The 41,471-nt window shown below is 54.7% G+C and carries 37 protein-coding genes, 3 rRNA genes and 1 riboswitch (1 of these 41 only partly in view); of the genes, 22 read left to right on the forward strand and 18 right to left on the reverse strand.

The genetic code is table 11. From position 1 onward, the window contains the following. The 4 genes in view from SK3146_RS22375 to glmS are tightly spaced (at most 48 nt apart) and all read right to left on the reverse strand, a layout consistent with a single transcriptional unit that may run on beyond the window. On the reverse strand, nt 1-545 hold the beginning of the coding sequence (locus tag SK3146_RS22375; protein WP_249860857.1) for a glycosyltransferase family 2 protein. The gene continues 958 nt to the left of window position 1, outside the view; 545 of the gene's 1,503 nt are visible here — the first part of the coding sequence; it begins with the start codon at nt 543-545; the stop codon falls past the left edge of the window. 14 nt (nt 546-559) lie between these two features. Continuing rightward, nucleotides 560-1,537 carry a HEAT repeat domain-containing protein gene (locus tag SK3146_RS22380; RefSeq protein ID WP_249860858.1) on the reverse strand — a complete coding sequence of 326 codons (978 nt, stop codon included), beginning with the start codon at nt 1,535-1,537 and terminating at the stop codon, nt 560-562. After that, complete coding sequence (locus SK3146_RS22385) at nt 1,498-1,749, reverse strand: hypothetical protein (protein WP_249860859.1); 252 nt, start codon at nt 1,747-1,749, stop codon at nt 1,498-1,500. The genes SK3146_RS22380 and SK3146_RS22385 overlap by 40 nt, the downstream gene beginning before the upstream one ends. Nucleotides 1,750-1,797: 48 nt before the next feature. Then, nucleotides 1,798-3,624: a glutamine--fructose-6-phosphate transaminase (isomerizing) gene (gene glmS / locus SK3146_RS22390; RefSeq protein WP_249860860.1), complete on the reverse strand. Its 1,827-nt coding sequence runs from the start codon at nt 3,622-3,624 to the stop codon at nt 1,798-1,800. Between the two features lie 469 nt (nt 3,625-4,093). On the opposite strand from glmS, the gene SK3146_RS22395 reads away from it, so the two are divergent. Genes SK3146_RS22395 through SK3146_RS22415 form a run of 5 tightly spaced genes read left to right on the forward strand, consistent with a single transcriptional unit; the run spans nt 4,094 to nt 9,823 of the window. Further along, entirely contained in the window at nt 4,094-5,008 is a 915-nt protein-coding gene (locus SK3146_RS22395; RefSeq protein ID WP_249860861.1) for a decaprenyl-phosphate phosphoribosyltransferase, read from the forward strand. Nucleotides 5,009-5,064: 56 nt separating this feature from the next. Beyond that, complete coding sequence (locus SK3146_RS22400; RefSeq protein ID WP_249860862.1) at nt 5,065-5,415, forward strand: EamA family transporter; 351 nt, start codon at nt 5,065-5,067, stop codon at nt 5,413-5,415. Between the two features lie 26 nt (nt 5,416-5,441). Next, complete coding sequence (locus SK3146_RS22405) at nt 5,442-5,873, forward strand: divergent PAP2 family protein (protein ID WP_249860863.1); 432 nt, start codon at nt 5,442-5,444, stop codon at nt 5,871-5,873. Nucleotides 5,874-5,907: 34 nt separating this feature from the next. Beyond that, a complete protein-coding gene (locus SK3146_RS22410) occupies nt 5,908-7,563 on the forward strand; it encodes a hypothetical protein (RefSeq protein WP_249860864.1) in 1,656 nt (551 codons plus the stop codon). A 37-nt stretch (nt 7,564-7,600) separates the two neighbouring features. Continuing rightward, nucleotides 7,601-9,823: a hypothetical protein gene (locus SK3146_RS22415; protein WP_249860865.1), complete on the forward strand. Its 2,223-nt coding sequence runs from the start codon at nt 7,601-7,603 to the stop codon at nt 9,821-9,823. A gap of 55 nt (nt 9,824-9,878) precedes the next feature. Here the strand turns inward: SK3146_RS22415 and SK3146_RS22420 are convergent, their stop codons facing one another. The 3 genes from SK3146_RS22420 to SK3146_RS22430 all read right to left on the reverse strand — a co-directional run bounded on the left by SK3146_RS22420 (nt 9,879) and on the right by SK3146_RS22430 (nt 13,589). Next, nucleotides 9,879-10,850 carry a hypothetical protein gene (locus SK3146_RS22420; protein WP_249860866.1) on the reverse strand — a complete coding sequence of 324 codons (972 nt, stop codon included), beginning with the start codon at nt 10,848-10,850 and terminating at the stop codon, nt 9,879-9,881. A 371-nt stretch (nt 10,851-11,221) separates the two neighbouring features. After that, complete coding sequence (locus SK3146_RS22425) at nt 11,222-11,722, reverse strand: hypothetical protein (RefSeq protein ID WP_249860867.1); 501 nt, start codon at nt 11,720-11,722, stop codon at nt 11,222-11,224. Nucleotides 11,723-11,789: 67 nt separating this feature from the next. Next, a complete protein-coding gene (locus SK3146_RS22430) occupies nt 11,790-13,589 on the reverse strand; it encodes an ABC transporter substrate-binding protein (protein WP_249860868.1) in 1,800 nt (599 codons plus the stop codon). A 166-nt stretch (nt 13,590-13,755) separates the two neighbouring features. Between SK3146_RS22430 and SK3146_RS22435 the strand changes: the two genes are divergently transcribed. Beyond that, nucleotides 13,756-14,169 carry a hypothetical protein gene (locus SK3146_RS22435; protein WP_249860869.1) on the forward strand — a complete coding sequence of 138 codons (414 nt, stop codon included), beginning with the start codon at nt 13,756-13,758 and terminating at the stop codon, nt 14,167-14,169. A 48-nt stretch (nt 14,170-14,217) separates the two neighbouring features. After that, on the forward strand, nt 14,218-15,759 hold the full coding sequence (locus tag SK3146_RS22440; protein ID WP_249860870.1) for a DUF4153 domain-containing protein: 1,542 nt from the start codon (nt 14,218-14,220) through the stop codon (nt 15,757-15,759). A gap of 93 nt (nt 15,760-15,852) precedes the next feature. On the opposite strand, the gene SK3146_RS22445 is transcribed toward SK3146_RS22440, so the two are convergent. The 3 genes from SK3146_RS22445 to SK3146_RS35025 form a co-directional block, all read right to left on the reverse strand. Continuing rightward, complete coding sequence (locus SK3146_RS22445) at nt 15,853-16,596, reverse strand: HAD family hydrolase (protein WP_249860871.1); 744 nt, start codon at nt 16,594-16,596, stop codon at nt 15,853-15,855. A 28-nt stretch (nt 16,597-16,624) separates the two neighbouring features. Then, nucleotides 16,625-17,017, reverse strand: a complete 393-nt coding sequence (locus SK3146_RS22450) for a bactofilin family protein (RefSeq protein WP_249860872.1) — start codon at nt 17,015-17,017, stop codon at nt 16,625-16,627. 97 nt (nt 17,018-17,114) lie between these two features. Then, the gene (locus SK3146_RS35025; protein WP_283942777.1) at nt 17,115-18,107 is read right to left on the reverse strand and encodes a M23 family metallopeptidase; all 993 of its coding nucleotides are present in this window, start codon (nt 18,105-18,107) and stop codon (nt 17,115-17,117) included. A gap of 84 nt (nt 18,108-18,191) precedes the next feature. On the opposite strand from SK3146_RS35025, the gene SK3146_RS22460 reads away from it, so the two are divergent. Beyond that, nucleotides 18,192-18,578: a hypothetical protein gene (locus SK3146_RS22460; protein ID WP_249860873.1), complete on the forward strand. Its 387-nt coding sequence runs from the start codon at nt 18,192-18,194 to the stop codon at nt 18,576-18,578. Nucleotides 18,579-18,618: 40 nt separating this feature from the next. On the opposite strand, the gene SK3146_RS22465 is transcribed toward SK3146_RS22460, so the two are convergent. From SK3146_RS22465 to SK3146_RS22480, 4 genes are read right to left on the reverse strand one after another with little or no spacing between them, the layout of a single operon-like run. Next, nucleotides 18,619-20,058, reverse strand: coding sequence for a GerAB/ArcD/ProY family transporter (locus tag SK3146_RS22465; RefSeq protein WP_249860874.1), 1,440 nt, complete (start codon nt 20,056-20,058; stop codon nt 18,619-18,621). A gap of 32 nt (nt 20,059-20,090) precedes the next feature. Further along, nucleotides 20,091-20,324: a hypothetical protein gene (locus tag SK3146_RS22470; RefSeq protein ID WP_249860875.1), complete on the reverse strand. Its 234-nt coding sequence runs from the start codon at nt 20,322-20,324 to the stop codon at nt 20,091-20,093. Beyond that, nucleotides 20,321-21,502 (reverse strand): Ger(x)C family spore germination protein, encoded by a 1,182-nt coding sequence (locus SK3146_RS22475; protein ID WP_249860876.1) that lies wholly within the window; start codon nt 21,500-21,502, stop codon nt 20,321-20,323. Before SK3146_RS22475 ends, SK3146_RS22470 begins: the two co-directional genes overlap by 4 nt. Next, nucleotides 21,499-23,127, reverse strand: a complete 1,629-nt coding sequence (locus SK3146_RS22480; protein WP_249860877.1) for a spore germination protein — start codon at nt 23,125-23,127, stop codon at nt 21,499-21,501. The genes SK3146_RS22475 and SK3146_RS22480 overlap by 4 nt, the downstream gene beginning before the upstream one ends. A 183-nt stretch (nt 23,128-23,310) precedes the next feature. Between SK3146_RS22480 and cls the strand changes: the two genes are divergently transcribed. Continuing rightward, on the forward strand, nt 23,311-24,744 hold the full coding sequence (gene cls / locus SK3146_RS22485) for a cardiolipin synthase (protein ID WP_249860878.1): 1,434 nt from the start codon (nt 23,311-23,313) through the stop codon (nt 24,742-24,744). A gap of 22 nt (nt 24,745-24,766) precedes the next feature. Here cls and ligD read toward each other — a convergent pair whose 3' ends face one another. After that, the gene (gene ligD / locus SK3146_RS22490) at nt 24,767-25,672 is read right to left on the reverse strand and encodes a non-homologous end-joining DNA ligase (RefSeq protein WP_249860879.1); all 906 of its coding nucleotides are present in this window, start codon (nt 25,670-25,672) and stop codon (nt 24,767-24,769) included. Between the two features lie 226 nt (nt 25,673-25,898). Here ligD and SK3146_RS22495 point away from each other — a divergent pair, with 226 nt between their 5' ends. Together SK3146_RS22495 and SK3146_RS22500 are read left to right on the forward strand one after the other, a co-directional pair. Then, nucleotides 25,899-26,444, forward strand: coding sequence for a chromate transporter (locus tag SK3146_RS22495; RefSeq protein WP_249860880.1), 546 nt, complete (start codon nt 25,899-25,901; stop codon nt 26,442-26,444). Nucleotides 26,445-26,528: 84 nt separating this feature from the next. Further along, complete coding sequence (locus SK3146_RS22500; protein ID WP_249860881.1) at nt 26,529-27,464, forward strand: ATP-dependent DNA ligase; 936 nt, start codon at nt 26,529-26,531, stop codon at nt 27,462-27,464. A gap of 360 nt (nt 27,465-27,824) precedes the next feature. On the opposite strand, the gene SK3146_RS22505 is transcribed toward SK3146_RS22500, so the two are convergent. Continuing rightward, nucleotides 27,825-28,673, reverse strand: a complete 849-nt coding sequence (locus SK3146_RS22505; RefSeq protein WP_249860882.1) for a non-homologous end joining protein Ku — start codon at nt 28,671-28,673, stop codon at nt 27,825-27,827. Nucleotides 28,674-28,829: 156 nt separating this feature from the next. On the opposite strand from SK3146_RS22505, the gene SK3146_RS22510 reads away from it, so the two are divergent. The 11 genes from SK3146_RS22510 to rrf all read left to right on the forward strand — a co-directional run bounded on the left by SK3146_RS22510 (nt 28,830) and on the right by rrf (nt 39,158). After that, nucleotides 28,830-29,087 carry a hypothetical protein gene (locus SK3146_RS22510; RefSeq protein WP_249866540.1) on the forward strand — a complete coding sequence of 86 codons (258 nt, stop codon included), beginning with the start codon at nt 28,830-28,832 and terminating at the stop codon, nt 29,085-29,087. A 37-nt stretch (nt 29,088-29,124) separates the two neighbouring features. Next, complete coding sequence (locus tag SK3146_RS22515; RefSeq protein WP_249860883.1) at nt 29,125-29,307, forward strand: H-type small acid-soluble spore protein; 183 nt, start codon at nt 29,125-29,127, stop codon at nt 29,305-29,307. Nucleotides 29,308-29,539: 232 nt separating this feature from the next. Continuing rightward, complete coding sequence (thiL, locus tag SK3146_RS22520) at nt 29,540-30,562, forward strand: thiamine-phosphate kinase (protein WP_249860884.1); 1,023 nt, start codon at nt 29,540-29,542, stop codon at nt 30,560-30,562. A 20-nt stretch (nt 30,563-30,582) separates the two neighbouring features. Beyond that, nucleotides 30,583-31,077 carry a tRNA (adenosine(37)-N6)-threonylcarbamoyltransferase complex ATPase subunit type 1 TsaE gene (gene tsaE / locus SK3146_RS22525; RefSeq protein ID WP_249860885.1) on the forward strand — a complete coding sequence of 165 codons (495 nt, stop codon included), beginning with the start codon at nt 30,583-30,585 and terminating at the stop codon, nt 31,075-31,077. Beyond that, nucleotides 31,074-31,913 (forward strand): tRNA (adenosine(37)-N6)-threonylcarbamoyltransferase complex dimerization subunit type 1 TsaB, encoded by an 840-nt coding sequence (tsaB, locus tag SK3146_RS22530; protein WP_249860886.1) that lies wholly within the window; start codon nt 31,074-31,076, stop codon nt 31,911-31,913. Before tsaE ends, tsaB begins: the two co-directional genes overlap by 4 nt. A gap of 12 nt (nt 31,914-31,925) precedes the next feature. Beyond that, nucleotides 31,926-32,441 (forward strand): ribosomal protein S18-alanine N-acetyltransferase, encoded by a 516-nt coding sequence (gene rimI / locus SK3146_RS22535; protein WP_249860887.1) that lies wholly within the window; start codon nt 31,926-31,928, stop codon nt 32,439-32,441. Between the two features lie 3 nt (nt 32,442-32,444). Then, entirely contained in the window at nt 32,445-33,509 is a 1,065-nt protein-coding gene (gene tsaD, locus SK3146_RS22540) for a tRNA (adenosine(37)-N6)-threonylcarbamoyltransferase complex transferase subunit TsaD (protein ID WP_249860888.1), read from the forward strand. A gap of 113 nt (nt 33,510-33,622) precedes the next feature. After that, nucleotides 33,623-33,802: a hypothetical protein gene (locus tag SK3146_RS22545; protein WP_249860889.1), complete on the forward strand. Its 180-nt coding sequence runs from the start codon at nt 33,623-33,625 to the stop codon at nt 33,800-33,802. A gap of 212 nt (nt 33,803-34,014) precedes the next feature. Further along, nucleotides 34,015-35,557: ribosomal RNA gene (locus SK3146_RS22550) — 16S ribosomal RNA — on the forward strand. Nucleotides 35,558-35,835: 278 nt separating this feature from the next. After that, a 23S ribosomal RNA gene (locus SK3146_RS22555) occupies nt 35,836-38,885 on the forward strand. 156 nt (nt 38,886-39,041) lie between these two features. Further along, nucleotides 39,042-39,158: ribosomal RNA gene (gene rrf / locus SK3146_RS22560) — 5S ribosomal RNA — on the forward strand. The 16S, 23S and 5S rRNA genes sit together here, the layout of an rRNA operon. Nucleotides 39,159-39,481: 323 nt before the next feature. Here the strand turns inward: rrf and SK3146_RS22565 are convergent. Together SK3146_RS22565 and SK3146_RS22570 are read right to left on the reverse strand one after the other, a co-directional pair. Beyond that, entirely contained in the window at nt 39,482-40,153 is a 672-nt protein-coding gene (locus SK3146_RS22565) for a polysaccharide deacetylase family protein (RefSeq protein WP_375295590.1), read from the reverse strand. A gap of 165 nt (nt 40,154-40,318) precedes the next feature. Beyond that, nucleotides 40,319-41,131, reverse strand: coding sequence for a stalk domain-containing protein (locus SK3146_RS22570; protein WP_249860890.1), 813 nt, complete (start codon nt 41,129-41,131; stop codon nt 40,319-40,321). Then, nucleotides 41,131-41,273: riboswitch (cyclic di-AMP (ydaO/yuaA leader) on the reverse strand. Its footprint overlaps the gene before it by 1 nt. Nucleotides 41,274-41,471 lie beyond the last annotated feature (198 nt).

Here is a 41,471-nt window from a genome sequence, read left to right on the forward strand (position 1 = left end):
ACCATGCGGATCAGCGCATCCTTCTCCAGCATGGAGTCGGCGTCGATCGTAGCGACCAGAGGATAGCGGGATACGTTGATTCCGGCGTTCAGCGCGTCGGCCTTGCCTCCGTTCTCCTTGTCGATCACGATCAGCTTCGGGTATTGCGGATTATAATACACATCCTTTACGGGCTGAGATGGGACCAAATGGCGGGATGGGGCCGCAGGGCCCCGCTGCAGAGCAAATTCGTCGATCAGCGCCTGCAGCGTCCCGTCATTGGAGCCGTCGTTGACGACGATGACCTCGTATACCGGAAATTCCAGCGCCATCAGCGAACGGACGCTTTCGATGATGGTTAATTCTTCATTATAAGAGGGAACCAAGATCGATACCGGCGGAACGAATTCCGAGCCGGACAGTCCCCGGAATCTCGAATACATCGTGCTTTTGATCTGGGACAGCATGCTTTGCGAAGATATCGCCAAAATCATGAAGTAAACCAGGCTGGACCCGACGATCAGGCACGAGGCAATTAACCCGTAGTTCAGCAAAAACTCTCTCATCGTGTTTCCCCTTTCTACGAGCTGATACGAGGGGCGTAGGCGGGATGGCTCGCGTACCGATCATTAAACGTTTTTTGGTACTGGAAAGTCAGCTCATTATAGTAAAGCTGCTGCTTCATATCCTGGGCGGCAGCCAGAGCGGCATGCTCCAGCTCGGCCTTGACGGCCTCCAAAGCGCTTTCGCGGCATGGGCTGTCTTCGGCGGCGCAGGCCGTCTCGCATAGCGCATGGAAGCCGGCCATCCCGAGCCGGACCAGGCTGTGCGCGCTGTGACGGCGCACCCACCAGCTGTCGTCCGACAAGGCATGCTGCAAGTCGTCCAGGCAAATCAACAGCCGCTGCTCTCCCGCCGCTTTGGCCGCCGCCGCGCGAATTTCCCAATCCGGATGACGGAGGAAAGCGCGAATGCGCTGCGCAGGGAAGGCGGGCGATTGCAGCAGCAGCTTGACCGCCTTGATCCGCACCTCTTTGTCAGCGGCTGAGGAGAGCTTGTCCAGCACAGCGAGCGGCCCTTGCGACTTGCAGCCGGATAAGCCGACCAACGCCGTGACGACCAGCGCATCTTCTCGGGATGTGAGCAGCTCCGAGTACATCGGCGCCGGGTCCATCGAGGAAGAGGCGACAATATCGGCGATGAGCCTGTGGCTGTGCGGATGGGTTTTCACGATTTGCTCTGCGATGCGCCGCAGCTGCTGCGGCTCGGTCGCGCATTTGGCGGCGGCCCGACCGACGACGAAGGCGGTCGATTCGCGGCCTTCGCCTTCGAGCATCGCGATCAGCTCCTCCGCGCAGTCGCCCGCTCTCATAATGCCGAGATGATAGGCGGCATCGATGCGCTCCGAGTGGCGGGAGCTGCCGAGCCGCTCGCGCTCCAGACGGACAAGGCCCATCTGCGAGCATAAGTCGGACAGCTTGTCGCGGGGCGCGCCGTCCAAAGTCTCGATCCACTCGATCAGCTTCCTCTGAATCGCCTTGAGTTCGGCTGCCTCCAACTGGCCGGGGGAGGGAGCAGCGGCTCCTTTCCGTCGATGTGCATGCTGAGATAGCTGAAATAGCTGAGATGTTTATCCAAATAAAACGCCGTTTTCTCCTGCTGCAGCCGATGCTTGGCGCGCAGCCCGAACAGAGCGGCGAAGCCTCCCGCAATGAGGACGCCAAGCGCAGCCGCGACGGAGAAAGCCGGTTGTAACGGCTCGGTCCACATACGGTTTGTCCTCCTGTGCTGCAAGCTGCAGTTTGCTGCAGCTGCCCGTTATTCGACAGTTACGCTTTTGGCTAAATTTCTCGGCTTGTCCACGTCGTTGCCTTTGGCCAGGGCGGTATAATAGGCCAGCAGCTGAAGAGGGACGACCGATAACGCAGGCGTCAGCAGGGCGTGCGTCCGGGGAACATACAGGACGTCGTCCGCCGTTCCCGCGATCGGCATATTGCCGGATAAGGCGACCGCGATGACATGGCCTCCGCGGGCTTTCACTTCCTTGACGTTGCTGATCGTTTTCTCCAGCAGATGCTCTTGGGTAGCCAAGGCGATAACAGGCGTCCCGTCCTCGATCAAAGCGAGGGAGCCGTGCTTTAACTCCCCGGCGGCATAGGCTTCCGAATGAATATAGGAAATTTCCTTCAGCTTCAGCGACGCTTCCAGCGCAACCATCTGATCCAGGCCGCGGCCGATAAAGAACAGATCGCTAACGCCGGACAGCTCCTGAGCGATTCTTTGCACCTGCCGGGTGTCCTCCAGCATGCTCTCCACCTGCTCCGGCAGCTTTTTCAATCCTTGAATCAGCTCCGCTCGGGCGAGCGCATCCGTCGTGTTCAAGGTTTGCGACAAATGCAGCGCCAATAGGTAAATGGCGATCAGCTGGGACGTATACGCCTTGGTGGAGGCGACCGCAATCTCCGGGCCGGCCCAAGTGAACAGAACGTGATCGGCTTCGCGGGCGACCGAGCTGCCGACGACATTGGTAATGGCCAGCACCTGCGCGCCGTTCAGCTTGGCTTCGCGCATCGCGGCCAACGTATCGGCGGTTTCGCCCGACTGGCTGACGGCGATGACGAGCGTATTCTCCTTAATGACGGGCTGGCGGTACCGGTACTCGGAAGCGACGTCGACCTCGACCGGAATACGGGTCAGCCGTTCGATAACCGCCTTGCCGACCAGAGCGGCGTGATACGCGGTGCCGCAGGCGACCATGTGGATGCTGCCGATGCTCTTGATCCGCTCGGGAGTCAGCTGAATTTCCGACAGCGTCGTCTCGCTTCCTTCGCCGATTCGGCTTAGCATCGTATCTCTGTAGGCGCGGGGCTGTTCATGAATTTCCTTGAGCATGAAGTGCTCGTAGCCGCCTTTTTCGGCCATTATAATATCCCAATCGATATGGAGCAGCTGCTTGGCGATGAAGTTGCCCTCCAGGGTCATCAGCTCCACGCTGTCGCGGGAGATGACCGCCATCTCTCCGTCGCTTAAGATGTAGACGTCCCGGGTATATTCCAAAATCGCGGGAATGTCGGAGCCGATGAAATTCTCTCCCTCGCCGACGCCGATAATTAAAGGGCTCGCCCAGCGGACGGCAATCAGCTTGTCGGGCTCATGCTCGGACAACACGACAATCGCGTAGGCGCCCCGGATACGGCCGACGGCCTGTTGAACGGCTTTCACCAGATCGTTCTCATAATACTGAGCGATCAGATGGCTGATCACTTCGGTATCGGTTTCGGAGCGGAAGCGGTGACCGAGCTGCTCCAGCTCTTCCTTCAATTGCTGATGATTTTCGATAATGCCGTTATGCACCACCGATATTTTCATCGTCGTATCGGCATGGGGATGCGAATTCTCGTCCGACGGTTTCCCGTGAGTCGCCCAGCGGGTGTGGCCGATGCCGGCGAAGCCCTGCAGAGGCTGATGCTCAAGACGCGCTTCCAGCTCGCGGATGCGTCCTTTCGTTTTGCGTATATGGAGGCCTTGCGTAGTATGTACTGCCACCCCGGCGGAATCATAGCCCCGGTACTCCAATTTCTTTAATCCTTCCAATAAAATCGGCTGCGAATCCCGGCTGCCGATATACCCGACAATACCGCACATCGGTGTACTCCTCCTCTTTCCGTCATGGCTTACAAAGGTGGCGAATGAGTCATGTCCTGCGGCCGATAGAAGCTTCCACTCGCTGTTGCAGCACGACTTTCCATTTTGAACCGCTGAAGCGGAGGAAATCCGTCTACAAAGGCGAACGCTCACGCTGTTCCAGCTTTCTATCGACTTTCCGGCCACTTGTTCACCACTCTTTAAGCCCATAAACGGATAATGTTTTTTTGTAGAATACAGAATATTCGTTATAGCGAATAACATTTTGAAGTATACCGCATTTTTCAACAAAATAAAAATGTTTAAAACGGAGTTATTTCGTTTTAACGAACAAAATCCTTGATTATCCTCCAAAATACTCCATGAAACACCCTTTCCTCGTTCTTTATAGAAGAAAAATCATTCGTTATAATGAACCGTGCAATGGAAGGCACCCATCTGCTTATCCCACAACGAAGGAGAGTCGGCTATGGTACCAACCAAAACGGATGTCGAGCTTAAGGAAGGAGCCGGAGGGTCGGCCCCAATCATGTTCTTCATCCTGATGCGTCCGAGACAATGGACCAAAAATTTGCTTGTGTTCGCTGCGCTGATTTTTTCGATCCGATCGGCGACCATGGGCATGCTGCTGTCAGCGGCGGCCGGCTTCGCGCTGTTTTGCCTCGTCTCTAGCTGCGTGTACATTTTGAACGATTATGTCGACCGGGAGAGGGACCGCATGCACCCCGAGAAAAAGCGGCGTCCCCTCGCTTCAGGCGCCATTTCGGCACCTATCGCCTTGGCGTTCGGCATCGTTCTATTGGCGGTATGTCTGCTGCTGGCGTTTCGGCTGCAGCTTGTATTCGGTTTTGTGCTGCTGCTTTATTTTTGCCTCAATGTCATGTATTCGCTGCGGCTTAAGCATGTCGTGATCATCGATCTTCTGATCGTCGCTTCCGGCTTTGTGCTGCGGGCAATCGGCGGCGGCCTGGTCATCGGCGTCCCCCTTACACCGTGGTTTCTGATCTGCACGCTGCTGCTCGCCTTGTTTTTGGCCATAGGCAAACGCAGGCATGAGCTGTATTTGCTGCAGGCGGACAAGGGAGCGCACAGGAAGGTGCTGGAGCATTATTCGCTCGAGCTGCTCAATCAGATGAATGCCATTGTCACGACGGCGACGATTATGAGCTATGCGTTGTTTACTTTTACATCCGGCCACACCCCGCAATTGATGTGGACGCTGATTCTGGTGCTGTACGGCATATTCCGTTACCTTTATCTGATTCATATCGAGGGTAAGGGAGGCCGGCCGGAGAAGCTGCTGCTGGAGGACAAGCATATTTTGATGACGGTGGTGCTGTACGCGTTCTCCGTCGCCTTTATTTTGCTGTATTTGGACAAATGAAATGGAGTATAAACCGAAGCGATAACTAAAATAGGAGGGCGGAGTGAGCGGAGAGTATGAAATACATATGGCTAATAGCTTCAATTCTTCTCGGCGCATTGGGGCAGGTGCTGATGAAGTGGGGAATCGAATCGCTTAAGTCGGCGGGAAACGCCGCTGCGGCCGGGTTCTCGTGGACCGGTATAGGGCCGATTATCGCCGGGTTGGCCAGCTACGGCATCAGTTCGCTGTTCTGGCTGCTGGCGCTGAGACGATTTCCGCTCAGTACGGCTTATCCGATGGTCAGCTTAAGCTATATTCTCGTTATGATCATGGGTTATGTCTTGTTCCAGGAAACGCTCTCGATGCAAAAGTGGTTCGGCGCCGCCTTCATTACGGCCGGCGTTCTGATCATTGCCCGGGCATAGTCCCGGCGCGTCAGAAAGGAGGGAATATGATGTTAAGCGCGCAGTTGTTGTACCCTGCGATTCCGTTCGCTGCGTGGCTCTGCTCCGGTACGATGAAATATGCAATCAACCGGCTCCGGTTCGGCGCCGATGCCAGCCGGCATATCGGCAACGGGGGATTTCCGAGCACGCATACGTCCGTGATGTCGTCCATTACGATGCTGACCGGTTTCGAACACGGCTTCGGCACCCCTTTGTTCGGCCTTGCTTGCGCCTGCACGTATATCGTAATGATCGATGCGACAGGGATTCGCCGGGCGGTCGGCAATCATGCCCGGTGGATCAACTCGCTTACCGAAGAGAAGGGGGAGGAACGCCGATCCGGGCTGCGGGAGAAGCAAGGCCACACCCGCCTGGAGGTGCTCGGCGGTCTGGCCGTCGGCACACTGCTCGCTTGGGCGGCATCCGCCGTGATGTAGCAAGGCACAGATAATTTGCATAGGGGAGAGGCTTATGAGAAACCGACTGGCTGCTTTCAGTATTGTTACCGGTCTAACCTTGCTGATGTTTACTACAGGGGCGATGATCATACCGTCGCTGCTTTTTTTGCTAAATATTCCGCTTCTGCCGCTCCATGTGTGGCTGGCCGCCGCCGCAGCGGTCTGGACAGCCTGGCTCGCGGCTCGAACCGTACAGGTCGAGCGGCCTGCCCGGTTGTTCGCCTGGGCGGTCGGCGCCTCGTGCGTCTTCTTCGCGGCCTGCTTCTTCTTAAGCGGCGTCTTCTACGATCTGTCCTACGACGGGCAGGCGTATCATCAAGAAACGATTCTGCATTTGGCGGACGGCTGGAACCCCGTCTATGACGAGCCGTTGAACGTGCCGACGGGGCATTCCATCTGGATGAATCATTACGCGCGCGCTTCGGAGTTGGCGGCGGCCGTATTGTTCAAGGCAACCGGCTTGATCGAGCACAGCAAGGCGATCAATTTACTGGCGATTGCCGCTTCGTTCCTGCTGAGCTTGGCGGCGCTGCTCACCTTGAAGCCGGGACACGCGGTCAAGGCGGGCGTAGCCGCCTTGCTGCTCGCTATGAACCCGGTCAGCGTCTATCAGGCGTTCAGCTATTATGTGGACGGTCTGCTTTCGTCGATGCTCGTCTGCATGATCGCCCTCGGCTGCCTTATATTCGCCAGGCCCGGCTGGCTGCTGCTTACGGCCTACAAGTCGGCGATGGTCTTCGCCGTCAATATTAAGTTCACGGCGCTTGCTTACGCAGGCGTGATCACGATCGGCCTGCTCGTCGCGCTCTATATGAGCGAGCAGTTCGGACGGCTCAAGCAGCTGTTTAAGATCGCGGCGGCAGGGGGGCTTGCCGCCGTACTGCTCGTTGGCTATAACCCGTATGTGACCAATACGATTACGAAGGGGCATCCGTTCTACCCGCTGGCCGGCCAAGATGCGATCGACGTCGTCAAAAACTTCACTCCGCGCAATTTGGAGAGAATGAACCGGCTGGAGACGATCGCCGCTTCTTATTTCGCCGTGACGACGGGCAACAGCTCGGAGAAGCTGCCGACGCAAACCAAGCTCCCGTTCACGGTGCAGCCGGGCGAACTGACCGCGCTGGGCGACCCGGACGTCGCCGTCTCCGGCTTCGGCCCGTGGTTCAGCGGTATGCTGCTGCTCTCGCTGGTCGTTCTGGCGCTGGCGTTCCGCAAATCGCCGGGTGCGGCAATGGCCGCCATCGGGGTGATGGCCGTGCTCGCCGTTTCGGTGCTCGTTAATCCTGCCGCTTGGTGGGCGCGTTATGTGCCGCAGCTGTGGCTGGTGCCGGTCATTTGCCTCTGGCTCGGCTTCAGTCTTCAGGGCCGCCGTCTGCTGCCTGCGGCCAGCTGGCTGCTTGCCGCCGTCATGCTGGTCAATACGGCAATGGTGACGGGGACCTACGCATACCACCAATGGGATTGGAATCAGAAGCTGCGCGCGCAGCTGGCCGAGGTGAAGGGCGCTTCGGAAGAGAAGCCCGTTCCGGCGGAATTCACCTACAGCTGGTCGAACCGGGAACGATTTGAGGAATGGGGCATCGCTTTTCAGGAACAGCAGGAGCTGTCTTGCGACGACAAGCTGACATTAACCAAATCCGGAACGTCGGTATGCATGCCGAGGTAACGATATAGATAGAGATAGAGGAGGAGACCTTACCCGGATGAAAAAGAATAAAACGATGCCCATCGGGATCGGCCTTGCCGTCCTGATTGTACTTTGCATTGCCGCATGGCAATTCGGCGTCCCGCATAGTCCGCTCGGCGCTCCGGCCTCCGCGCCGAAGACGGCTCAGCCGATTCAGGAGGAGCACGGCGTCAAACGCATCGCTTCAGTGCAGGACGGCCGCTTGGCCGTCTTCGACGGCACGGAATGGAAGCCGCAGTTTTGGACGGGCGTCAACCTGGGGGCCACGACGCCCGGACACGCTCCCGGGGAGCTCAGCCCGAGCAAGGAGCAGTATTTGCGCTGGTTCGCCCAGATGAAAGAGATGAATGTCAACGTGCTGCGCATTTATACGATTTTGCCGCCGTACTTCTACGAGGCGCTGGCCGAATTCAATGCGGGCAGGACAGATCCGCTATACTTGCTCCACGGCATTTGGTCGCCCGAGGAAGCTTTGACGGGGGAGGGAGGCAAGCCTCAGGACGCCTTGGCGGCGGATATTACGGAGCAGTTTCAGGAAGAAATCCGCCATGCGGTGCAGGCGGTTCACGGCCGTCTTAACCTCAAGGCGGTTCCCGGTCATGCCTCCGGCAAATTTACCGCCGATGTGTCCCCGTATTTGCTCGGCTGGATTGTCGGCACCGAATGGGACCCTTATGTGGTGCAAACGGCGGATGACGCCCATCCCGGCATGGAGCCTTTTGCGGGAACGTATTTCCGGGCTTCCGACGGAGCGACGCCGTTCGAAAGCTGGCTTGCGCAAATGCTGGAAACCGCAGCGCAGGAAGAGATGAAATACGGTTGGCAGCATCCCGTCTCGTTCGCCAACTGGGTGACCACCGATCCGCTGCAGCACCCGAACGAGCCGGCAGATAACGAGGATCTGGTATCGGTCGATCCGATGCATGTGATGCCGACGGAGAGCTGGACGGGCGGCTATTTCGCCTCTTATCACGTATATCCTTATTACCCCGATTTTCTGCGTTTCGAGGAGAAGTACCAAACCTACAAGGACAGCCGGGGACAGGTCAATCCGTACGCGGGCTACTTGCACGAGCTGAGAGAGCACCATCAAGGCATTCCGCTCATCGTCGCCGAGTACGGCGTGCCGAGCTCCCGGGGGATGGCCCATTACGGGCCCGAAGGCCGCAACCAAGGGATGCATACGGAGGAGGAACAAGGCAAAATCGACGCGGAGCTGTATAACAGCATCTATGATGAGAACTATGACGGTGCCGTGCTGTTCTCCTGGCAGGACGAATGGTTCAAAATTACGTGGAACACGATGGATCTCGATGCTCCTGCGGACCGTCGTCCGTTCTGGCGCAATATGCTGACGAACGAGGAGCATTTCGGCGTCGTCGCGCTGGAGGCGGGCAAGTCGAAGGACGATACGATCAAGCTCGACGGCAAGACCGATGATTGGGACCGGCGCAAGGATACGGTAAGCCGCGATTATGACGGCTTCAGTCTGACGACGAGCCATGACGAAGCGTATATGTATTTATTATTGAAGAAAAAGGACGGCGTCTGGCAGCCGGGGCAGGAGACGCTCAGCATCGGCTTTGATACGATTGAGGGCGGAAGCGCGACGGCGGATAAAGCCCCCGGCATCGCCTTCAGCAAGGGGCAGGAGTTCGTGCTGCGAATGAAGGGAGAGCAGGATTCGGCCATCTACGTCAACAGCGCTTATGATCAGCATTCGTGGCTGTACGGCTCCGTCCAGAAGATGATGCCGTGGGAGGAGAAGCTGGCGCAGGACGGCAGCGGCTTATTCCTGCCCTGGAAGCTGCCGACGAGCAAGGTGCTGTATTTGCCGCAAAGCAAGAAGCAGATACCGTTCGAGGACGTAGAGGTAGGACTGCTCAGGAAGGGCGTCACCGATCCCGACAGCAGCGAGTTCAACAGTTTGGCGGATTGGTATGCGGCTGGCTCCGTCATGGAAATCCGCATTCCGTGGATGCTGCTCGGCTTTATGGACCCGAGCACTTCCAAGGTGTGGCAGTATCCGTATGCGGCAGGCGCCATCAAACCGACCGAAGCGAAGGGCATTCGGATCGAGCCGCATCTGCAGACGCGGGAAGGGGAGCAGCAGGGAGCGGCCGTACCGCTGAATTACAAGTGGAGCAAATGGGAGGAGCCGCAGTATCACGAGCGGCTGAAGCAGAGCTACGACATCCTGAAGCGGGTCTTCGAGGAGCCTAAGCCGCTGAAGCCGTGAGCGGCCGTCCTAAGCATGGTACCGCCTGCCGCCGGAACTTGCGGGCGGCAGCCGTCTACTCCGTCAGCTTGCTCCAGCCGGAATAATCGTGAACGGCAATGCCCGCGTACGAGGAATGGGCGCTCAGCATGGCGTCGAGGATCAGAAGCTGGCGCTCCATCTCTTTGCGGCCTTTGCCGTGAAACGTAATATAAGGAGCCGCCGCGTCCGGATTCGTTTCGACGCCGACGAATACCTTCTTGCCGAGCAGGTCTCCAAGCAGCAGCTCGGCGGCGGTCATGTCGATGATCGCTTCGGCTTGATCGCGGTAGGACATCAGCGTCATTTCGTCGAGCTGCTTCATCATCGGCTCCAGCAGAGTACCGCGCCCTTCGCCATGACTTTTGCTCTCGCCCCCTTCTTCGCCGTGCGGCAGCTCGGGCAGCTCGATTTCATCGAGCCAGAACGGCAGCGCAGCGCCGATCGTCAAAGGCTCGCTCTGCCGCCTCGCCTCTTCGGCGAACCGCGTGACGGTATCGAGCCATTCGGCGGCAATCCGCTCGCGATCGGTATTCCACTGCGGCAGCAAGTAAGGCTCGACATCGATCTGGACACCTCCGAAGCGGCGGGACGGCTCGGCGAGCCGGTTGTAGTCCGCAACCCAACGCACCAGGCCGGCGACGCGATCGCTTTGCGCGGGCAGCACCCAATCCGGCGCGCCGTCCAAGGCATGCACCTGGATTCCCGATTGAGAAGCGGCTTCTATAAAAAGACCGTAGGTTTCGGCGGCGACGCCGCGGTCGACCTGCAAATAAATGCGGCCGACCGCTTGCTCGCGGGCAAAACCGAGAATCGTATTTCTTCCTTCTTGCGTTGCGATCAGCGCCGTATCCCACAGCCAGGTTGCTTTCAGCTTGCCCGATGCAAGCGGAGCTCCGGCGGAACCGCTCTTCGGCCCCAGGAGACTGAACAGCAAAACGACGACCAGCAGCGGATTGACGACTCTCATCCGGCCGCCGGCGCGGTGTATGCGGTTATTCGATGGCATAGCGTAAGCACCCGCCTTTCCTTCAAGCTGCTATGTTTATTATAGCTTCGGGACGGGCTGAACGCGAACCGCAGCTGCTTCGGACCGCCAAATTCCGCTTATCCAAGAGAAGACGCCTCCAAATCCGCCAGATCAGCGGGATGGAAGCGTCTTTTTTGTTGTTTAGGAAATGATGCGCATCAATTTCCTGTGGATATCCGTGGGCTCCCCCGAAAGGAATGTCTACCCATTACCCATAGAACGATCCCAGAGGAATGGTTAGACGCCGATCCAGCTTAGGCTGGATGCGGACGGAATAAGCTTCAGAGCATCACGTCACTTTTAGGGGATTTGTTCGTTTTTCGATATGAAATCGCATCCCGCCTCGCGGCTCATTTCCTGCGCTTGCACCTGCACGGCCACACTTTCTTGGAGCGGAGCGGTACGGAGCGGAAGGTGCGCACGGGTGCCCGGAACCGTATCGATCGAGCGATTCGGGGCGCATCTTCGTTGACCATTCGTTTTAGCAGTTTGATGGGTATCGCATACTTCTTGAAGTCGTATTCCTGCGTCTTCGGATCGATGAACGCATCCGGCAGCTCCTCCGGGGTATAGTAGGCGAATACCTTCCCGCAATGCTCGGCTATGAAAACGAGCGGGGAGTCCTCGTAGCCCTGCTCGACCCACTGCTTATACGTGAGGGGCAGGACGACGACGGTCATGACATCCTCGTACAGCTTGCCTTTATATTTGAATCTGAAATGCACGCCGTATTCCGAATTCAGCTCTCCTTTATCCCTTCGGACGACGATATAGCTGCTCCACCATCGGGGGATCGACAGCGTAAAGCCGTAGCGGCTGTCCCGGTACAGGATGCGGCTTTGCTTCTTCACTTGGGCTCAGTCTCCTTTCTCGCGAGTGCGTTTCTCCTCCTTTCACTGTATTCACGGCTGCGCGCAATTATGGCTTATACCAAATGTTTTTGAACTGCACCCAATCCAGCGAGTCGAGCGAGATGCCTTTGACGGAGGAGCGATACATCGTTTTGAGCCGTTTGAAGTAGAGCCATTGCAGCACATGGTCGTCGCGCAGCCGCCGTTCGATGCTTTGCAGCAGTCCTGCCCGCCCTTCGCGATGAGGCTCGCGCAGCGCAGCGGACAGAAATAGCTCCACGGCCGCTTTGCAGGCCGGTTCCAAATGATGCTGCATGCTTTTGTACAGGTCGATCAGCCTCAGCTCCGCGTCGTTGTCCAGCATGATCGAGAAGAGCAGCATGTCGGCCTGCAGCCGCCGCTCTCCCTTGAACTCCTCGACGGGCAGCAGCGACAGCTCGACGGCGAGACCGGCTTCGCGCAGCAGCGCCTGGACGAGCAGCGCGTCCCGCTCATAATGCGTAATCGTGCACAGCACGATGCGCTCGCCTTCGTAGCCGGCCTGCTTGATGCGCCGCTTAAGCAGCGCGGGATCGACGGAGAGCGGCGGCTCGATCGCCGCCGGGCGGATGAAGCTCTCCGCCGCATAGAGCGCGTCGCCGTTCAGCCGCTCCAGCATGCGGCGCTGGTCAAGCGCCTCATAGACCGCTTCGCGGATGACGGGGTCCTTCAGCGGACCCTGTTTCAGCAGATTGAACGTGACGAAACGGCAGGTTGTCCCCTGCTGCTGAATTTGCTGCCAGGCGCTCTCGGCTTCGTCCGGCACCCGATAATTATGAATAATCTGGAAGCTCTCCAGCGCCCGGTTTTGCTCCTGCTGCTGCATATCCGGAACATGCCACAGCTCCACCCGGTCGAGATGAGCCCGTCCTTGGAAATAGGCGGGAAAGGCATCCAGCACGCACATCGCATCGTCGAGATAAGTCAGCTTGAACGGCCCGGTTCCCAGCGGGGCCTTGGAGAACGCTTCTTTGCCGGCCGCTTCGGTTTCATGCCGATCGTAAGCGTCGCTCGGGATAATGGCGGAGCGGTTCGTGCTCATGAATTGAAGGAACAGCTCGTTCGGCTCGGTCAAATGAACGGTTAACGTCAGCGGATCGACGATATCGATGCGTTCGATCTGCCGGTACACCCAGCGGTACAGGGAGCGCGCCTCCGAATGTTTCAGCCGCTCCAGCGTAAAGCGGATATCTTCGGCGGACAGCTCCTTCCCGTGGTGGAACAGAACGCCTTTGCGCAAATAGAAGGTCCAGGCCGTCCGTTTGGCGCTCGGCTCCCATGCGTGGGCCAGATGCGGTTCGATCGTCTGCGTCAAACGGTTGTAGCGGACCAGACTGTCGAACACCTGGTTGACCAAATGGCCTTCGGCGGCAAAATTCGTGAACGCCGGATCGAGCGTCTGTACCGCTTGCGTCAGCGGGAAGCGGAGCGTATCGAACCGCTTGCTGCCCTGCAGCTCGCTGCTGTAGCCGAAATGGCCGTTCAGCCAGCTGTGAAAATGATCCTTCAGCGAATCGGGAATGGTGGAGACGTTCATTTGCTCCAGCGCTCCGCGCAAATCTTTGCGCTCCACGAGCTCTTTGGCCAGGAGCAGGATCACATCCTCGGACGGAGTTACAAACAGCAGCGTCGAACGGTTGCCCCGGCCGCGCTTCGGCATCCACCGCAGCCAGCCTTCGCCGTCCATCTTCTTGAGAATCATCGCCGCATTGCGATGGCTGCAGTCGAGAATCGCGGCAATATCGTCGAGCAAAATATCTTGCTCCTGCTGTTCGCCGACATGCGGCAGCTTTTCGCGGAGCCGGATATAATGGCTGGCCAGCTTCATCGTGATTCACCTCATCCTCTTTCATAGTCCAAGCATATCCGTTTTTTGGAATGAAAAATAGGAAATTTCCAAATGTAAACTTGCGCTTTTTATTCCTATTTTACCGTCTACAATAAAAAAAGAAAGCAAAAGCTCAAAAGCGTTTGATAAGGAGGATATCGATTATATGAACACTTACATATCGATTGCCGCATACGGACCGCTGCAGACGCCATGGACCGAGCAATTCATCCGGGAATCGGAATGGACGATCGAACGGGAGAGCATTGCCGAAGCGGCGCAGACAGTGCTTTTCTACGCGGGTTTGTATCTCGATCTGGAGACGCAGCTGTACGCGCCGCTTCCCGCCGGGGAGAAAGGGCCTTGGCTTTTGTCCGAGGAAGAGGTCGTAACCCGGGCCGTTCGCACGCTCCCGCAAACCTATCATAGCATGCTGCAGTTATGTTTACTGATTTCGACCTTGCCGGTCGACCTGGAGCTGGAGGCGGAGGAAGTGAAGGCATTGCGGGCTCAGGCCGTGTCGTTCGTCGTCTACGTGCGAAAATTGGCGGAATACCATTTTGCCGAATGGTTTCATTAAATAATGTAGGAAGACGAACCCGATCGAACGGAGGCTGGATATAAACTTATGGCATCGGACAAACCATCATACCGGCGGGAAACGGCGGTTCTCGGGGCCGCTATGCTGCTGGGCGTCATCCATCAGGGCCTGTTCTACGGCAGGGATTGGGGCTTGTCCTATCCACTGTTTACGCTTTGCTTTTATTTATTCTATTATTGGGCGATCCGGGAGCGGGAGCGGTTGCGGTTGAATAGCTCGCTGCTGCTCTTGGCGCCGGTCGTATTGCTTTCGCTTACTTATGCGCTGTTTACCAACTTGCTGTTTATGATTTTGAATGCGCTGGCGATACCCTGCCTTCTCATCGTTCATACGACATGGACGGTGCGCGGGCGTGAGATAAGCAGAATGAATGCGGGTGCGGTCATCCTATCCTTGCTGGAGCAGTTGTTCGTACATAGTCTGCGGTATGCGCCGCTTCCGGGAAAGCTGGCGGGTCGTCTTATCGCCGGCAGGTTGAGGGCTGAACGTTACCGGCAGCTGTGGAAAGTATTGACCGGACTTGTCATCTCGCTGCCGATTTTGCTGCTGGTCGGGGCGCTGCTCGCTTCTGCCGATACGATGTTCGACCGCATGATTTCGGGGCTGCCCAGGCTGCTCAGCGGCATCCCGGTCGGCGAGGCCGTCATACGGGCGGGGTGGGTCGTCGTAGCGGGCGGCGCCATGTTCGTTTACGTATGGGGGCTGCTGTATCCGAAGGAGAAGCCGCCGGCTGAAGAAGGACGGACGATGCTTACGCTCCGTCATGAGGAGGGAGGCTGGGAGCCTGGGGCAGCGGTATCCGGGCCTGCCAAGCCGGTCCGCATGGACCCGACGATTACCGCTACGCTGCTGCTGGTGCTGAATGCAGTGTATATGCTGTTTGCGGTGCTGCAATTTTCATACTTTTTCGGCGGCGGTGCGGCGGCGCTTCCGGAGGGCGTGACCTACGCGGAATATGCCCGGCGCGGGTTTGCCGAGCTGGTTATTGTGACGCTTATCAACTTCGCTCTGCTGATGTTGACTTTGCACGGCGTCGAGCGTACGAGCCGCATGATGAACCGATCTCTGCGGGTGCTTGCGGCCATGCTGATCGGCTGCACCGGGGTGATGCTGTGCTCGGCCTACTTCCGCCTGTCTCTGTACGAGATGGCCTATGGTTATTCGATTACGAGGATTCTCGTGCACGCCTTCATGCTGTTTCTGGTCGGATTGTTCGCGCTGGCGTTATACAAGGTGTGGAACGAGAGGTTCCGCTTGTTTCGCCCGTATGCGATCGTATCGATAGCGGCTTACGTGCTAATCAATTATATTCAGGTGGATGCCGTCGTGGCCTCAAGCAATTTGGAACGTTACGAGAAGACGGGCTCGATCGATGCTGCCTATTTGGGAACGCTCAGCTATGAAGCCGTACCTTATTTAGTCGAATTGGAACGGCGCGATCCGAATATGCGGGAGGCAGCGGAAGCGTTGGATAGGGTCGAGGAACGGTTGACTCGGGAATCGTCCCCCTCATGGACGGAATTCAACTGGTCCAAATGGAAAGCGTCCCGGGCGCTCGGCTCCCGTTGACTGCAGTATCTCGGCGGATACAATCGGCCGGGCGGCCCCGGGTCGGGGAATAGCAAAAATAAGGCTCGCGTTTACGGAACGGGAGCCTTATTTCTATCCGGCTTGAGCCTCCGTATACGTGCGGATCGCTTCCGGAATAAGGGAGAGAGAGGATAACGTGAGAAAAGCGCCTTGCGGTTCAACGTCAACCTTGACATTATTGAAGGCCCACTCCTTTTCGGCAGGCATAAAAATAGCGTGAATCCCCGTCTTGAGGGCGGGAATGACGTCGGTGCGCAGCGAATTGCCGATCATCCAGGTGGACTTGCGGTCAAGCTCGTATTTTTGGATCAACGACTCCAAAAACTCCGCCGTTTTATGACGGGTCACATGGATGCGCTTGTCAAAAAAACGCTCCAGACCGGCTTCGGTTACTTTGCGCATTTGTACCTGCAGCTCGCCGCCCGTATACAGATGCAGTTCATGCCCTTCTTCGGTCAACTGCTGCAGCGTTTCGTACATATGCGGATAAGGCTCGATATCATGACCGTACACGGAGCGTCCGAGCTCCTGCAGCCGCCGCGTTTCATCTTCGTTGTTCGGCCTTCCCGTCAGAAACGTGAAGTATTCGTAAGCATCCAGGAACGACTGCGGGAAATGATCCGGAGCGAAACCGGAACGCTCAACCCGCTGCAGGTCGATCTCCATCTGCTTTTTCTTGATCTCGGCAACGGGAATGTGGTACGAATGGAACCACATTTCCATCAAATCGGCAAACTGGTCGACCACCATATCGAAAAATTTGTTGCAGTAGAGCAAGGTATCGTCCATATCGAAAAGAATCGTTTGTTTGTGCATAGGCGGTCTCCGTATTTTTTTCCAACCATTATACCACGGCACAGGGGAAAATCCTATCTTCCTGGCTGTCCGCCATTTGGCTCGTGCCTTGAAAGACGGCTCCTTTCTCGATAATGAGGGAAGGGGCCTGCACAGTTCCGATCAGCCGCCCCGTAGCCGTAATGCGGACGATACCGTCGGCCTTCACGGTACCTTCCATCCGGCCGGCGATGGTCACATCCTTCGCGGTGATCTCGGAGCGGACGACGCCTTTCTCGCCGATGACGACCTCTCCCGAGGTGCGCAAATCCCCAATCACCTCGCCTTCGATCCGGATATCCGCTTCGGACGAGCAGCTGCCTTCCCATAAAGTCCCTTCGCCGATCAAAGTATCGGTGCCGGCCGTCCGGCGCTGCAATTTCGCCTTATTCAACATTGCCATTGTTAGTGATTCCACCTTTTTGGTATGATTTTCGCGCGAACGCTGCCATTGCTGCAAATTGTTCCTCGCCTGCCTTCTTGTCACCGGGACTCAAGAGCTAGGAGCCGGGCAAGTAAGGCTTGGGATCTATGCTTTTGCCATTATGCAATATTTCGTAATGCAGATGAGGACCGGTGCTGCGGCCGGTAGAGCCGATCTTGCCGATCTCCTGACCGCGTTCGACGCCGTCGCCCTGTTTGACGAGAGCTTCGTTCAGATGCATATACCACGTTCGCAGGCCGTTGCCATGCTCGACCACCACGTTATGGCCGTGAAACTTATCGTAGCCGACTGTCACGGCGGTTCCTTTTGCGGCGGCCAGCACAGGATCATTCAGCTTGCCGGCTATATCGATGCCGCGATGAAAGCTGAGCTTGTCGGTGAACGGATCTTTACGGTAGCCGAACGGCGAAGTTACGGTGCGGGAGCCGGTAGGCCATAATCCGGGTCGTCTTTGGGCCTGTTCCCGCTGTTCCAATATGGTCTGCTTAGATTGCACCCAGCGGTCCTTAAGCTCGCTGATCTCCTGCCGCAGGCTGTCGTAGCTGGCATGAGTTTCGCGGGCCAGCGTTCTTACCTGCTGAGCCGTGACCGGATGGGCAGGACCGCCCATGCCGCCTTGAACAAGCTCCATCGCCGGCCAGTCGGCAGAGACGGCGGCGGCCTCGGATGACGGTCCGTCATTCATGGAAGAAAGCTTTTTCAGTTCGCGCTCCAGCTTTTTCATTTCTTCGACTTTGCTCCGCACCTCCACCGCTTGCCTTGAGAGCTGGAAAATCTCCTTCTGGAGCTGCTCGATGGCTTTGTTTTTGTTGTTCAAATCCTGCTCCAGACGGCTGGTATGCGCTTGCTGCCTGGATTCCGTCATTTGGGTCGTCACCACGGCGCGGACATGGGCGACATAAACGCAAACGGCCGTTCCCAGCAAAATCAGGAAGGACAGAGCGGCTGCGCAGACGGAGGCGCGGGATAGCTTTAGACGCATGACGCTTTCATTCGCCTCGGGAATAATGACGAATGTCAGCTTGTTTTGAAACCATTTGAACCTCATGATAACTCCTTTCGGTATGTTACAAACGTCCCGGGCATACAATGGGTAAAAAAACTCGAAGAATGCCGCGAGGAGGAATTTGCCTTGTCCTTGTTAAAAACGAGCCGGATCAATCTCATGGAGCGCCTAGCCAAGCATTTGAAGCAAGATGTGGCCCTGCAGGCGGAAGGCTTTACCAGCGGGCCGGGAGAGCTGCAAAAAGTCGGCAAGCGTTTCATTCGGGTGAACGGCCATTATTACGTTCCTTCCGTTCTTCAAGAAATCGTGCTGCTCCAACCGAACGGCAAAGCCCAATCGGACCGGAGCGAGCTCGTCAATATTCGCACCGTTTACTGGGGCGTTTTTCCCGCAGCGCTTGTTCGCAACGGGACGGATTTCATCGAAGTTATCGTCGCCAGGGAAGACGAGGAGGAGGAACTGAACATTCTGATTCCGCTCAACAAGGTCATCGGTATCGAGAGCAGGGAATAAGCCGGATCGCCGCGTGCCCTTCCCGGTACCGGTACAAATGCTACTGCTGTCTTGCCTGCACCAGTTCCATGTAAGAGCTGATGACGGCCAAAATCATGCACGCTCCGTAGACGAAACTGCAGCCGACGCCAATCATGGAATGGTACTCGCTTCCCCATAAGCCTGTGCCTACGGCAATCAGGCCGATTAGCAGCAGAAGATTGCTCGTCCGCGACCAGCCGTGATAGGACCGCTGGCTGCCGCGACTTCCGCTGCCTCCGCTGCTATGTTTAGTCTGGTTAGCCGCTCCCGAGCCGCCCGAATCTTCCGCGGCCTTGCCTTTGCTTTGCCCGCCTTCGGGCGGATCGGCGCCTCCGTTTGCCGGGCCTGCTTTTTGCTGTTCCCCTGCGGCCTGCTGAAGCTTAGGGAATCTGCGGGCAAACAACACCAGTAGAATGAGAAGCAGGGGCTGGTAGCAGAGCACGATGACGGTAGAGCTATAGTTGCCGAAGCTGAATACCTCGGTCGTATTTTTAAAAGCCAGCAAGCTCGTCATCAGAACGAAAAGACCGACCGGCGTGTTAATCGTGCTGTAATCGCGCTGCTTTACCAGACTGGCGATACCTGTCAGCAGGGCCATATAGATCAGAATGTCTTTACAGAACAAGATCGGCGCCCAAATGCTGAGAATGAGCAAATCCATCCGGTCCAGAAAGTCGGTGATATGAATCTGCTGCACCAGATTGTAGTTCGGGTAGATCAGGTTGTCCGTAATGACCGGTCCGAACACGAGAACCTCCATCAGCAGAAAAATGCCGAGGAACAGCGAGGACAATATGACGCCGTGCCGGATGGCCGAACGGACCAGACGGAGCTGCCCCAGCGTATGCAGGAAGGCGCCCATGATCAGAACGTCGCCATACCACCCGAGGGTGAGTAAATTCCCGTACCAGACGGAGATCATATCGCCCGCCAGAACCGGCTCCACCAGCGACTTGTCCAACTCGTTGGACAGCATGAGCGGCAGGAAGATGATCGTCAAGGCGAAAAAAGGAAAGAAAATATCGTTCACCCTGGCGATGACCTCGATACTGGTCCGTCCGAAATACATAATCAAGAGAATCAGCATCATCAAGGCGATCTCTTCGGGCGTGTTGGGAAGCAGAATTGTCCCCATGAACTTGGTAAACGACCTTACGTCCCGGATGAGCAGCAGCCACAGATGGAAGATAAGCAGCAGATTGCACAAAGTGCCGAATCCTTTGCCTAGAGTAATTTTGGTAATATCGAACAGATTTTTGCCGGGGAAGCGCTGCGATAGCTTATAGAACATGAAACCTATGGCGATCCCGTATATCGACGGAATAATATAGGTGAACCATGCGTCCATGCGCGCGACCCTGACGAGATCGTGCTGAATGCTGACCAATCCGCCTCCCGTCAATAAGGAAGCGGTCAGCCAGGCGAACTGCCGGTAATTGATAATTTGCTTCGAATCCATTGCTTCACCTGCTTCGCTAAGAAGAGTAGTGGCTAATTGCGGCTAATGAGCGAGAACACCCATGGCGATACTTTATGAATGAAGAAACTGGTAGGCATCGGAATGGGATATCCCAACAAGTAGCATATATAGATGCAGGCCGATGCGGCATAAATAGTGTAATACAAGCCCTTCAGCGGTGTGCTTTGACTCCGCAGCTTACGCAGGTCGAACAGCAGAGAGATGACCATCAGCAAGAAAAAGGACGTTAAGAAAATATTGTTCATTTGAGCCGGTGTCCTTTCGTCACATTTTCATAGATCAAGCCGGTTTCTATCAGCATGCTGCTGACATCGACATCATACTCCGCTTCCTTTAATCCTTCAGGCCATGAAGCCGCAAATTTTTTTTTCCATTCATCGGGATAGCTGCGCCATACGAAAGTGCCGAATTGAACGGAATCGGCGCTGTTTTTCTTGCATTTTTCTATAACCTCGACTATCGCCTTTTTGATATATTCGTTCAGCATTCTTTCGATTTTTTCGACGTTTTTCGGCTGACTCAGATCCATGTTGCGATCATCCTCGAGCAGTACGGCCTTAGCCTGTACGCCAATGCGGAACTTGAGCCGCTGATCGAGAAGCTCCGGCTTTATGCTTGTTTTGATCCGCTGCACTCTTAGGCCTATTCCGGTCGGTCTTCCGGAAAGATCGTCCAGAGTTACGGTCGTTTTGATCGATTCGTTGCGCAGCCACGCAAAGCCTTGGGCTTGCTCGTTTTCCAGCTTATCTACCAGCTTGTCGCCTTTGAACTGCATGTAGCCCTTAACGGTGATTTCCTTTGATTTTTTTTCGCTTTTCTGCGAATCGACCGGATCCATATAAACCATAACCGGATCGCTCCCGGGCGCATTCAGGGCCACTCCGATATCCTTCATGTTCATATCGATGACGTAATGGGCTTTGGCAAGTTCCCGAATGACCTCCGACGGGAAGCGCTCGAATCTGGGCGTCGCTTGCAGCAGCTCATACGCTTTGCCTGTTGTCGCAATAATGTAGGAGGACATCCGGTTCTCCGAGTTGCGCGGAGAGGAATCGAACAAGTCGCTGATCCCCGCCTTGGCGACCTCTTCCCCGATGACCAGCGTCCGGCGATGCCCGAAGAACATTCGCCGGGACATGCGCTCCTGCAGTCTGGCCTGCGCTTCGCGGAAGGTGTTGCCGACTTCGGAGTCGAGATAATAGCTCTTCCCGCCGCCGCTGGTGCCGCCGCCGCCGCCGGTCGCTCCACCCATTTGTCCGGGAAGCGGGACCATGACGGTGATGCGGATACGTCCGTCCTTTTCCAAATCGACCCCTGAAGAGACGACGAAAGCGACGTCGTTAATTTCCGTCCTGTCCCAGCATCCTGCGAGAGGCAGCAGACAGCAGGCGAGAAGAACGAAACGGGCGAAGCGTCGATTCATTTGACATCGCCTCTTTCTTCATCATGATTATGCTCGATGCTCATTCCCCGTTGTCCGCCCTGCTCCCTGATCTCGTCGCTGGCTTCGTCCCCCATGCGCACCGTATCCTTCAAAGGCATATAAGCTGGCCGATTACGCATGCTCCACCATGGAGAGCGGAACATCGCATCCTTCAAGTCGGAAGAAGACAGCGGTCCGAACGGCGACAAATAGGGAATGCCGAAGGAGCGCAGGTTGGCCAAATGGCCGAGAAGGAGCATAATGCAAATCAGAACTCCGTACAGACCGAAGATAGCGGCTACAATCATGATAGGGAAGCGAAGAATCCGGATCGCGATCGCTTCGTTAAACCGCGGAATCGTGAAGGACGCAATCCCGGTCAAGGAAACGACGATAACCATCGGCGCGGAGACGATCCCCGCTTGTACGGCGGCCTGGCCTATGACCAAAGCTCCGAGAATGGAAACCGCAGCCCCGATCGTTTTGGGCAGGCGGATACCCGCTTCCCGCAGCGCCTCGAATGTCGTCTCCATTATTAACGCTTCCACCACTGCCGGGAAGGGAATCGCTTCGCGCGAGGCGGCGACCGAAAGCAGCAGCGATGTAGGCAGCAAGTCCTGATGGAACGTCGTGAATGCGACGTACAGCCCCGGCGTCAGCAAAGACAGTATCAGCAGGAAGAAGCGCAGCCAGCGGATCAGAGTGGAAATCTGAAACCGCTCGTAATAGTCCTCCGACGCCTGCAGAGCCTCCGCGAAGACGAAGGGAACGATCAGCACGAACGGCGTGCCATCGACGATAATGGCGACACGGCCCTGCAGCAGCGAGGCTGCGACGGTGTCCGGTCTCTCGGTATACTGTACTTGCGGAAACGGGGAATAGGCGGAATCTTGAATGAATTCCTCCAAATAACCGGTCTCCAGCACGGCGTCGATATCGATTTTCCCGAGCCGCTTCTCTACCTCTTCGACGATGGCGGGGTCGGCGATGTCGTTGAGATAAGTAATGACAATGCTGGTGTTGCTCTCCCGGCCTATTGTCATCGGCTTCATTTTGAGCCGCGGCGTCTTCAGCTTCCGGCGAATCATGGAGGTGTTCGTACGCAGGTTTTCGACGAAGCCTTCGCGCGGGCCGCGGATAACGGATTCCGTCTCCGGCTCCTGAATGGAACGCTTCTCCATGCCGCGTATTCCCATCATCAGCGCCTGGGTGTTTCCGTCTACGACCAGCCCGGCATCGCCCCCGAGCACGGACAGCAGCAGATCCGAGTAGTTGTCGGATTTCTGAACTTGCGTAACCGGCAGCGTCGTTTCGATGATCCGGTCGAGAAGCCGCTCTCCGCCTTCCAATATCATCAGGGCTTTCATCGCGTCGTTGGCGAATTCGGTGTTCACCATGCCGTCGACGAAGAACATGATCGCCTTGACGCTGTCTTCAATATTAAATTCGCGGATGACGAAATCGGAGCAATCTTTGAACAAAGCATTCAAATAATTTTTATTTTCTTCCAATGATGAATGAATCGGCACTGATTTTAATTCGTCGATAAAGCGGTAGTCGAAATTTTGCAGCGCCTGATTTTTAGTATCCTTGGCTTTTTCTTTGCGAAATCTCAATCGCTGCATGGCAGCCTCCTTGAAATGCGTTCAGTTCCGTATATTTTTCTCAAAAAAGGAATTTTTATTTATGCTATAGGAAAGTTTGCCGGCATCACATCGTCCCCCTGAATACTGCCGCTGCAAAAAGACTACAATATACGGTATTGGATCATTTTGGGCAGCAGCCTGTGAATAGGGGGGATTTGGGCGGTGATATGGCTTGTAGGCGCGCTGCTGCTGTTTATTTTTCAGATCATTACGATCTTGTTTCACGAATTTCGACATCCGTCAAAAACGGTGGCTTGGCTCGTCATTTTGTTTATTTTCCCAATTATTGGATTTGTTATGTATTATTTTTTGGCCAAAGAATACACGCACCGCAAAAAGGTACGCCGCAGAGCGCTTCGCTATGTGCCTGATCCCAAGCATGAAGGCCGGAGGTACGCGGCATCGCAGCCGAGGGACGGAGAGGATGCCGAGCCGGACAGGTCCCGGGTGGAACCGAGGTTGTATGCGCTGCTGAACAATATTCCGAGCTCGTCGGTGACGCAGCAAAATGAAGTGAACGTGCTCACAAACGCAGATAAAGCGTATCAAGCGATGATGGAAGCGATTGAACAAGCGAAATGCTATGTCCATTTTGAGTTTTATACGATTCGCCATGACCGGATCGGCACCGCGTTTCAGCAGCTGCTTATTCGCAAGGCGCGCGAAGGAGTGCGAGTCCGTTGCATCTTCGACGGGGTCGGAAGTTATAAGCTCGATAACCGTTTCTTAAGCGAGCTGCGCGGCGCCGGAGTCGAAGCGCATGTGTTTCTGCCTCCGTTGATCGCCTTTTTCGACAAAAGGATGAATTACCGCAACCACCGCAAAATCGTGGTCGTGGACGGCGTCAAAGGGTATTTGGGCGGCATCAACGTCGGCGATGAGTATTTGGGCGGGAACCCGAATCTCGGTTTTTGGCGGGATACGCATCTGGAGCTCATCGGCGACTCGGTATATTCGCTGCAGTACACGTTTCTGGCCGATTGGCAATTCGTCAGTAACCAAAGGCTGACCGATTCCATTTTGTTTCCCGAGCACGACAATTCCGGCAGAAAGCGGGTGCAAATCATTAGCAGCGGGCCCGATGCGCACTGGGACGCTATATTGGAGATGTACTTCGGGGCGATTACGGCGGCCAAAAAGCGGATTTTCATCACAACGCCTTATTTCGTGCCCGACCCGAGCATTAGCATGGGGCTGAAGACCGCCGCGATCAGCGGGGTGGACGTCAGGGTGATCTATCCGTCGAGACCCGACTCCAAAGTCGTGAATTACGCTTCTATGTCTTATTTCGAGGAGCTGATGCAGGTAGGGGTCCGGTTTTATTCCTATGAAAAAGGCTTCATGCATGCCAAGGTGCTGATCATTGATGATGTGCTGGCTTCCGTCGGGACGGCCAACATGGATATGCGGAGCTTTTTCAGCAATTTTGAATTGAACGCGGTGCTGTTCGACAAGGAGACGATTCAGCGGCTGGAGGCGGATTTTCTTCAGGATTTGAAAGATTGCAAGGAGCTGAAGCTTGAAGCTTTCGAGAAAAGGTCGCGGCTGCAAAAAGGGAAGGAAGTCGTGGCCCGCCTTCTCTCCCCTCTATTCTAAGAGTCTGTCCGATGAACCATGTTCAGGGCGCAGCCGATTGAACGAAGGCCAGCACTTTGTCCAAATTTTGCGGCGGAACCCGCTTGATCAGATCGCCCTGCTCGCTAAGGCGGCTTTCGATCGTCAGCAGCGAAAACTCCCGGATATCGCAGCGGCGGGCGACTTCCTCCCAAAGCAGCGGAGTGGAAACCGTGGCGTCCTTGCGGGCGCGCGGCGTATAGGGGGCGGACAGCGTTTTGCCGTACCAATGCTGCAGGTAATCGATATAGATGAGCGAGCCGCGGTCTTTTTTCAGCCGTTCGATCGTAAACAGCTTCGGATGCTTTTGCACGGCGTACCGAGCTACGAACAACCCGATTGAGCGCAGCTGCTCGAACGTATAGCCGTGTTCGATCGGAACATAAATTTGCACGCCGGTCGCCCCCGAGGTTTTGGGTACGGAACGGATGCCCATTTTATCCAAAGCTTCGCCGATCGCTTCGGCCGCTTCCATAATGCGCGGCTCCGGGTCCCGGCTCGGATCGATATCGATCAGCCATTCTTCGGGAAGCTGCTCGCCGATCCGGTGAAAGGACGGATGAAATTCCAGGCAGGCCAGATTGCCGAGCCAAAGCAGCGTCGGCACGGAATCGAGATGCACATATTGGATGCCTTCGAGCACCGCCGTTTTTACAAAATCGGGGGTCGGCTCGGGGGCGTTTTTTTGATAAAACGATTTGCCCGCATAGCCGTTAGGGAAGCGGATCGTCGTCAAATAACGGTTGCGGCAGTATTCGAGCAAATACGGAGCAAGCTGCAGCAGTTTCTCCAAATACGTGATTTTGCTGATGCCGAGCTCGGGCCAAAGCAGCTTGTTCGGATTCGTAATTACGATTTCCTGTCCTTCTATAATGACCGTGCCTTTATTGTGCTTGGATGCTGTCGCCATAAGTCGCATGATCTCCTTCTAAGAACGGTAGTAGCGGTAATCCCGTCTGTGCGGCGCTTATTATCCTCATTATGGTCTTGAGCGGGCCAATCCAAACCTTATGGTTTACGTCTTGAATAGCGATAGATATAATAAGAAATCGTCAGCGCGGAATTGTCAAACGCTGATCGAGCGATACAAGAGCCGGAAGAGTATGAAGCAATAGAGGAATGGGGAAAAGTCAACGATGTGGATGACATTATGGAATTTATTTATCGCTTTCGGAAGAGCTACGATGCTTGGGTATGGAGGGGGACCCTCCATCATTCCGCTGTATCAAAACGAAGTCGTGCGGATGGGCTGGATGAGCCCGGAAGAATTCGGCAATGCGTTAGCTTTCGGCAATGCGCTTCCGGGACCGATCGCCACCAAGCTGGCCGCTTATATCGGATTCAAAATCGCCGGATGGGCGGGGGCTTGCGTCGCGCTCGCCGCGGTCGTCATGCCGACCGCCCTCTTGATGATCGCCCTCGTGGGAGTTATGGTGAAGCTGCAAAACAATGCCGTCATCCGCGGCATGATCAAGGGCGTTCAGCCCGTTATTTTCGTCATGATGGCGATGCTCGCTTACGATTTTGCCAAATACGCCTTCAAGCCGAGCGAAGGCATTATTAGCTTTATGCCGTTTTTGCTCGGAGCGGGTTACTTCATTATGGTACAGTATTTGAACATTAACGCCGCATGGGGAATTGTAGCGTCACTTATTATCGGAGCCATCTTCTTCAGCCGATAAAGAGATTCGCCGGCTCCCGCGGAATGATCCGGCCCCGGATTGACCATACTTGGGAAATAACCTGTTGTTTTTCGGAGGAAGATCATGCATCTGGAGCCCATCGTACCGTTTGAACCGGTGTCAACCGACAAGCTTCCGGAAGGAAGCGAATGGATCGCTCAGCTGAAATGGGACGGAGTCCGCATGCTGACTTACTATGACGGCGCCGCCGCTCGGCTGGTGAACCGCAAGCTGAACGATCGGACTATGCAGTATCCCGAGCTTGCCGATCCGCGCGTTTACTGTAAGGCCGATTCGGTCATTCTCGACGGGGAGATTATCGCGCTGGAAGAAGGGAAGCCGTCTTTTCATCAGGTAATGAAGCGCGACGGGCTGCGCAGCGTTCAGCGGGTGGAGGCGGTGCGAAAGCTAATACCGATCGTTTATATGGTATTCGATATCTTGTATGCCGATGGCGAGTGGCTGACGGACAAGCCTTTGTCCGAGCGGCAGATCGTGCTGGAGCAAGTCGTTCAGCCGGTACCTTACGTTCAGCTCGTACCCAGTTACAAAGAGCTGGCGGGTCTGTTCGAAGTCGCCAAGCAGCATCGGCTGGAAGGCATCGTCTGCAAGGACTCGACCAGCACATATGCAGTGCACGGCAAAGACAGGCGCTGGATGAAGAAGAAATGGTATCAGGATTTGATCGCCGTAGTTGGCGGGGTTACGCATCGCGACGGTACGGTCAATGCGCTGCTGCTTGGATTGTACGACGATCAAGGAAGATTGTGGTACATAGGTCATGCCGGCACAGGCAAGCTGACCCAGGACGACTGGAAAGCGTTGACGGCCAAGACGCGCAGCCTGCGGCGTGCGGACAAGCCGTTCGTCGATATGCCGGAGCGGAGCAAGGATGCGGTATGGATCGAGCCTGTCATGACGGTGAAAGTTCAGTTTATGAATTGGACTCATAACCGGACGCTGCGCCAGCCGAGCATCCAAGCGTTTGTCGACGTTCTTCCCGCAAGCTGCCGTTTCTGAAAGCATTTGCCCGAATACGCAGTTACGCAGTTGTCGTATTTTCACCGAGCTCTCAAGACGTTATAAGCCGGCAAGCTGCTTGAACAGCTGCCGGCTGTTTATTTTTGTTTAGGAAATGATGCGCAGCCATATCCTGTGGATATCCGTGGGCTCCCCCGAAAGGAATGTCTACCCATAGAACGATCCCAGAGGAAGGGTTAGACGCCGATCCAGCCTAGGCTGGAAGCGAACGGAATAAGCTTCAGAGCATCACGTCACTACCCTGGAAATTACTCTTGGTACCCCATTTCCATTGTCTGTGGTGCCGCGTAGCGGCATGGATGGCTTTTGGGGGATTTGTTCTTCGGGTCGGGGACCATGTCAGGACACGGTTTCCTTTACTTTCTCCTTGGCTTTGCTTTTTTTGCCTTTGGCCGCTTTCGGAGCGTCGGTTTCCGGTACCGGCTTCATGGAGTCCAGGCTGGCTTGCAGCGCGGACATCAGGTCGATGATGTTCGTTTTATGCGGCTCGGGAGCGACGCTCACCTGCTGGCCGCTTACTTTTTGCTCGATGGCGTGAAGCACGGCTTCCCGGTAGTCGTCCTTGTACTTTTCCGGCTCGAAAGGAGTCGTCAGCTGCTCGATAAGCATTTTGGCCATTTCGAGCTCTTTGTCGTTTACTTTGCTTTGCTCGGGCAGATTCGGAACCTGATCGACGGCGCGGATTTCATCGGGATAAAAGATCGTCTCCATAGCGATGCAATTATCGATTACGCGGACGGCGGCCAAGCTGCTTTTGGAGCGGATCGATACTTTGGCTATGCCGATTTTACCCGTTTGCTTCATAGCCTCCAGCAGCAGCGAATAAGCGTTCGCTCCGGTTTCGTTAGGGGCCAGATAATACGTTTTTTGAAAATAAATCGGATCGATATCCGTCAGTTGAACGAAATCCAAAATTTTGATTTCCTTCGTTACCTCGCCGCTCAGCTTCTCCAGCTCCTCCTTCTCGAAAAGAACGAAAGCTCCCGGCTCATATTCATAGCCTCTGGCGATTTCTCCCCATTCGACCTCCCGCTCGCAGGTCAAGCATTTGCGAACGAAGTTCAAAGGGGTAATGCACTCCTTGTGGATGTAACGCATCGATATATCCTTATCCTCGGTTGCGGAGAACATTTTGACCGGGACATGTACCAACCCGAAGCTGATCGCGCCTTTCCAGACCGTATGCATGAGAGTTCCTCCTTCATCGTTGCGAATTACATACAGTATCCCCTTTTAGGTAAATGTGTATGAATGAATCGGCCGAGGAGAGGGACATCCTACAATTAACGACCGGCGTGGCCTAACGGCCTTTAAGCTGCCGATATAAGGAGGATTTCCCTTTCGATGGACAACAACAATTCGCAAAACGGCAAATCTGCCGGTGCCCGTAATGAAACGGCAAATGAGACGACAGAAGCCGCCGGCTTGACGAACGACACTACGCACCAGGGCCGGGAAGATTATTTTATGGATATCGATCGTATGGTTAATGAAGGGTTGGGCGGAGGATATGTGTCGGCGAACAACGGTCATATCGGAGAATCGACAACCGATACGATGGATCATCCGGAATCGGTACTGAATGAAAGCACTCATGATTGAATAAAAGGTGCGGGAGCCATTATGCGGAGGGATACGAATGAAAGTGTACCGAGCTCAGGAAATATTGCAGTCTGATGCAAAAATCGAAGTGGAGCTCAACGGCGTAGCCGTATGGATCGACAGTGTGGATGCGGATCAAGCGACAGCCAAAATTCACGTAGAAGACCGGCCGGCCGATGCAAGAATCGTAGCGGTCGAGCAGCTTCAGGAAGTTCAATAACCGAAGCCCTGCCCCATGCAGCTTAAATGCTTGAAGGGCGGGGCTTTTTTTGTTCGGAAAGGCTTGCGGATTCCGGTGCGGTCTTTCGTTCATGCGATTGAAACAAGATGCCGCCGCTTTCGGGCAGACGCAGCTTTTCGAAGATTCGTCCCTCGGAGAAGGTTATTGCGGCGCTAGGTGGAGCGGGCTATAATAGGGAGAATACGGATGCGGAGGCGGGTTTTGAAGTTCTATGGATGAATTTGCAATCATTCGCAGGTTAACGGAAGGAAGGCAAACGCCTGCTTTCCAGAAGGAACGCGGGATCGTGACCGGGATCGGCGACGACGCGGCGGTAGCGAATCTGACCTCTGGCTGTCAGTTGGTCATGACATGCGATACGATGACCGAAGAGATTCACTTTAAGAAGATCACGATGCGCGACACGGATATCGGATACAAGGCGATGGCGGCGGCGGTTAGCGATATTGCGGCGATGGGAGCGATTCCGAGATACGCGCTGATCTCGCTCAGCTTTCCTAAAGGAACGGTGTTGGATAAGATCGAAAGTATTTATAAGGGGCTGTACGAATGCGCCGATCGCTTTAAGGTTGTCATTGCCGGCGGGGATACGACTTCCGCCGTTCAAGGGATCACCGTAGCCGTAACGATTATCGGCGAGGTCGAACGGGGGAAGGCGCTGCTTCGTTCCGTAGCGAAGCCGGGGGACGTGCTGTTCGCTACGGGCTTTCTGGGACTGTCAGCGGCCGGGCTGCAGTATTTGCTGGACCGCGGCATCCCATCCGGCGAATGGGACGAGCATTCCGTAACCGAAGCGCATTCCGCTTTAGTGCGCGCCCATTGCCGCCCCGATCCGCAGATCGAAGCCGGACAATTGCTGCAGCGTTCCGGCATTTGCCATGCTTTGAATGATGTCAGCGACGGCCTGGCGAGCGAAGCGTGGGAAATCGCCGAAGCTTCCGGCGTAGGGATCGATTTGATTGAGGAACGCATTCCGGTTGCGGGCGAGCTTCTGGTCTATGCGCAGCAGCGAGAATTGGACGCTCTCGACTTTATTCTGTACGGCGGCGAAGATTATCAGCTGGTCGGAACTATGCGGGAGGAGCACGCCGCAGCGATGCAAGCCAAATTTCGCGAAGCGGGCCTTGCGCTCCATATCATAGGATATGTCCAAACGCAGCCGCGCGGCGTAAGACTGGTGCAAAGCGGCGGGAAAGTCGTGTCCCTGGAGAAAAAAGGATACAATCATTTTTAACGGAAGAGGTGGAACCTGAAATGGTCGAATCGACCTCTTATTTGTATAAAGCCGAGAATCCGGAGCACACCGTTTCACTGGCGGCGCGGCTCGCCCCCTATTTCCGCCCCGGAACCGTCATTACTCTGGACGGGGATCTGGGAGCGGGCAAGACTGCCTTCTCGAAGGCGGTAGCGCGGGCGATCGGGGTGAGCGATGTCGTGAACAGTCCTACGTTCACCATTATTAAAGAATACGAAGGAGAGCGGTTTCCCTTCTATCATATGGATGTATATCGGCTTTCTCAGGATGAGGCGGACGAGCTGGGCCTGGATGAATATTTTTTCGGAGAAGGCATTACGCTGGTAGAATGGTCCTCTCTGATTACCGAATTGCTGCCCGAAGACCGGCTGGCTATCGCCATTCGTCATACGGAGGACGGGAATCCGGAGGGACGCATGTTTACATTGACTCCACACGGCAACCCTTATAAGGAATGGTGTGAACAACTGAAGGAGAACGGTATTTTACAATGACTACTGAGATAAAAACATTTGACGGACATCTGCTTGCTATCGATACTTCAACAAGCTCCATGTCCATCGCATTGGCAAGGGGAGGAGCATTAATCGGTGAAATGAGCTCCCAAGCCGAGCGAAATCATTCCATACACCTGCTTCCTCAAATTATGGAGCTGTTAAACGAGAACGGCCTGCATCCCCGCGAATTGGACGCATTTGCCGTTGGCGTAGGCCCCGGATCTTATACCGGCGTGCGCATTGGGGTTACCGTAGCCAAGACATTCGCATGGGCTCACAGCATGTCTTTGGTGGCCGTATCGAGTTTGGAGACGATGGCGCTGGGCGGCTTGGAAGCCTACTTGCTGCACCAAGGCGTGCGCAGTGCGGAAACCGGCGATGCCCGCAGCCTGTCTGCGCTGAATACGGTGTGTGCTCAGCCGGAGACGACGACCTGGATCGTACCGATGATCGAGGCGCGCCGGGGACAGGCTTTTACCGCCCTGTATCAGGCCGCCGGCCGCGAATGGAGCTGTCTTGTTCCGGACGGCATTAGGCTGATGTCTTCATGGACGGAGCAACTGCTTGCCGAGGCGGAAAAGCCGGACGGCAAGCATCCGGACCGGATTATTTTTACCGGAGAGACGGCGCTGCACGGAGAGGTGCTTCAACGTTTCTTTGCGGCATGGGGCGCCGGCGCGTCCGAAGTGCCTCACGAGATTCGCGCCCGCCATTTGGCGGAGCTCGGGGTGCTGCGTCTGAAGCAAGGACTGCTGGCGCAGCCTCATACTCTAGTGCCCAATTACACGCAGCTGCCGGAAGCGGAGGCTAAGCTGCTGGCGCATAAATCATAAGGAGGCTTCTTCATGGAACTCGGCGAGAGTATGGAAGCCCTAAGCCCTCTGGAATTTCGCTCCATGACGACGGAAGATATTCCGGCTATTTGCGAAATCGAGCAGGAGGCGTTTACGACGCCTTGGACGGCAGGGGCATTTCAAAATGAATTGACGAACAACCAATTCGCGCGGTATATGGTTATGGAATGCGACGGCGAAGTGGCCGGATACGGAGGCATGTGGCTGATCATGGAGGAAGCCCATGTGACGAATGTAGCGGTTAAGGAAAAATATCGCGGCAAAAAGCTAGGCGAGCGCCTTATGCGCGAGCTGCAGAAGACGGCGAGCTTTTTCGGCGCGGTTCGTATGACGCTGGAGGTGCGGCCTTCCAATTTGGTGGCCAAAAACCTGTACGAAAAGCTAGGGTTCTATTCGGTCGGCGTCCGCCGCGGCTATTATACCGACAACCGGGAAGACGCTATTATTATGTGGGCCGATCTGCCCAAATATCAACATAATACATTGAACGAATTAACAGGGGATTAATCTATGAAAACAACCGATTCGATGGAGACGGCAAGCGGGCTTCATCCTGATAAACCGACGTATATACTGGCAATTGAAACGAGCTGCGACGAAACTTCCGTTGCGATTGTAGCGGATGGCGCGACGATTTTGTCCAATGTGGTATCGAGCCAAATCGAAACCCACCGGCGTTTCGGAGGCGTCGTGCCTGAAGTCGCTTCGCGGCAGCATGTGGAGACGATCACCTGGATTATCGAGGAGGCGATCGGCAAAGCGGGGATTCAGCCGTCCGAGCTATCCGCCATTGCCGTTACGCAAGGACCGGGGCTTGTAGGCGCATTGTTGGTCGGGCTGGTAGCGGCAAAAACGCTGGCATGTGCGCTGGATCTGCCGCTGATCGGAGTGCATCATATCGCGGGGCATATTTACTCCAACCAGCTCGTGCATGAGCTGCAGTATCCATTCGTATCGCTGGTTGTGTCCGGCGGACATACCGAGCTGGTATACGTGGAGTCGGAAGGCCGATTCCGGATTATCGGGCAGACGCGCGACGATGCCGTCGGCGAAGCCTACGACAAAGTAGCCCGTGCGCTCAAGCTGCCCTATCCCGGCGGTCCGCATATCGACCGGCTCGCTCATGAGGCGGAGGAAGGGGTGCCTCTGCCGCGCGCATGGCTGGAGCCGGAATCATACGATTTCAGCTTTAGCGGGCTGAAATCGGCGGTGCTCTCCGTCTTGAACCAGGCGAACATGAAAGGGCAGCAGCTTGCGGCGCAAGCTGTAGCCAAGGGCTTCCAGGACTCGGTGCTCGACGTGCTGGTGGAGAAGGCGTTACGCGCCGTCGCTGCTTGTGGCGCGAAGCAGCTTGTGCTGGCGGGCGGGGTCGCCGCCAATAAAGGATTGCGCGAGCGGCTTGCCGCGCGCTGCTCAGAAATCGGCTTGCCGCTGCTTGCGCCTCCTCTTAGTCTCTGCACTGACAATGCCGCGATGATTGCCGCCGCAGCCTTTCTAAAATGGCGGCGCGGCCAGTTCTCGGCATTGGATATAAAGGCCGAGCCATCGCTCAAGCTGGAAGAATGGTCTGTGTAAACAACGAAGCGGCCCGGCCGATTTCGGCCGGGCCGCTTCGTTGCGCCGGGACATGTCGAACGGTGCGCAATTAGCTGCAAGGCCGCTGTCTAAGAATCTGTTTGCACCAGCGATTGAAGAATCGAAATAGGCATCGCGGCGAAGCCTTCGCTACGCTCAATAGAGAAGCAGCAGCCGCTGCGAAATCTTGGTTTGAAAAAAATATTAAAATAAAGCTTGCAATCGTTGCTCGAATTTGGTACATTACTACTTGTCGCTTCGGCGGCGGGCAAGTTTTAAGAAGAAGCAAATGAAATCTTCGAAAAAAAAGCTTGCAAAGAGATAGGCGAATATGATATATTAGTCAGGTCGCTTTCGACGGATGTCGAAAACGAACGAAGATTGTCCTTTGAAAACTGAACAACGAGTGAGTGTTAAATAGAGAATGCAAATTCTCGCTAGCATTGAATTTTGAGCTTAAGACAAGCTCTGTTATAACGAAAGGTGCTTCGGCGCCGGTCGTACTTTAATGGAGAGTTTGATCCTGGCTCAGGACGAACGCTGGCGGCGTGCCTAATACATGCAAGTCGAGCGGACTGTTCCTTCGGGAGCGGTTAGCGGCGGACGGGTGAGTAACACGTAGGCAACCTGCCTGTAAGATCGGGATAACTATCGGAAACGATAGCTAAGACCGGATAGCTGGTCTTCTCGCATGAGGAGATCATGAAACACGGGGTAACCTGTGGCTTACGGATGGGCCTGCGGCGCATTAGCTAGTTGGTAGGGTAACGGCCTACCAAGGCGACGATGCGTAGCCGACCTGAGAGGGTGATCGGCCACACTGGGACTGAGACACGGCCCAGACTCCTACGGGAGGCAGCAGTAGGGAATCTTCCGCAATGGACGCAAGTCTGACGGAGCAACGCCGCGTGAGTGATGAAGGTTTTCGGATCGTAAAGCTCTGTTGCCAGGGAAGAACGCCTTAGAGAGTAACTGCTCTAAGGGTGACGGTACCTGAGAAGAAAGCCCCGGCTAACTACGTGCCAGCAGCCGCGGTAATACGTAGGGGGCAAGCGTTGTCCGGAATTATTGGGCGTAAAGCGCGCGCAGGCGGTCATTTAAGTTTGGTGTTTAAGCCCGGGGCTCAACCCCGGATCGCACTGAAAACTGGGTGACTTGAGTGCGGGAGAGGAAAGTGGAATTCCACGTGTAGCGGTGAAATGCGTAGAGATGTGGAGGAACACCAGTGGCGAAGGCGACTTTCTGGACCGTAACTGACGCTGAGGCGCGAAAGCGTGGGGAGCAAACAGGATTAGATACCCTGGTAGTCCACGCCGTAAACGATGAGTGCTAGGTGTTAGGGGTTTCGATACCCTTGGTGCCGAAGTCAACACAGTAAGCACTCCGCCTGGGGAGTACGCTCGCAAGAGTGAAACTCAAAGGAATTGACGGGGACCCGCACAAGCAGTGGAGTATGTGGTTTAATTCGAAGCAACGCGAAGAACCTTACCAGGTCTTGACATCCCTCTGAATCCCCTAGAGATAGGGGCGGCCTTCGGGACAGAGGAGACAGGTGGTGCATGGTTGTCGTCAGCTCGTGTCGTGAGATGTTGGGTTAAGTCCCGCAACGAGCGCAACCCTTGACTTTAGTTGCCAGCATTCAGTTGGGCACTCTAGAGTGACTGCCGGTGACAAACCGGAGGAAGGCGGGGATGACGTCAAATCATCATGCCCCTTATGACCTGGGCTACACACGTACTACAATGGCCGGTACAACGGGAAGCGAAGCCGCGAGGTGGAGCGAATCTTTAGAAGCCGGTCTCAGTTCGGATTGCAGGCTGCAACTCGCCTGCATGAAGTCGGAATTGCTAGTAATCGCGGATCAGCATGCCGCGGTGAATACGTTCCCGGGTCTTGTACACACCGCCCGTCACACCACGAGAGTTTACAACACCCGAAGTCGGTGGGGTAACCCGCAAGGGGGCCAGCCGCCGAAGGTGGGGTAGATGATTGGGGTGAAGTCGTAACAAGGTAGCCGTATCGGAAGGTGCGGCTGGATCACCTCCTTTCTATGGAGTCCATGGTGACTGTAGGTCATCGGACATAAGCAACTAACAGTTGCACAATAGTTGACAACGGACATCGACGAGCTCGATGTAACAGTTGCAACGCCACTCACTCGTTGGTCAGTTTTGAGAGGACAAAGACGCCCCGAAAGGGAAGTCGATGTGTATCTCAAATAACACTGACAACTGACGTCAAGAACTTGATGTAACAGTTGCAGATTGTTCCTTGAAAACTAGATAACGAAACGAAATGCGTAGAGCAATACAACGTGTATTAGCATGGTTAAGCTAATAAGAGCACACGGAGGATGCCTAGGCGCTAGGAGCCGAAGAAGGACGTGGCGAACGACGAAATCGCCTCGGGGAGCCGTAAGCAGGCTTTGATCCGGGGATATCCGAATGGGGGAACCCAGCTGAGGTAATTCTCAGTTACTCACATCTGAATACATAGGGTGTGTAGAGGCATACGAGGGGAACTGAAACATCTAAGTACCCTCAGGAGAAGAAAACAAAAGTGATTCCGTCAGTAGCGGCGAGCGAAAGCGGAATAGCCCAAACCAGAGAGCTTGCTCTCTGGGGTTGTGGGACGTCAATGTAGGTGCAGCAGGGTAGATGAAGCGGTCTGGAAAGGCCGGCCATAGAAGGTAAAAGCCCTGTAATTGAAATTCTGCGAACACCTTAGACGGATCCCGAGTACCGCGAGACACGTGAAACCTCGTGGGAAGCAGGCAGGACCATCTGCCAAGGCTAAATACTCCCTAGCGACCGATAGTGAAGCAGTACCGTGAGGGAAAGGTGAAAAGAACCGCGGGAGCGGAGTGAAATAGAACCTGAAACCGTGTGCTTACAAGAAGTCAGAGCCCGTTAATGGGTGATGGCGTGCCTTTTGTAGAATGAACCGGCGAGTTACGTTCCCGTGCAAGGTTAAGGTGAAGAGCCGAAGCCGCAGCGAAAGCGAGTCTGAATAGGGCGACGAAGTACGTGGGCGTAGACCCGAAACCGTGTGATCTACCCCTGTCCAGGGTGAAGGTGCGGTAACACGCACTGGAGGCCCGAACCCACGAATGTTGAAAAATTCGGGGATGAGGTGGGGGTAGCGGAGAAATTCCAATCGAACTCGGAGATAGCTGGTTCTCCCCGAAATAGCTTTAGGGCTAGCCTCGGGAGATGAGTAGTGGAGGTAAAGCACTGATTGGGTGCGGGGCCCGCCAAGGGTTACCAAGTCCAGTCAAACTCTGAATGCCACATACTTTATCCCGGGAGTCAGACAGTGAGTGCTAAGATCCATTGTCAAGAGGGAAACAGCCCAGACCATCAGCTAAGGTCCCCCAGTGTGTGTTAAGTGGGAAAGGATGTGGAGTTGCGCAGACAACCAGGATGTTGGCTTAGAAGCAGCCACCATTGAAAGAGTGCGTAATAGCTCACTGGTCGAGTGACTCTGCGCCGAAAATGTAACGGGGCTAAACACACCACCGAAGCTATGGCTCGCGTCACCTTCATTGCATCTTTGAGGTTTCCGTTTAGACACGGGACATTCGCCAGATTCTACTTTATAAGTAGATTCAAGGAATCTGGCTAAATGCACCCAGGGCTAAACGCGCAGCTTCGAGGCTGGAATGAAGGTGACGCAGGGGTAGGGGAGCGTTGTATGTAGGTAGAAGGTGTACCGTAAGGAGCGCTGGACAGCATACAAGTGAGAATGCCGGTATGAGTAACGAAAAGATCAGTGAGAATCTGATCCGCCGAAAGCCTAAGGGTTCCTGAGGAAGGCTCGTCCGCTCAGGGTAAGTCGGGACCTAAGGCGAGGCCGAAAGGCGTAGTCGAAGGACAACAGGTTGAAATTCCTGTACCACCGTGAACCGTTATGAGCAATGGGGTGACGCAGAAGGATAGTGACGCGGGCTGATGGATGCCCGTCCAAGCAGAGAGGCTGATGTGTAGGCAAATCCGCACATCATAAGGCTGGTCTGTGATGGGGAGTGAAAATAACAGTAGCGAAGGTCATGAGTTCAGGCTGCCAAGAAAAGCCTCTAGCCAGGGAGAAGGTGCCCGTACCGCAAACCGACACAGGTAGGCGAGCAGAGCATGCTAAGGCGCGCGGAAGAACTCTCGTTAAGGAACTCGGCAAAATGACCCCGTAACTTCGGGAGAAGGGGTGCCTCGGTAGGGTGAATAGCCCGAGGGGGCCGCAGTGAAAAGGCCCAAGCGACTGTTTAGCAAAAACACAGGTCTGTGCGAAGCCGCAAGGCGAAGTATACGGGCTGACGCCTGCCCGGTGCTGGAAGGTTAAGGGGAGTGGTTAGGGAGCAATCCCGAAGCTATGAACCGAAGCCCCAGTAAACGGCGGCCGTAACTATAACGGTCCTAAGGTAGCGAAATTCCTTGTCAGGTAAATTCTGACCCGCACGAATGGCGTAACGACTTGGGCGCTGTCTCAACGAGAGATCCGGTGAAATTTTAATACCTGTGAAGATGCAGGTTACCCGCGACAAGACGGAAAGACCCCATGGAGCTTTACTGCAGCTTGATATTGGACTTTGGTACGATCTGTACAGGATAGGTGGGAGCCTAAGAAGCATGAGCGCCAGCTTGTGTGGAGGCGACGTTGGGATACCACCCTGATCGTATCGGAGTTCTAACCTGGTACCGTAGATCCGGTATGGGGACAGTGTCAGGTGGGCAGTTTGACTGGGGCGGTCGCCTCCTAAAGTGTAACGGAGGCGCCCCAAGGTTCCCTCAGAATGGTTGGAAATCATTCGAAGAGTGCAAAGGCAGAAGGGAGCTTGACTGCGAGACAAACAGGTCGAGCAGGGACGAAAGTCGGGCTTAGTGATCCGGTGGTACCGAATGGAAGGGCCATCGCTCAACGGATAAAAGCTACCCTGGGGATAACAGGCTTATCTCCCCAAGAGTCCACATCGACGGGGAGGTTTGGCACCTCGATGTCGGCTCATCGCATCCTGGGGCTGAAGTAGGTCCCAAGGGTTGGGCTGTTCGCCCATTAAAGCGGTACGCGAGCTGGGTTCAGAACGTCGTGAGACAGTTCGGTCCCTATCTGTCGTGGGCGTAGGAAATTTGAGAGGAGCTGTCCTTAGTACGAGAGGACCGGGATGGACGTACCGCTGGTGTACCAGTTGTTCCGCCAGGAGCATGGCTGGATAGCTACGTACGGACGGGATAAGCGCTGAAAGCATCTAAGCGTGAAGCCCCCCTCAAGATGAGATTTCCCAGTAAGTAAGACCCCTTGAAGACGACGAGGTAGATAGGTTCGGGGTGGAAGCACGGCAACGTGTGGAGCTGACGAATACTAATTGGTCGAGGGCTTAACCAAATAAGCCCCACAAAGTGAAGATGATGCTTCGAAGCAGATTCCAAGTACTTTCTCGGGGCCCGGAAACAAACCGGGAAGAACAAATAACCATTGCTCGCTACGCGCACAAGTTTCGTATCTAGTTTTCAAGGCGCAAGCCTTGAACAAGCTATACCGTTTGGTGATGATGGCGGAGGGGAACCACGCGTTCCCATCTCGAACACGACCGTTAAGCCCTCCAGCGTCGATGGTACTTGAACCGAAGGGTTCTGGGAGAGTAGAACGTCGCCAAGCAAAAAGCAGTTGATCTTACGCAGATCAGCTGCTTTTTTTATTGAGCTATATTAAATTACAATCGTCTCCGATCACTTAAAGATTTACCTCAAATATAATATTCACCGCTTTATTTGCTAATTTTCATTTCAGTAAGTCTACGGCCAGGATAAGTCATCTACTGCGTTTTTGGGCAGCCTGCTTTTATGCTATTAGGTCGATTGCTCGAATCGGAACCGCTATTCTTTCATATTTGCTTTGCGTAAAGCCAAGGGTATGTTATTGTCCATGAGGCTTATGCATGAGCACTCGGCGAAGACCGGGGAAATCCTGCGACATTCTGGCTATTTCTTCGTTTTGTTAATTAAATCGGTCACGGTTACGAATTGATAACCTTGCTTTTTCAACTCTGGCAGTATGATTTTTAAAGCGGCAACGGTTTGGGAACAATCGCCCTCCAAATCATGGAACAAAATGATGTCCCCATTATGAACATTGGAAAGCACGGTTTTTACGATTTTATTCACACCAGGCCGTTTCCAATCTTTCGTATCCTGATACCAGGACCACATAACGACAGTAAGTTTATCTTCTTTTGTCATGTTCAGCAGCGCATCGTTGTAAAAACCGCCTGGCGGGCGAAATACATGGGGAATTTGCTCCGTTATATCGAATATAACTTCCTGGGTTTGCCGGATTTCATCCACGAGCTTTTGCGGCGAGACGTTCTTTAAATAATGGTGATCAAAGGTATGATTTGCAATCTCATGTCCTTCATTGACTTCCCTGATCGCGATGGCCGGGTACATCTGAACCCTTTTACCAAGAACGAAAAAAGTAGCTTTCGCTTGATGCTCCTTTAATAAATCCAGAATTTGCGGGGTGTATACCGGGTTCGGCCCGTCATCGAATGTTAAAGCAATCAGTTTCTGATCCGTCTCGACATTCCAGACCACTTCGCTGCTCGGTTTGTTGGAAGCCGCGGTCGTCAAGATCAGCAGGAAGCCGCATACCATAAGTTTAAGCAGCATCTTGTGCACAATATCCCTCCCCATTGAACTCGTTTCCTTAGATTTTGCACAGGGGAAAAAGAATATACAAAAAAGCAGCTGCTGCAAGCAACTGCCTTAAGTGGAAAAAAACTTTCTGGGCGACAATATCTTTCCGCTAATCGCCATTTCTCATTTCAATACATAAATTTTAACTTGCTGAATACCGAACTGCGTTGCTTTTGTCTTGTCATCGGGAACGTAAATATCGATCTTGTTGCCTTTGATGGCGCTGCCTGTATCCGAAGCTGTCGCATACATGCCTCCGGCCGGCAGGCCGTCATAATTGTAGCCTTCAATGTACACTTTAGAACCTAACGGGATGATCGAAGGATCAACGGAAATCGTGCCAACCTGAAGCGGATTACCGAAATAGTCGATGCTCGGATGACCTCCATTTTCCGAAGGGGATCCGGTGTAGGCGGTCGCTTTTCCCTCTATTACCTTCTGATAGGCAGGGGAATAGCAAGCCGGAGCGTGATATTTACCATCCTCATCTAAAATAGCGATGTGATTGTCAGCGTCCCACTGCATTTGGATCTTGAGTGTATCGGCTAGCAATCGGACGGGAATGTAAGCACGGCCGTTGACCATCTGGGGTGCCGACTGGAGAGTAATAGGCTGATCGTTCAGACTGGCAGAGGTTTGTCCCGTTGTAAATAGAAAAGTGTTGCTTTTGTTCGAAAGTGTAATTTTCAGCGCGTCCCCTTGCTGCTCCCAATGTGCTTCATAGCCCAGCTTCTCGCTTACAAAACGTACAGGTACTTGCAGTTGGCTAGCGCCGTCCACAAAAGGCTGAGCGTCCGGAAAAGCGATCAGCTCATCGTTCACCTGAACTTTGTAACCGTTTTCCGGCGGTGGAGCCGCCTGTGCCGCATAGGCAGAAGTCATCAAAGAAAGCAGTATTGCCGATGACAATACTAGGCTTTTTGCAAAATGCTTCATATGTCCCTCCCTGGGCCTCCGAGGTTAGTTGACGGATTCGGGAAGAGGTATCTCCCTAGCTTGGATACGCTCCAAGCATTCACCCCATTTAAAATCGTCCCCCGTACAAACGAGAATAAGTTTGATTCGGCATTTTTAGAAATTATCATAGAATCGCGCTTAGTTCAATGTATAAAATCAACCAGTAACTCCCTTTTAATGGTTATACTGTATGTGTGCTATTCGTAAGATGGGCAAAATGAAATGAAGTTGCCGTCGTAGAACCTTTATTATAGAGGCAATCGCTTTAATTTTGTTTAAATTACGAACTGCTCAGGACATGGAAGAATTGCGGGAAATG

The organism is Paenibacillus konkukensis (genome assembly GCF_023523925.1).
Classification (GTDB): Bacteria; Bacillota; Bacilli; order Paenibacillales; family NBRC-103111; genus Paenibacillus_S; species Paenibacillus_S doosanensis.

Coding starts and splice junctions, on each gene's coding strand:
- SK3146_RS22385 (WP_249860859.1), bottom strand. CDS start 1,749: ATGTGGACCGAGCCGTTACAACCGGCTTTCTCCGTCGCGGCTGCGCTT.
- glmS (WP_249860860.1), bottom strand. CDS start 3,624: ATGTGCGGTATTGTCGGGTATATCGGCAGCCGGGATTCGCAGCCGATT.
- SK3146_RS22395 (WP_249860861.1), top strand. CDS start 4,094: ATGGTACCAACCAAAACGGATGTCGAGCTTAAGGAAGGAGCCGGAGGG.
- SK3146_RS22400 (WP_249860862.1), top strand. CDS start 5,065: ATGAAATACATATGGCTAATAGCTTCAATTCTTCTCGGCGCATTGGGG.
- SK3146_RS22405 (WP_249860863.1), top strand. CDS start 5,442: ATGATGTTAAGCGCGCAGTTGTTGTACCCTGCGATTCCGTTCGCTGCG.
- SK3146_RS22410 (WP_249860864.1), top strand. CDS start 5,908: ATGAGAAACCGACTGGCTGCTTTCAGTATTGTTACCGGTCTAACCTTG.
- SK3146_RS22415 (WP_249860865.1), top strand. CDS start 7,601: ATGAAAAAGAATAAAACGATGCCCATCGGGATCGGCCTTGCCGTCCTG.
- SK3146_RS22420 (WP_249860866.1), bottom strand. CDS start 10,850: ATGCCATCGAATAACCGCATACACCGCGCCGGCGGCCGGATGAGAGTC.
- SK3146_RS22430 (WP_249860868.1), bottom strand. CDS start 13,589: ATGAAGCTGGCCAGCCATTATATCCGGCTCCGCGAAAAGCTGCCGCAT.
- SK3146_RS22435 (WP_249860869.1), top strand. CDS start 13,756: ATGAACACTTACATATCGATTGCCGCATACGGACCGCTGCAGACGCCA.
- SK3146_RS22440 (WP_249860870.1), top strand. CDS start 14,218: ATGGCATCGGACAAACCATCATACCGGCGGGAAACGGCGGTTCTCGGG.
- SK3146_RS22445 (WP_249860871.1), bottom strand. CDS start 16,596: ATGCACAAACAAACGATTCTTTTCGATATGGACGATACCTTGCTCTAC.
- SK3146_RS22450 (WP_249860872.1), bottom strand. CDS start 17,017: ATGGCAATGTTGAATAAGGCGAAATTGCAGCGCCGGACGGCCGGCACC.
- SK3146_RS35025 (WP_283942777.1), bottom strand. CDS start 18,107: ATGAGGTTCAAATGGTTTCAAAACAAGCTGACATTCGTCATTATTCCC.
- SK3146_RS22465 (WP_249860874.1), bottom strand. CDS start 20,058: ATGGATTCGAAGCAAATTATCAATTACCGGCAGTTCGCCTGGCTGACC.
- SK3146_RS22470 (WP_249860875.1), bottom strand. CDS start 20,324: ATGAACAATATTTTCTTAACGTCCTTTTTCTTGCTGATGGTCATCTCT.
- SK3146_RS22475 (WP_249860876.1), bottom strand. CDS start 21,502: ATGAATCGACGCTTCGCCCGTTTCGTTCTTCTCGCCTGCTGTCTGCTG.
- SK3146_RS22480 (WP_249860877.1), bottom strand. CDS start 23,127: ATGCAGCGATTGAGATTTCGCAAAGAAAAAGCCAAGGATACTAAAAAT.
- ligD (WP_249860879.1), bottom strand. CDS start 25,672: ATGGCGACAGCATCCAAGCACAATAAAGGCACGGTCATTATAGAAGGA.
- SK3146_RS22495 (WP_249860880.1), top strand. CDS start 25,899: ATGTGGATGACATTATGGAATTTATTTATCGCTTTCGGAAGAGCTACG.
- SK3146_RS22500 (WP_249860881.1), top strand. CDS start 26,529: ATGCATCTGGAGCCCATCGTACCGTTTGAACCGGTGTCAACCGACAAG.
- SK3146_RS22505 (WP_249860882.1), bottom strand. CDS start 28,673: ATGCATACGGTCTGGAAAGGCGCGATCAGCTTCGGGTTGGTACATGTC.
- SK3146_RS22510 (WP_249866540.1), top strand. CDS start 28,830: ATGGACAACAACAATTCGCAAAACGGCAAATCTGCCGGTGCCCGTAAT.
- SK3146_RS22515 (WP_249860883.1), top strand. CDS start 29,125: ATGAAAGTGTACCGAGCTCAGGAAATATTGCAGTCTGATGCAAAAATC.
- thiL (WP_249860884.1), top strand. CDS start 29,540: ATGGATGAATTTGCAATCATTCGCAGGTTAACGGAAGGAAGGCAAACG.
- tsaE (WP_249860885.1), top strand. CDS start 30,583: ATGGTCGAATCGACCTCTTATTTGTATAAAGCCGAGAATCCGGAGCAC.
- tsaB (WP_249860886.1), top strand. CDS start 31,074: ATGACTACTGAGATAAAAACATTTGACGGACATCTGCTTGCTATCGAT.
- rimI (WP_249860887.1), top strand. CDS start 31,926: ATGGAACTCGGCGAGAGTATGGAAGCCCTAAGCCCTCTGGAATTTCGC.
- tsaD (WP_249860888.1), top strand. CDS start 32,445: ATGAAAACAACCGATTCGATGGAGACGGCAAGCGGGCTTCATCCTGAT.
- SK3146_RS22565 (WP_375295590.1), bottom strand. CDS start 40,153: ATGGTATGCGGCTTCCTGCTGATCTTGACGACCGCGGCTTCCAACAAA.
- SK3146_RS22570 (WP_249860890.1), bottom strand. CDS start 41,131: ATGAAGCATTTTGCAAAAAGCCTAGTATTGTCATCGGCAATACTGCTT.